The organism is Nocardia sp. NPDC051570, from assembly GCF_044454005.1.
Taxonomy (GTDB): domain Bacteria; phylum Actinomycetota; class Actinomycetes; order Mycobacteriales; family Mycobacteriaceae; genus Nocardia.
Map to the genome: position 1 here is coordinate 657,782 of NZ_JBITDI010000003.1, position 45,576 is coordinate 703,357.

Sequence of the window (45,576 nt, forward strand, 5' to 3'; positions counted from 1 at the left end):
GGGGGGGGGGGGGGGGGGGGGGGGGGGCGGCCGCCCCCGCCCCCCCCCCCCCCCCCCCCCCCCCCCCCCCCCCCCCCCCCCCCCCCCGCGCCGCAAACCTTTCGGGTCGGCCTTGTCATCGGTGCTTTTCGTCAGATGGGGGCTGAATCAGGTGAGGCCTGAAAGGTCGCGTAGGACTACGTGATTGCGGTCGGCCGTTGTCCCCAGGGTGTATTCCGGGATCAGGCCGAAGTATTCGGCTCGGGTGCGGGTGCTCCAGCGGCGGGCGTCGGGGGTGCGGGTCTTGTAGAAGTTGGCCTGGTAGCCGCCCTCGTGGAGGTTGAGCAGGGTGTAGCCGCCCGGGTATTCCTTGACCGCGGCGACCTCCAGGAATTCGATATTCAGGGGGATGTCGGGGCGGGTGCGGCGATTGCGGTGGGTGTGGCCGCTGTGGTGCAGGAAGACGCCGGGGGTGGATTGGTAGAGCGATTGCAGGCGAGCGGCGTCGGTGCGGTTCAGCACGAAATCGGGTCCGCCGATATTGGATATCGCCGATTCGAAAGTGACCGGATGGTGTCCGAACAGCAGGGTGGGGCGGTCCGGGTCGGCACTCAGAAGGCCACGCAGGCGGTCGAATTGGGCGTCATCGATCAGGCCACCCGCGGCGTCGAGTGCGGTGGTGTCCAGACCGAGCAGGCGCAGGCCGCCCAGGTCGTGCTCGATCAACTCTCCCCGGGGGATGAAGGATTCGCCCCAGCAGTCATGATGTTCGGCGTCGGCGACCACCGGGCAGCCCGCGTATTCCGCGCCGACGTGCGGGCGGTCGTGATTGCCGCGGGTCGCGAACCAGTCCCGGCCCGCGGCGCCCCAGCCGTCGAGAAGCCTTCGGACGCCACGGGTTTGCTCGGGCGTGGCCTCCGCGGTGAGATCGCCGGCGAGCAGCAGCTGATCCGCGCCGCGGTCGGGGCGGCGCAGATCGTCGAGCAGCGCGGTGAGCATCACCTCCGGATAGGGCGGCAGGCCGGGCTCCTGACGCACGCCGGGCGGCAGTCCGGCGGCGATGAGCCCGCTCACCTCCTCGCCGAAGTGAACGTCGTTGCACAGCGCGAGGGTGCGCAGCAGTCGTCCGGGAGGCGGTGTGAGCGTGGCGAATTCGCCGGTGCATTCCGGCGAACCCGGCATTCTGGTCGCGAGATTCGGTGCGGGAGTGGCGCGTACGCCGCCGGAGTAGGCCTCGAAGCGATAGGCGCGCCCGGGTTCGAGTCCGGTGATCTCCGCGTAGTGGTAGGGGGTGGGCTCGGGATCGGAGAGCGCCACCCGTGCCGACGCCGATGAATCCGCCGGGGCCACACGGACTTCGGTATCCGCGTCGGCCGGGGCGCCGCTGCCCGCGTCGAGCGTGGTCCAGGTCAGCACGGCCGAGGTCGCGGTGACGGTCACCAGCTCCAGATCGGTGGCGAGCAGCGAATTCCCTTGTGCCCGGGCGATTCCCGCACTCCGGCCGGTCAGCATCGGCAGCGCGGCCGCCAGGCCCAGGGCGCTCAGAACCAGCCGTCGGTTCGGCCCACAGCAGCTCATAGATCCTCCCTCGACAACCACAGCCCCGGAATCGACGGTCCATGTGCACGATACGGCCCCCCGGCCGCGCGGTCGTGACGTTCCCCTCGGCGACCATCGCTCGTAACCCACCGTTCGCGGGGTCGGACGCCGTGCGGACCTACTACCGGGTAGCTTGGTTAGCCAAACCTCAGAGATAGAGGTCCCGGCGCGATAAGGAGGGCCATGACCGCCCGATGGAAGCTGCTGACCGGTGCGCTGGCGGCACTGACCGTGCTCGCGGCCACCACGGCCTGCTCGAATGCGTCCAAGGACGAGAACGAACTGCTCGTATACAACGCCCAGCACGAGTCGCTGACCAAGGAATGGGCGGACGCGTTCACCAAGCAGACCGGTATCAAGGTCACCCTGCGCAACGGCGGGGATACCGACCTGGCCAATCAGCTGGTGGCCGAGGGTAAGAACTCGCCCGCCGATATCTTCCTCACCGAGAACTCCCCGGCGATGGCCCTGGTCGAGAACGCAGACCTGTTCGCCGATATCGATCGGGACACACTCGCGCAGATCCCCGCCCAGTACCGCCCGTCCTCCGGCAAATGGATCGGCGTCGCGGCCCGCTCCACGGTGTTCGTCTACAACACCGCCAAGCTGCCGCAGGATCAGCTGCCCGCTTCGCTGCTGGATCTGGCGCAGCCACAGTGGAAGGGCCGCTGGACCGCGGGCACCGCGGGCGCGGACTTCCAGGCCATCGTCGCGGCGCTGCTGGAGCTCGAGGGTGAGGACGCCACCAAGGCGTGGCTGCGGGGCATGAAGGACAACGCCGCGGCCTCACAGAACAACACCACCGCGATGAAGAACGTGAATACCGGACAGTTCGACGGCGCGGTGATCTACCACTACTACTGGTTCCGCGATCAGGCCGCGACCAAGGAGAACTCCGGCAACACCGCGCTGCATTTCTTCAAGAATCAGGATCCGGGCGCATTCGTATCCACTTCCGGTGGCGGCGTGCTGAAGTCGAGTAAGAAGCAGCAGAACGCGCAGAAGTTCATCGCGTTCATCACCAGCGCGGCCGGTCAGCAGGTGCTGCACAACGGCACCTCGATGGAGTACCCGATCTCGCTGGACGTGCCCGCCAATCCGGCGCTGCCGCCGCTGGACGGCCTGCAGGCGCCCAAGATCGACCCGAGCACGCTGGACGCGAAGAAGGTGCATCAGCTGATGACCGAGGCGGGTCTGCTCTGACCGTCGCCGGTCGGCCCGGATACGCGGTCACGGGCGTCGCGCTGCTGTTGGTGGCGGCGACGTTCGTGCCGCTCGGCTATATCGTGTCCACCCTGTTCTCCACCGGACTGCATGAGGCCGCACATCTGGTGTTCCGCCCGCGGGTCGGTGAATTGCTGCGCAACACTGCGGGTTTGGTGGTGATCACGGTGCCGGTGTGTGTGGTGCTCGGGGTCGGGCTCGCGTGGATCGTGGAGCGCACCGATGTGCCCGGGGCGAGCTGGTGGGGGCCGATGCTCGCGGCCCCGCTGGCGGTGCCCGCCTTCGTGAACAGTTACGCCTGGGTCAGTGTGTTTCCGGCGTTGCACGGGCTGTGGGCCGGGGTGCTGATCACCACGATGTCGTATTTCCCGCTGATGTATCTGCCCGCGGCGGCCACGTTGCGGCGGCTGGATCCCGCGGTGGAGGAGTCGGCGCGGGCGCTGGGCTCCGGGCCGGTGGCGGTATTCGCCCGGATCGTGCTGCCGCAGTTGCGGTTGGCGATTCTGGGTGGGGCGCTGCTCATTTCGTTGCATCTGCTGGCCGAATACGGCGCATTCGTGATGGTGCGCTTCGACACCTTCACCACGGCTATCTTCGAGCAGTATCAGTCGAGTTTCGCCGGGGCGGCGGGCAGCATGCTGGCCGGGGTGCTGGTGCTGTGCTGTCTGGTGCTGCTGGGCGGCGAGGCCGCCGTGCGCGGGCGGGCGCGTTATGCCCGGGTGGGTGCGGGCGCGCCACGGGCGGCGACGCGGATTCGGCTGGGGCGTACGGCCGTTCCGGCGTTGGGCGTGCTCGCCGGGGTGCTCGTCGCCGCGCTGGGCGTGCCGCTGTGGACGATCGTGCGCTGGCTGCGGATCGGTGGAGTGAAGGTATGGGACAACGCCGAGATCGGCGAATCCCTTTTCCAGACGGTGGGTTTGGCGGTGACCGCAGCGGTGATCACCACCGCGTGCGCCTTCCCGGTGGCGTGGATCGCGGTGCGGTCGCAGTCGGTGTTCGCGCGAATCGTGGAGGGCTGCAACTACATCACCAGTTCGCTGCCCGGCATCGTGATCGCGCTGGCGCTGGTGACGGTGACCATTCGGTATCTGCCCGGTGTGTATCAGACCGCGGCCATGGTGCTGGCCGCCTACACGCTGATGTTCCTGCCGCGGGCGCTGGTGAGTGTGCGGGCCGGACTGGCCCAGGTGCCGATCGGCCTGGAGGAGGTGTCGCGGGCGCTGGGCAGATCCGGCCCGATGACATTCCTGCGGGTGACACTGCGCCTGACCGCGCCCGCCGCCGCCTCCGCCGCGGCGCTGGTGTTCGTGGCGGTGGCCACCGAGCTGACCGCCACACTGCTGTTGGCGCCCAACGGGACCCGCACCCTCGCGATGGGATTCTGGTCCACCTCGGGCGAATTGGATTACGCCGGTGCCGCGCCCTACGCGCTGATCATGATCGTGGTGGCGATACCGGTGACGTATCTGCTGTTCACCCAGTCCAGGAAGGCGGCGGGAGTATGAGTCGTCTCGTGATCCGCGAGGTCGCGAAGTCGTTCGGGCATACGCGGGTGCTGGGGGGCGTCAGTCTCGATGTGCCCGACGGTACCTCGACCGCGGTGGTCGGTTCGTCCGGATGCGGGAAGACCACACTGCTGCGGATGGTCGCGGGATTCGAGGCCCCTGACGCGGGATCGGTGTCGATCGGCGGGGAAACCGTTGCGCGCGAACGCTTCTGCAAGCCCGCCCATCGCCGCAATGTCGGTTATGTGGCGCAGGACGGTGCGCTGTTCCCGCATCTGACGGTGGGGCAGAACATCGCCTACGGCCTGGGCAGGATGGGCGGTCGGCGGCATCGGGAGCGGGTGACCGAACTGCTGGAGATGGTGTCGCTGGACGCGTCCTATGCCGCCCGCCGCCCGCACGAACTGTCCGGCGGACAGCAGCAGCGGGTCGCGCTGGCCCGGGCCATGGCGCGCGAACCACAGGTGATGCTGCTCGACGAGCCGTTCAGCGCGCTGGATACGGGCCTGCGCGCCGCGACCCGCCAGGCCGTGGCGCGGACGCTGCGCGCGGCCGGGATGACCAGCATCCTGGTCACCCACGACCAGGAGGAGGCGCTCTCGTTCGCCGACCAGGTCGCCGTCATGTGCGCGGGCCGCTTCACCCAGGTCGGCTCGCCCGAACAGGTCTACTCGACACCCGCCGACCTGTTCACCGCTCGATTCCTCGGCGATTGTGTCCTCGTCGACGGCCGGGTTGTCGACGGTGTGGCCTACAGCGTCCTGGGTCGCACCCCCGTACGCCCAGGCGGACCTCAGGGCCCGGCAACCCTGATGCTCCGCCCGGAACAACTCGTCGCCCAACCGGTTTCCGACGATGGCACCGGCACCGTCCGCGCGGCCGAATTCCGCGGCGCGGACGTAATCCTCACCATCGCCCTCGACAACCATCCCGACCCTATCCAGGTCCGGCACATCAGCATCGCCGCACCGATGGTCGGCTCCCGAGTCAGAATCGAAATCATCGGCACCGCAATGGCTTTAGATCCACAAGAGGACATCGATCCGGCTCTGCCGGTCGACACCTTCTCGACGGCCTGACTTCACTTCCCCTGCGGCCGACGGCAATAGACGAACAGGTCTGGCTCCGCCTCCGTGTCCTCACGATCCGCGACGAAGGTCCCCTCACGGAACTCGAGTATCTCGAGTCCGGCGTCGCAGCTTCTCGATGAAATCCTCTGTGCCATAGCTGCTCACGCGTATCCGGTAGCCCAGGAAAACGATGTCGACCTGGTCCAGCACTACCGGCCGATATGTCCCCTTGTGAACCGGTCAGCGGTTGGCGAAATGTTCGATGGTCGATACCTGTTCACTCATGTCGACGGGGGATAGTGCCAGTGCGGGAAATCGCGAGCCAGGGCGACCGCACGTCGGTGAATGACGGCTCGGCGGGCAGCCAGGTCGTCCTCATCGGTATGTGCCGCTTGGGCTGTCGCCTGCCCGGGCCATTTCCGATACAGCAGACCGACTGTGGCCGAGAAGTAGCCGTCGGTGACAGCATTGGCCGCCAGGAGCAGACCGGTGTCCTCGGAGGCAGGAAGTCCCATCCATCCGCCGAGTGCCAGGGCCAGTTGGGTGCGGATGCACATCGTGGCCGGGTGGACTTGCGCGCGGTAGTCGTGGCTGAGCCAGTGGGTGAGAACACGACCGCGGGCGACGATGCCTTCGGAAGGGTTGTCGTCGAATTCGAGTGTCGATCCGTCCGGTAGGAGATCGACCGCGCGCGACGTCGTCCAGCCGATGTCATATAGCTTGAGGGCATCGATATCGCGCGCGAGTGCGCCCGCCGCGAGTTGATCGTCGGCATCGAGTACTTTGACGAGTTCACCATTGACCCGGCCGAGTGCCAGAGTACGGGCCACCCCGGGTCCGCCGTGCCGGCCGGCGGCGAAACGGATCCGGTCGTCCTGGGGAAGCACCTCGGCAATGCTCAGCTGATCCAGGCCGTCCGCCTGAACCACCCATTCCCAGTTCCATCGATTTGGAAGTACCTGTCTCGCAAGGGATTCATAGGCCTTGAGGAGATACTCGGGGACGCCTTGGCGGACGGGAGTGACAATAGAGATGAGACGTGTCAGTGACGTAACCCTTCATGTCGGTGCTGTCTTTTCAAGGCACCTTTGTATCGCCTTAGGATAACGGACCGCCTCGACTAGTGGCACGGTGCCTGATAGGGGAGTGACGGCAAGACCTGAGCCCATGACTCGGGGGTCATCACCGTGCGGGTGACGTCACATATTCGTCCGATCATATGATCCGAATTCAGATCCCACATGAGCAAGCCCTGATTGTAGCCACTGACGACCAGATATTCGCCCGTACCGTCGAATTTTACCTTTCGCTTCGCGGCCGTCGAAGGCATGACGGACAACTCGATCGGCGACCTGGGATGTGCGGGGTCGGAGATGTCCCACAATCGGACTTCGCCATCGTAAGCTCCGGAGGCGAGGGTTTTTCCGTCCGGGCTGAAATCGAGTGAGTGGACACCGGAATTGTGGCCGACGAGCGGACTGCCTATCTGGGATGGTTCGGCCGGTTTGCTGATATCCCACAATCGAATCAATTTATCTTCGCCTGCCGCTGCCAACATGCGTCCATCGGGGCTCAGAGCGATACTGCTAACCGATCCCGTGCCGGCATGAATATCCGCACCGACTCGGCGAGGCTGGGCAGGGTTCGACATATCCCACAACTTGATCGAACCGGTACTTTCTGCTGTAGCGAGCAGCTTTCCATCGGGGCTGTATCGCATGCTTGCAATCCAGCCGGTTGACACTACGATGGGTGCACTCGCTGCAATGGGGTGCCGAAGGTCAGAAATGTTCCACACACGGAGCGAATGCTCATCCTCGTTACTGACGAGCGTGGGGGAATTAGGGCTGAATACGGCGTTCAGCGCGAATCGGCTGGCAAGGGGTATCGTTGTGGTCAGCTGTGGGCTGAAAGGGTTTGATATGTCGTAGAATTGAAGCTCCGACGGAGACTGCTGGAGGACCGCTAAAGTCCGGCCGCCGGGGGCGATCGCAGTGTTTTGAATTCGCGCGTTTGTGGTGAGTTCGCTGAGATGATGAGGTGGAAGGGGGTCGAGCGTATTCCAGAGCTGGACTCTACCCTTCGGTGAGATTGTAGCCAGAATCCCGCTTTGCGAGTCCAATGCCAAGCTGTTCACTTCGCCGATGCGCGTGGAAATGCCTTTCCCGGGCAGAGACCACAATCGGACGACCCCGTCTTGACTGCCCGTCGCTACGGTTCGCTGGTCCGGGCTGATGGCGACTCCGAAAACGCCGCCCTTTGTACCGGCCAAGGACCTACCGATGGTTTGTGGATGCGGACTGTCCAGATTCCATATCTTCGCGGTTCCTTCGGTGCCGGCGGTGACGAGGGTACGACCGCTGGGACCGAACGCCACAGACCAGATCTCACCGGGGTGAGCCGACAGCGGTGCGATGGTCGGATGTGGTGTTGCCGGATCGGACACATCCCATATCTGCACGATCCCGTCATCGCTGGCGCCCGCCAGCTTCGAGCTGTCCGGGCTGAACGCTACGGCGTGTGCGACGGCGGAGAAACCAGCGAGCGCCGAACCCGTGGGAGTCGGCGCCGTGCGGGCATCGGTGATGTTCCACAATTGGACTGTGTGGTCATCGCTCGCCGTCGCGAGCAAACTGTCGTTGGGACTGAAGGCGATGGACCGAATCGCTCCGCTCTGGTTGCCGATCCAGCCGATCGCGGCGGGTTTGGCGGGGTTGTCGACATTCCACAGCGCCACGGAGTGATCGTCATTGGAAGCCGCCAGCATACGACCGTCCGGGCTGAAGAGAATGTTGTAGATCGCACCCTTGCCCGCTGACAGCCGCGAGACCGACATTCGCGGTTTCGCGGGGTCGCTCACATCCCACAGCGTTACATCGTGGTCTTCGCCGCCAACGGCAAGTACTTTCCCGTCGGGACTGAAGGACGCCGCGGAGGCGAAGCCACTGATTCCGGTGATGGGGGCACCGATTCGATACGGATGTGTTGGTTCGGTGGTATCCCACAGCTGGATACTTCCGTCTCCGTAAGTTGATGCGAGGAGCCCCTGGGAAGAGAATGCCACATAGTAGACAGGGCTGTCGGGGCCGATCAGGGGAGTGGCCAGCGGCAAGGTCTGAGTCTTCAGTAGGCGTGCTCTGACCTCGGGATCGTCAGGACGAAGCCGATACGCGACCAGGTCGAGTTGAGCGGACATCGATGGATCTATGTCCTGCAGGCCGTCGGCTTGGGCCAAAATCTCCCGGAACACCGCATCGGCCCGCTGCTGTTCGGCCATTCGGCTCCTGTCGTAGAAGCCTACTGCCATGACCAGAACGACGATTCCGAGTATTGCCATCACCGATTTTGTTACCGATGCGTGTCGCTGCGCTCTGCGACTTTCCGCGATCGATGTCGCCAAGAATTCCCTGGTATGGCCGAATATCGGCGCGCTGCTCGATTGATTTTGTGCGGCCTTCAATCTAGCGCCTCGATAGAGTAGCGATTCATCGCGATCGGCTGCTTCCCATTGCGCCGCGTCGATCTCCAGTTGCCGACTGACCAGATATTCCGCCCGATGCTCGTCGATCCACCGGCGCAATCGGGGCCAAACGCGCAGCACAATCTCGTGAGTCAGATATATCGAGTCGCCGTCGGCGGTTATCAGGCGTGCCGAGGTCAGTGTCTCGAGCGCCCTTTCCGCCAGATCGACATCTCCACAGTATTGCAATAGTTCCGCGCGGGAGACGGTCTTCCGTGTATCTCGTGAACTCTGTCCGATCGCCACCAGTCTGAGTAATATCTGTTTTGCCACTGTCTGTTGCGATTCCGTTAGGACATCCCACGCTCGTTCCGCCGTCGTCGCTACCGAACCGACGACACCGCCGGATTGCCGGTATCCGTCGACGGTCAAGCGCTTGCCGTCGCGCTTTTGCCAAATCGCCTCCATCACATGGGACAACAGCGGCAGTGTGCCTGCGCCTGCAACCGCGTCGGGGCCTTGATCATTCGCTCCGCATAGCTCGCTGATCACCAGTTCCTGCAGTCCCGGTTCCAGCACGAGACCGGCCAGCCGCGTAGGACCTGTCATCACTTCCCGCAGTTCGTCCAGGCGCATCGAATCGAGCACATAGCTGTGATGATTCAGCGCGGCGGCCAGCATCGGATAATCCAAGCAACGGGCATAGAAATCTGCTCGAACGGCGATTATCACTATCGAAGCATGGCCCTGGCGCGGGGCCGCAGCCTGTCCGAGCGCATTGAGGAAAGTATGTCGCTCGTGCTCGTCCTCGCAGGCAGTGAACAGTTCCTCGAATTGATCGACGACCAGTAATCGATCCCGATCCGGTGCCCATTTGTCCAATGCGTCCGCAACCGTGTAGTCGTCACCACCACCGTCTATCGCCTTTCGTAGTGACGCCACCGGCGCACTCCCGGGCTTGCAGGTTGCGAATTCCCATTCGTCGGAGGATTCCGTGAGCGCGGGGATCAGTCCCGCCTCCAATAGCGACGACTTCCCGGCCCCGGACGCGCCAACCAGAACGGCGAGTCCACTGGAGTCGTGGTCTTGGATCGCCTTCTGCACCATCGCTTCCAGCGCCTCGGTGGCGCGGCGGCGGCCGAAGAATAATTCTTTGTCGTCGCGACGATAGGATTTCAGGCCGAAGTACGGAACGGTGGTGCTGATCTTCGTAGTGCGTGGAATCGTGCCGTTCGATTCTATCCACAGCTGTTGCCAGCGCCGGAGATCCAGCAGCGGATGATCTACCGGATGGCCTTGTCTGCTGGCCATACCGATCAATGTTGTCAGGACCGGCTCGAATGATTCGAATCGGGCCGGCGTATTTCGGCCGGCGGCCCAGTCGCTTATGCGCTGTGACGACACGGTGGTGTCGCGACCCTTGCCATGTGCTTGTTGCGCCCGTGCGTTGACCATCGTGGCCACGCGCCGCATGGATGGGTTGCCTGCCGCGGAGAAGAGTTCGGCGAATCTCTGGGCGAGAACCGCTCGCGGAGGCGCCCCCTCCAGCTCGTTGAACGCCGAGGCATTGCCCCTTGTCACACCCATGCACCCCACTTGTGAAGCCGTAAACGGCCGTCAGCGAGCCGTCCATGGGTTGCTGCGACCGGGCATCTTCAGCCGATCGGTTCCAGATAGTAGCAGTACCTTGCGGCGCAAGCCGGAACTTATAGGGGCATGTGATAGTCGCCGACGGCGGACCGTTGCCGTCGGCCTGCGGCCGACTGATCCACGCGTGGTCGGATGGATCGCGGGCGGTCGGCCTGGGGTGGGTCAGCGGGGGCGGTTCTGGAAGATCAGGTCCATTACCTCGGCGCAGACGCCGCCTACGAGGTATTGGGGCTGATAGATCTGGTGTGAGCGGGCGGCGAGTTCCAGTGCGCTGATGGTGATCTGGCCTATGCCGGAGCGGGCGATCGTGTCGACGGAGCTGGCCCAGACTACGCGGGGGATCTTCGCCCAGGCGATCATGCCGAGGCACATGGCGCAGGGTTCGCCTGTCGTGTAGAGCGTCGTATTCGACCATCCGGAGTTTCCGTGTTGTTCGACGTAGGTATTGATGGCGACGACCTCGCCGTGGTAACCGGGGTGGAGCGAGCCCTTGTTGACTCCTTCTGCCATCAGTTGCCCATTGTTGTGGACGATGACGGCACCGAACGGGTATTTCGGATTACCGGCCGCCAGCCGGATCGCCTGAGTCATTTGTGTTTGATGGAACTGGAGTTCGGCCGCGGTCGGCCGATAGCTTCGCAGGCGGTTCAGGGTGATGCTCGTCGGCTCGTCGAGTTCGCATGGCTCTGCGGCCGCGCTGGTGGATGAACCGGCGGTTACCAGTGCGGCGATCGACGCGGTCAATGCCAATGCCGCCGTGCGCCGGGAAGGCCCGTAATGGGACGTATTCGGTGCCATGGGCGTCAGTGTGCCAGAAATGCGTCGAATTCTCGCTCCGAAGATATCTCGTTGGCCGCCGAGATCGGTGCCCGGTCCGGGCGCGGGAACGGTGAGGATTGCCCGGTCCGGGCGGTAACTCGAGGCCCTGAGCAGGGGAATCGCGGTATGGAACGAGGGGCTCGCTCGCACGGGTCCGTTATTCGCAATACTATGGCGGCTGATCGGCCGGTCCGGTTGATTGTGGGTCGTCTTGGATTGTCGGCCTCTTCTCGACACTGCGCCGGAGCGGTGGACCGATCTGAGAAATGCGGAGGGGACAGATCGGTATGCCGCTCCGCCGCGGAGTTTACCTCATGTGTGCATGAATTGCATCGGAGGATCTCTCCGTAGCGGAGATACATTTCCGGAATCGTTCAGCGGTTGGCGAGTTCGGAGAGTCGGTAAGCCAATGCTCGGCGTACGGCGGGGATGTGGGTGGCGATGCGAATGACGATATATAGGTAATGCCCGAGCCGGGCGGGTCCGCAGGGTCGATATCCGCGTCATTCGATCGGTGAACGAAACGACTCAGAGCGCGATCGGACGGCGAGTGTTCTCGTACTCGTCGAGAGGGGCCACAGGCACGCCCTGTGGGACCCGCGCGAGCAGCGTGCCGAGCAGGGCGGCGCTCATCTCGACGCAGATTCTCGGATTGGCCCTGTGCCGCTACGTATTACGACTTCCGCCGGTGGTCGCGCTGACGCACGAGCAGATCGTCGCCGATATCGGGCCGATCATCCAGCGGTATCTGTCCGGTCGCTGAGACCAGGTGTCGGGCAGGGTGCCGTCGAGACCGTTGAAGCCGTATTCGCGGGCGAGTTCGGCGATTCCATTGATCCGGCCGTGGTCGCGCCGCACACGATCCGCAGGCGCGCGCCGACCTGTTCGGGATCCGGATGATCCACCGTACGGCCGGCCCCACGCTACCGAGGCCGTCACCAGATCGCCAGATCGGCTGTCTCTTGGATGGTTTCGGGCCGGTCGTAATCCGAGCCGCCGCGCCCGCGGATGCTGCTGCGGCCGGTGCAAACGACAGTCGTCCTCGCTTCGCTGAGGCCCGCGGCGATACCGCGCCCGGCCCCGCGAGTCGCCCCCGCGACCAGTGCGACTCGCTCTCGCAGCGGTTGAGTCATTTCCGCTTGCTGATGAATAGCGTTTGCGTACCGCGGCCCACAGGCCCCTTCTCGTCGAACAGCCGGGACTCCGCCAATCCGGTACCACTGCGTTCCGGATAGGTGGTGGCGTCCAGGCAGATCCATTCGCCGACGGGCTCGCGGTGCAGGGTGACGGTCAGATCGGTGTTGATGAAAAGGTAACTGTCCCAATCCAGGACGGTGCTGATGCCGTTGCCGTGATCGGCGGCGACCAGGGTGCGCTCCAGTGGGCTGGGCACGGTCCCGGCGACCACGGGGCGGCGCAGGCGCATCCAGCACACCGCGGGGCCAGGCTCGCTGAAACCACCGGCGGCGAAACGGTATTCGACGCCGGTATGGAATCCGATCTTGTGCGCGGTGGGGAACGTCGCCGATTCGGCGATCGTCTCCGGGCCCGGCCGAGTTCCGCTGGGCAGCACCGTATCCGGCAGCTCCAACTCCGGATCGGCCTGACGGACCCGCCAGGCATTGGCCTTCAGCACCGGCCCCTTCGCGGAACTCACAGTCGCCTCGACCAATTCGACGCTGCGCCCCGGCCGGGTGACCCGCGCCTCGACGATCACCGGCGCCAGTGGCACCGGCCCGAGAATCTCCACCGCGATGCGAGCCACCCGAAATCCGGCGCGGGGTTCGCAGCGCTCGATGACATGTCCGAGCAATGCCGACGGCGGCCCCGCGTGCTGGGCATCGGGCGCCCAGGGCCCGCGCGTCAGTTCGGTCGATTCGAACCGCGTCGGATCCGTCGGATCGGGCAGATAGAAGGCCTCCATGCGTCCTTACTACCGCATCGCGGCCGCAGGCCCGGCGGCGGTGCGCGCCGGGGCTGAGCACGGCGGATGACCGGCGGATAATGTTCTGGGCGCGAAGGGGTCTCGCCTGACCGGGTGACCCGCGGATCGCGCCGAGGAGGCTTGTGGTGCTGGTGGAGGGGTTTGTCGAGCGCGGATTCGAGGGGGTCCGGGACGGATTCGCCCAGGCGCACGACGGCGATGAGGGCGGCGCGCAGCTGTGTGTGTATCGCGGTGACCGCGTCGTGGTCGATCTGTGGACGGGACAGGATCCGATAGCCGGGAAGACGTGGGACGCGCAGTCGCTGACGGTGCTGATGTCGGTGTCGAAGGGTATGACCGCGACCTGCGTGCATATGTTGGTCGAGCGGGGCCGACTCGATCTCGACGCCCCGGTTCGCGACTATTGGCCGGAGTTCGCGGCGGCCGATAAGGCCGATATCACCGTCGCCGATGTGCTCTCCCATCGTGGCGGCCTGTCCAGCTTCGATGCCGAAGCCGGGATCGGTGCGATGGAATTGACCGACTGGTCCGCGTGCGTGGCCGCGCTGGAGTCGATGACTCCGCTGTGGCAGCCGGGTACCGCGTTCTACTATCACTCGCTCACCTGGGGTTATCTGGCCGGCGAACTGATCCGGCGGGTCACCGGCAAGAGTGTCGGCGAATTCCTCGCCGCCGAGGTCGCCGAGCCGCTCGGACTGAGCCTGTGGATCGGCCTGCCGGACAGCGAGGAACACCGGGTCGTCGCGCAGTTCACCCGGCGGCAGATGCCCGGGGCCGCCGAGGTGGAGGCGATGCTGGGCCGCATGGGCGTCGACATCACCGCGCGATTGGTGCGCGCGACGCTCGCGACGGTCGCGACCAGGGACACGGGCCTGGAATTGCTCAACACCCGCGAGGGGCATGCGGCAGAGATACCGTCCGGCAACGGAATCGGCAACGCGCGCTCGCTGGCGCGGATGTTCGCGGCGACGATCGGCGAGATCGACGGCATCCGGTTGCTCACCCCGGAATCGGTGCGGCGCGCACGGCAGCCGCAAACCGCGGGGCTCGGCCGCCCGGCGCCGCTGGATGTGCTGCCGCGCGGCAATCATTTCGCCCACGGATACGAGCTCACCCGTCCCGCCCAGCTGCTCGGCGACGGAGCGTTCGGCCAGATCGGCTCCGGTGGCCGGATCGCCTTCGCCCATCCCGAATCCGGTATCGCCGTCGGCTATACGTGCACCAATATGGTCGGCGACGACACCGGCGGCCCCGATCCGCGCTGGCTGCCCTGGACCGCGGCATTGCGCGCGGCCTCGGCCGGATTACCCTGAGCCGTCCCGGAACCCGTGGTTTGCTCAGTCTCTCGATTCAGTAGCGGTATATCGCTACGTGAGCATTGGTGGCGGTCCCGATACTGGTAGGACCCAAACATGAGGCCGTGCCCTGACCGGAGGGACTGAAGGAGCCACTCCACGAACCTTCGTAAGGACCGATGTCCATGAACGGGAAGGCATTCGGTATGCCGTGCAGGCCGACGCATTCGATGATCAGGGCGTACTCCCTGCCGACGGGTGCATCGTTGTCGTGGCATGTCGCCTTCGCGCTGATCAGATCTCGCGTCACGACACAGTCCTGTGGCGTGGCTTGGGCTGTGCCGGAGCCGATTGCCGCGGCAAGGCCCAGAGTCGACACGGCAGCGACCGTGACTCGTGCCGCGACGGTTGTCATCTTTCTCATTCGAAATCCTCCCTGACGGTTCATATGCGCATCGGTCGCGCACGGCGAGTTATTACGAACGGACAGGCAACCGTGTGGATCTTGGCTCTGTGTGGGTTGTGTTGGAGCGACGTGGATTTCACGCACAAGACCCTCGAGGTCACGCTCGGGCGGCCGGTGGCGGACGATCCGATGACTGAGCTTCGGCATGAGAAAGGCCCCGACCGGTACTGCGCTGGTCGGGGCCTTATCTCGCTGTGCCCTCGGCAGGATTCGAACCTGCGGCCTTCTGCTCCGGAGGCAGACGCTCTATCCCCTGAGCTACGAGGGCGGGGTGGACCCGGTCGTCGTTGTTTGCACGTCGTCCGATCGGGCGGGGAAAGCGTATCGCATCGTGGGGTGTGCACCAAAAACCGGGGGTGAGCCGGGGGTCAGTTGAGGGGGAGGGTGGCGACTCCACGTGCGGTGAGCATCGTCGTCATGAGCTGCATCTCGCCCTGCTGGGTGGTCTTCATGCTGGCGGCCAGCGAACGGACGGCGTCGGTGTCGGCGCGGGCGGTGGCGTATTCGATCATGGACAGGCCGCCCTGATGGTGGCGCAGCATCAGCTGCAGGAACAGGGTGTCCTGGGCCGGGCCCGTGAGTGCGCGGAGCTGTTCGAGCTCCTGGGGTGTGGCCATACCGGGCATGGTCTGCACGGGCCCGGACATTTGATGCGACATGTCGTGGTCGTGGCCGGTAGGGGTTGCGCTCATCCAGCCCATATAGCCCTCGGGATCGAGGATCGGCTTGCTCCACAGTTGCAGCCAGCCCTGCATGCGCCCGGCCTGATTCTCCTGGGTGGTGAGGATGTCGTAGGCCAGCCGCTTCACATTCGGATCGCTGCCGCCGGACAGCTCGAGACCGGCCATCTGCACGGCCTGCGCGTGATGGACGGACATGTCCTGGCAGAAGCCGGTGTCGACCGCGCCGGGCGCGGCATCGGGGCGGTGCTGCAAGGGAATTCGCGCGATGAGGCCGATCGCGAATCCCGCGAGCAGCATCCCGGCGACCGAGAGGATGAGAATCGCGGTGCGTTGCCGCACGGCTACCGCTTCGGTGCCGGTGCGAGCTGTCCGGGCGCGCCACCCGGCACGCCCGGCATACCCGGCAGTCCGGGAATGCCCGGGATGCCGCCCGGCATACCGCCGATGCCCTCGTCGGTGGCCGGAGTCAGGCCCTTACCGTCCATCGGGACCGCGTCCGGGCCCGGAGGAGTCGGATCGAACGGCGGTGGGTTGTTGGTGTCGAACGTCGGATTGTCGCAGGCCGCACCGACTTCCGGATAGGCGTACTGATTCAGCCGCAGGGACGAGATGAATTCGCCGATGCGCTTGTCGTCGGCGCCGTCGACCTTCAGCTGATGTCCCCACGACTGCAGCGAGATCGGCGAGTCGATGCCCGGATACGGCGACATCAGCATCGCCGGCTTGTTCTCCACCTTCTGCTTCAGCTCGTCGACGGCCGGGCCGGTGATCTTGTCGGGGTTGTAGGCGATCCAGATCGCCCCGTGTTCGAGTGCGTGCACCGCGTTCTCGGTCCGGATCGGCTTGGGATAGACGACGCCGGTGCAGACCGCCCACGACTCGTCGTGCGGTCCGCCCATCGGCGGGCTCATGTCGTAGGCCACCCGCTGCGGGGCGCGCACATGCAGACCCGCCGGGTAGTCCTTCTTCACCACGCCGCCGATCTCGCTCGACGGATCCTTCTTCTCGGCGGTCGGTGTGAACTTCTCCGCATCCGCCTTCTCCTGATACTTCGGCACCAGATACACCGCGAGCGCGGCGATCAGGCCGATGACCACGACGGCGGCCCCGACGGCGGGCCACGGAATCCGGCTCCCGACGGGTTTCTTCCCGGTGCCCCCCGTTTTGCGGGCCGGTGCGGATTTGGCGGCGGCACGAATTGCCTTGGCCGATTTCGCGCTGGTGTTCGGCATCGCTGATGTGCTCTCTTCGACATGTCGGACGGTCCCGCAATGCGGCAGGCTGGTGTTGCCGACCCGGTTTGCTGGGCGCCTGCCCGTAGGTGCCCGCCGACGGCGTGCGCCTGCTCAGACCATAGGATAAGGACTCGTGACTCCAGCTGACCTTGCAGATCTCCTTCGTGCTACCGCGGCGAAGGTGCTTGTCGACCGCGGATCGGACCCTTCGGTCCTGCCCGACGAGGTCAAGGTGGAGCGCCCCCGCAACCCGGAACACGGTGACTATGCCACGAATGTGGCCATGCAGGTGGGTAGGAAGGCCGGTTTGGATTCCCGCGAGTTGGCCGGCTGGCTCGCCGAGGCGCTGTCTGCGCACGAGGGTATCGAGTCCGCCGATATCGCGGGCCCGGGCTTTCTCAACATCCGCCTGGCCGCGGCCGCCCAGGGCGCGATCCTCGAGAACATCCGCGCGGCGGGCGCGTCCTACGGCACCTCGACCGCGCTGACCGGCACCAGGATCAATCTGGAATTCGTCTCCGCCAACCCGACCGGTCCGGTGCATCTGGGCGGCACCCGCTGGGCCGCGGTCGGCGACGCGCTCGGCCGGATCCTGGCCGCGCAGGGCGCCGATGTCACCCGCGAGTACTACTTCAACGACAACGGCGCGCAGATCGACCGCTTCGCCGAATCGCTGGTCGCGGCGGCCACCGGGGCGCCCACGCCCGAGAACGGCTATGCCGGTTCCTATATCGGCGAGATCGCGAATCAGATCGTGGCCGCGCATCCGGACGCGCTGAAACTGCCCGCCGAGCAGCGCACCGAGCTGTTCCGCCGCGAGGGTGTCGAGCTGATGTTCGCGCATATCAAGCAGACCCTGCACGCCTTCGGCACCGAATTCGACGTGTACTTCAACGAGAGTTCGCTGTTCGCCTCCGGTGCGGTCGACCGCGCCGTCGAGCGGCTCAAGACGATGGGCAAGCTCTACGAGAAGGACGGCGCCTGGTGGATCGCCAGCTCCGAATACGGCGACGATCAGGACCGGGTCGTCATCAAGAGCGACGGCAAGGCGGCCTACGTCGCCGGTGATATCGCCTACTACCAGGACAAGCGCGCCCGCGGCTTCGATCTGTGCATCTACATGCTCGGTGCCGACCACCACGGCTACATCGGCCGCCTGAAGGCGATCGCCGCGACCTCCGGCGACGATCCGAAGACCGTCGAGGTGCTGATCGGCCAGATGGTGAATCTGGTGCGCGACGGCGTGGCCGTGCGGATGAGTAAGCGCGCGGGCACCGTGGTGACCCTCGACGATCTGGTCGAGCTGATCGGCGTCGATGCCGCGCGCTACTCGCTGGTGCGCAGCTCGGTCAACACCAGCATGGATATCGATCTCGACGTCTGGACCAAACAGGGCAACGAGAATCCGGTCTACTACGTGCAATACGCGCACGCCCGCACCTGCGCGGTCGGCCGGAATGCCGCCGATCTCGGATTCGCCGGGGTCGCACCGGATCTCGCGTTGCTGACCGCCGACGAGGAGGGCGAGCTGATCCGCACCCTCGGCGAGTATCCTGCCGTCGTCGCGAGCGCGGCGACGCTGCGCGAGCCGCATCGCGTGGCCCGCTATCTGGAGGAGCTGGCGGGCGCGTACCACCGCTTCCAGACCAACAAGACGCTGCGCATTCTGCCGCAGGGCGACGATCCGGTCGCGCCGGTCAATGCCGCGCGCCTCGAACTGGTCAACGCCACCCGCCAGGTTCTCGCCAACGGCCTCGGGCTGCTCGGCGTCAACGCTCCGGAGAGGATGTGATGAGCGTGTCCGAGCGTCCCGGTGATCCGGCCGTGATGATCGATCTGCCCGCGAATGTGTGGCCCCGCAATGCCACTCGCGACGCCGACGGCGTCGTGCGGTTGGCGGGTGTGTCCGTGACCGAGCTGGCCGAGCAGTACGGCACGCCGCTGTTCGTGATCGACGAGGACGACTTCCGTTCCCGCTGCCGGGATATGGTCCGCGCGTTCGGCGACAATGCGCGAGTCCACTACGCCTCCAAGGCATTCCTGTGCGGCGAGGTCGCGCGCTGGGTGCGCGACGAGGGCCTGTCCCTGGACGTCTGCTCCGGCGGCGAGCTGGCCGTCGCGCTGCACGCGGGCTTCCCTCCCGCGCGAATCGCCCTGCACGGCAACAACAAGTCCGTCCCCGAGCTGGAGGCCGCGGTCGCCGCGGGCGTCGGTCATGTGGTGCTCGACTCGCTGATCGAGATCGATCGGCTCGAGGCCGTGGCCGGGCGCGCCGGTGTCGTGCAGGACGTGCTCGTGCGCGTCACTCCCGGCGTGGAAGCCCATACCCACGAATACATTTCGACCGCGCACGAGGATCAGAAGTTCGGCTTCTCGATCACCGGTGGCGACGCCCTCGAGGCGCTGGCCCGGGTGTTCGAATCGCGGAATCTGCGCCTGGTCGGCCTGCACAGCCATATCGGCTCGCAGATCTTCGAAATCGACGGCTTCGAGATCGCCGCGCAGCGCATGCTCGGACTGCTGCGCGATGCCGTCGACAAGTTCGGCGCCGAGCGCACGGCGCAGATCAATACCCTGGATCTCGGTGGTGGCCTGGGCATTTCGTATCTGCCGCACGACGATCCGCCCCCGCTGGACGAGTTCGCGGCCAACCTGCGCCGCATCGTCGCCGAGGAGGCCGCCCGCGCCGGATTGCCGACCCCGGCCATCGCGGTCGAACCGGGGCGCGCCATCGCCGGACCCGGCACCGTCACCGTCTACGAGGTCGGCACTACCAAGGACGTCAGCCTCGACGGTGGCCTGCGGCGGCGCTACGTCAGCGTCGACGGCGGTATGAGCGACAACATCCGGCCCGCGCTCTACCAGGCCGAATACGATTGCCGCCTGGTCTCGCGCGGCAGCGATTCCGATGCGGTGCTGGCCCGGGTGGTCGGAAAGCATTGCGAGACCGGCGATATCGTCATCCGCGATACCTGGATGCCCGCCGATGTCGGCCCCGGCGATCTGATCGCGGTGGCGGCGACCGGCGCCTATTGCTATTCGATGTCGAGCCGCTACAACCTGCTCACCCGCCCGGCCGTGGTGGCCGTGCGCGCCGGGCAGGCGCGGTTGATCCTGCGCCGGGAGACGGTGGCGGACCTTTTGAGCTTGGAGGTGGAACCATGACCGAGGTCGGGAACAGGGCCGTATTCGGATCCGATCATCCGATTGGCGTCGCGGTCCTCGGCATGGGCAATGTCGGCACCGAGGTGGTGCGGATCCTGCGCGAGCACGCCGAGGATCTGCGCTCGCGCGTGGGCGCCCCGGTCCTGCTGCGCGGTATCGCGGTGCGGCGCCTCGACGTCGACCGCGGCGTGCCCGCCGAACTGCTGACCACCGACTCCGAGGCGCTGGTCGCCCGCGACGACGTGGATGTGGTGATCGAGGTGATGGGCGGCATCGATCCGGCCCGCAAGCTCATCGGCTCCGCGCTCAGCGCGGGCAAATCCGTGGTCACCGCCAACAAGGCGCTGCTGGCCGACTATACCGGCGAACTCGCCGCCGCGGCCGAGACCAGCCGCGCCGACCTGTATTTCGAGGCCGCCGTCGCCGGCGCCATTCCGGTGGTGCGCCCGCTGATCCAGTCGCTGTCCGGTGACCGGGTCAACCGGGTGGTCGGAATCGTCAACGGGACAACGAATTTCATTCTCTCGGCGATGGACGAGACCGGCGCCGACTACGAGGGCACGCTGCAGGAGGCCACCCGGCTGGGATATGCCGAGGCCGATCCGACCGCCGACGTCGAGGGGTACGACGCCGCCGCCAAGGCCGCCATCCTGGCCTCGCTGGCCTTCCACACCCGCGTCACCGCCCACGATGTGTACCGCGAGGGCATCTCGAAGATCACCGCCGAGGATCTGGAAACCGCTGCGGCTGTGGGTTGTACGGTCAAGCTGCTGGCCATCTGCGAGCGAGTGCCCGCCGCCCTCGGCGAGCCCGGGCCCGCCGAGGGCGGTAAGGAACGCATCTCGGTGCGGGTCTATCCGGCGCTGATCCCGCGCAAGCATCCGCTCTCGGCGGTCAACGGCGCGTTCAACGCCGTGGTCGTGGAGGCCGAGAATGCGGGCCGGCTGATGTTCTACGGTCAGGGCGCCGGCGGCGCGCCGACGGCCTCGGCCGTCATGGGCGATCTGGTGATGGCGGCGCGCAACAAGTTCTACGGTGGCCGCGCGCCGGGCGAGTCGGTTTATGCTGAGCTGCCGATCGCGCCGATCGGCGATACGCCCACTCGTTATCACGTGAATCTGCAGGTGGCCGACCGTACCGGAGTTCTACAGGCCGTGGCCGGTGAGTTCGCCAAGCACGGCGTGAGCATCTCCACGGTCCGCCAAGAGGGATCCGATGAGGGCGCCCGGCTCGTCGTGGTCACCCACCACGCGCGGGAGTCGGCGCTGGCCGATACGGTGGCCGCACTGGCCGAATTGGAATCCGTCACGTCCGTGACCAGCGTTTTGAGATTGGAAGGCACCGAGGAATGAGTACCACTGGACTTCCGGTTCACACTGCGTGGCCGGGTTTGATCGCGGCCTACCGCGATCGACTGGCGGTGGGCGCGGATTGGGAGCCGATCACGCTGTTCGAGGGCGGCACCCCGCTGGTGCCGGCGCATCATCTGTCCGAGCTCACCGGCTGTGAGGTCTACCTCAAGGTCGAGGGCGCGAACCCGACCGGATCCTTCAAGGACCGCGGCATGACCATGGCGATGACCGATGCCAAGGCCCGCGGCCAGCAGGCGGTGCTGTGCGCCTCCACCGGCAACACCTCGGCCTCGGCCGCGGCCTACGCCACCCGCGCGGGCATGCACTGCGCGGTGCTGATCCCCGAGGGCAAGATCGCGATGGGCAAGTTGGCCCAGGCGGTCATGTTGGGCGCCAAGATCATTCAGGTGCGGGGTAACTTCGACGACTGCCTCGAGCTGGCGCGCAAGGTGACCTCGGAATTCCCGCAGGTCGGCCTCGTCAATTCGGTGAATCCGGCGCGGATCGAGGGTCAGAAGACCGCGGCCTTCGAGATCTGCGATGTGCTCGGCCGGGCCCCGGATGTGCATGCGCTGCCGGTCGGCAACGCCGGCAACATCACGGCCTACTGGAAGGGCTACAGCGAGTACCACGCCGACGGCGTCACCGCCTCGCGCCCGCGCATGCTGGGTGTCCAGGCCGCGGGCGCCGCGCCGCTGGTCAACGGCGCTCCGGTGCAGAATCCTGAGACCATCGCCACAGCCATCCGGATCGGCGCCCCCGCGTCCTGGAACGGCGCGATGCATGCCAAGGAAGAGTCCGGCGGCGCGTTCCGCGCCGCCACCGACGAGGAGATCCTCGCGGCGTACCGCCTGATCGCCGGCACCGAGGGCGTCTTCGTCGAGCCCGCCTCGGCCGCCAGTGTGGCGGGCCTGCTGGCCGCGCGCGCGGAGGGCTGGCTCGAGCCGGGGCTGACCGTGGTCTGCACGGTGACCGGCAACGGCCTCAAGGATCCCGATACCGCGCTGAAGGGCATGCCCGAGGTCCGGGCGATCGCCGTGGATCCGGTCGCGGTGGCCCACGAACTGGAGCTGGCCTGAATTGAGTTCCCGCGAAGGTCAAGTGCTGACCAGGACCCTGCCGGCCGGAATCACCGTCACGGCACGGGTTCCGGCCTCCAGTGCCAATCTGGGGCCCGGATTCGACTCCCTGGGCATCGCATTGGGCCTCTACGACGAGATCGTGGTGCGGACCACCGAATCCGGCCTGACCATCCGGGTGGAGGGCGAGGGCGCCGACGATGTGCCTTGGGGCCCTTCGCATCTGGTGGTCCGTGCCATCGAGCGCGGCCTGGAATCCATGGGTGCCTGGGCCGACGGCCTGGATGTGGTGTGCCGCAATGCGATTCCGCACTCCAGGGGTTTGGGCTCCTCGGCCTCGGCGGTGGTGGGCGGCCTGGCCGCCGGTCGCGGCCTGGCCGCGAAATTCGATCCGGAACTCGACTGCGACGATGCCGAATTGGTCCAGCTGGCTTCGGAATTCGAGGGACATCCCGATAATGCGGCCGCGAGCGTCCTGGGCGGAATCGTGGTGTCGTGGACCGAACTACCCGCCGATCCGTCCGTCGATCATCATGCGCGGACCTACCGGGCGGTGCGTTTGGATCCCCATCCCGCACTGTGCGCGACGATATTGATTCCCGAGGAGCGTTCGGCCACCGCGCATACCCGCGGCCTCCTACCGGAATTGGTGCCGCACGGCGACGCGGCCTTCAACGCCAGCCGCGCCGCGCTCGCGGTCGTGGCCCTGACCCAGCGGCCCGACCTGCTGCTTCCCGCCACTGCGGATCGGCTGCATCAGATGTATCGTGCCGCGGCACTGCCGTTGACGACGGCATGGGTGACCCGGTTGCGCGAGGCCGGAATTGCGGCGATCGTCTCGGGCGCGGGTCCGACCGTATTGGCCTTCAGCGCCGGGGAATTGCCCGCCGAGCTGCGTGAACAGGCCGCCGCCGACGGCCTTCGAGTGGTGACGCCGACCATCTCCGACGGCGTGCGGGTCGATTGACGGCGTGCCTGCCTTGCTGATGGGAACCGTGGGAGCTATCCTGAGCACGTCCGTACATCGTGCGCGTCAGACGCCGGTGCTTCATCAGGGCAATCGCTCCAGCAGGCTCCTTGCTTCAGGCTCGGGACACGAGTCTCGGACATCCGGGAAAGCAACTGGAATGATCTCTCCCACCTTCGTAATCCGGTGGCCGAAGCCCAGGTGGTGACGGCCGCCGGTCCGGCGGGGCAGGCGATACGGCATCCGAGCTCGGCGCGATGATCGGGCTTCGGGACGAAACCCTCGAATAAGCACACGGCTTTCGAGGGAAGGAAAGGATCTCCGTGACAGATACGGACCTGCTCGCGACACCCGGGGTGGAAACCAATGGAAGTTCCTCGGGCCGTCGCGAAAGTGACTCCGGACAGATTTCGAAGATGAGCGAACACACTGACGTCGCACGATCGGGGCTGACTGGAATGTTGTTGCCGCAGTTGCGTGCGCTTGCTGGAGAGCTCGGTATCCGAGGAACCTCCGGGATGCGTAAGGGCGATCTGATCGCCGCCATCAAAGAAAATCAGGCCACCACGTCCGGAAAGGCCCCGCGCGGCCGCAACGAGACGAAGTCCGAGGCGACCGCTGACGTGAAGACGGATTCGTCGAAATCTGCCGCGCAGACCGCTGAGGGACCGTCGTCGACCGGTGGGGAGTCCGCCTCGGCGAAGAATGCCCCGGCCAAGACCCGGACGCGGGTCGAGCAGCCGACGCTGGACAGCGTGGTGGACGACAAGCCCGTGACCGCTTCCGCTCCCGCCGAGGCCACCGAATCCGGTGCGCGCCCTGCCGATTCGGGCGAGGACAACGGTCGTGAGGGTGGTCAGCGCGGCCGGGGCCGTCAGCGTCGCGGCCGCGATCAGCGCGGTGGCGCCACGAACGAGGCGAGCTCGGAAGGCTCGTCGAGCTCGGAGCCCAAGGACGCCGAGGCCAAGCCGGAGCAGGAGGGCGGCGAGCGCCGTCGCGACCGCAACCAGCAGAACGGCCAGAATCAGAGCAGCCAGGCCAGCCAGAACGGCAACCGCGCCGAGCGCACGGACCGTCAGGACCGCGCGCCGCGCGATGCCGACGACGACGAGGGCGGCCGTGGCCGCCGTGGTCGTCGATTCCGTGAGCGTCGTCGGGGGCGGGATCGTGAGGGCGGCGAGAGCCGTGGCCCCAACGAGGTCGAGATCCGCGAGGACGACGTCCTGCAGCCGGTGGCCGGCATTCTGGACGTGCTCGACAACTACGCGTTCGTGCGCACCTCCGGCTACCTGGCCGGCCCGAACGACGTGTACGTCTCGATGAATCTGGTCCGTAAGAACGGTCTGCGCCGCGGTGATGCCATCACCGGTGCGGTGCGCGCGCCCCGCGACGGCGAGCAGAGCAATCAGCGGCAGAAGTTCGATCCGCTGGTGCGGCTGGACACGGTCAACGGCTCGGATATCGAAAGTGCCAGGCGCCGACCGGATTTCAGCAAGCTGACCCCGCTGTACCCGAATCAGCGGTTGCGGCTGGAGACTCAGCCGAACAAGCTGACCACCCGGGTGATCGATCTGATCATGCCGATCGGTAAGGGTCAGCGTGCGCTGATCGTGTCGCCGCCGAAGGCGGGTAAGACCACGATCATGCAGGACATCGCGAACGCGATCGCGGTCAACAACCCGGAGGTCTACCTCATGGTTGTGCTGGTCGACGAGCGTCCGGAAGAGGTCACCGATATGCAGCGCACCGTGCGCGGCGAGGTGATCGCCTCCACGTTCGACCGGCCGCCGGGCGATCACACCTCGGTCGCCGAACTCGCCATCGAGCGGGCCAAGCGTCTGGTGGAGATGGGCCAGGACGTGGTCGTGCTGCTCGACTCGATCACTCGATTGGGACGTGCGTACAACAACTCCTCGCCGGCTTCGGGCCGCATCCTGTCCGGTGGTATCGACTCGACCGCGCTGTATCCGCCGAAGCGATTCCTCGGCGCCGCACGCAATATCGAGAACGGCGGCTCGCTGACGATCATCGCCACGGCCATGGTGGAGACCGGTTCGACCGGTGACACGGTGATCTTCGAGGAGTTCAAGGGCACGGGTAACGCCGAGCTCAAGCTCGACCGCAAGATCGCCGAGCGTCGCGTGTTCCCGGCGGTGGACGTCAACCCGTCCGGCACCCGTCGTGACGATCTGTTGATGAACGCCGACGAGGCCGCGGTCCTGCACAAGCTGCGCCGCGTCCTGTCGGGTCTGGATTCGCACCAGGCGATCGATCTGCTGATCGACCGGTTGAAGAAGACCAAGACCAACCTGGAATTCCTGATGCAGGTCTCCAAGACCGCGCCGGGAGCCATCGACGAGTGAGTGCCCACTCGTAGCTTTTCCGCCAGCGCCCGGCCCTGCTCTATTCGCAGGCCGGGCGCTGGCGTTTTTGTGCCACCTCTTCCGGCATCGCCCGTTTCGAATAACTGATTCGATCCGGATCCCGTCGCTGCCCGGTGCGGGTGTTGGCGGCGAACGCGGTCAGCGGGGTCGGCCGGTAGAAGATCACTCCGATCACCGCCGCGCCGACGATGAGAAAGCCCAGGATCAGCGCGGTGATCGTGGTGACGCCACCGGTGGAGACGACGGTGGCGGTGAATTCGAATTGCGGAGTGTCCGTGGGGAGATTCGCGGCCACCGCGGGCGGCCGATCGCCCGGCGCCGACCACCAGCCGATGGCCACCAGTATGAACAGGGCCGCGAACGCCGATCCGGCCAGTCGCGTACCCGCGGATGCGGAGGCCGGAGACCTGGATCTCGTCGCCCCCCGAGCGGCGTGGAGATTCACTGCTGTCCTTTCACGTAATCGCACGGTTCTCACCTGGCGATACTCTATGAACAGCCGTGTACGCGTTCCCGAGTAGCGAACTACTCGACTTCGGCGTCGCCCGGGAATGAAACCTACCAGGGGTGCGTTGTGAGAACGTGCCAGCCGTTCTGGCATACTGGGTCGCTGGTGCGTCTGCTGGTAGAAGGCAGAGCATCCCGCCTAGTCGGTTCCGGTTCACGCCCTCGCAAGTCGACGGCGACCCGGCGACCACATCGAAAGGACACCCATGAAGGCAGGAATCCACCCGACCTACGTGCCGACCACCGTCGTCTGCGGTTGCGGCAACACCTTCCAGACGCACAGCGCCAAGGAGTCGGGCCACATCACGGTCGAGGTTTGCTCGCAGTGCCACCCGTTCTACACGGGCAAGCAGAAGATCCTGGACACCGGCGGCCGCGTCGCCCGCTTCGAGGCCCGCTACGGCAAGCGCGCCGCCAAGAAGGCCGACGCCGACACCAAGTAGCCGTTCCGTCGACGCCCGTCCTGCATGGCAGGTCGGGCGTCGGTGTGTTTCAGGACAGCAGGCGAATCCCATTTTCGCTTCCTGACTTGGCTCGACCCGCAAGTTCGCGGCCCGGCTCGTTTCTGGACTGACGGAGCGGGGGAGCGAAGCGGAGGAGCGGGGGAGGGAAGAAACGAGCCTCAGGGGCCGCGAACCCGCGACGCCGAAGGCGGCGCAAACAAACAAGGAGCACCCGCGATGGCCGATAAGACGGCCCCGTCGGCTATCGACGACATCCTGGCCGAATACTCCGGCCTGGAGACGCAGCTGGGCGATCCGGAGCTGCACAACAATCCGGGCGAGGCTCGGCGCGTCGGTAAGCGGTTCGCCGAGCTCGCTCCGGTCATGTCGACCTATAACAAGTTGACCTCCGCGAGCGACGATCTGGCCGCCGCGCGTGAGCTGGCGGCCGACGACTCCGCGTTCGCGGCCGAGATTCCGGGGCTCGAGCAGCAGGTCGAGGAGCTGTCGAAGGCACTGACCGATCTGCTCGCCCCGCGCGATCCGCACGATGCCGACGATGTGGTCCTCGAGGTGAAGTCCGGTGAGGGCGGCGAGGAATCGGCGCTGTTCGCCTCCGATCTGGCCCGCATGTACATCCGCTATGCCGAGCGGCACGGATGGAAGGTCGAGGTGCTCGACGCCAACATCTCGGATCTGGGCGGCTACAAGGAGGCGACGATCACCATCAAGAGTCGCGAGCCCAGCCGCGACGGGGTGTGGTCGAGACTGAAGTTCGAGGGCGGCGTGCATCGCGTACAGCGCGTGCCGGTGACCGAATCGCAGGGGCGTATCCATACCTCCGCCGCGGGCGTACTCATCTATCCCGAGCCCGACGAGGTCGAGCAGGTGCAGATCGACGAATCCGATCTGCGCATCGATGTCTACCGGTCCTCGGGCAAGGGCGGCCAGGGTGTCAACACCACCGATTCGGCCGTGCGCATCACCCATCTGCCCACCGGCATCGTGGTGACCTGTCAGAACGAGCGATCCCAGCTGCAGAACAAGATTCGTGCCATGCAGGTCCTCGGGGCGCGGCTGCAGGCGCTGGCCGAGGAGCAGGCCGATGCCGAGGCGGCGGCGGGCCGGGCGAGCCAGATTCGCACGGTGGACCGGTCCGAACGCATTCGGACCTACAACTTCCCGGAGAACCGGATCACTGACCACCGCATCGGTTTCAAGGCCCACAATCTGGATTCGGTGCTGGACGGTGAGTTGGACGCCCTCCTCGACGCATTGGCTGAAGCAGACCGCGCGGCCCGCTTGTCGGCGGAGTAACCCGGTGACGGAGATCCAGCCCGGGCAACTGATTTCGTGACAACATGGGTAACTCATCGGGTACGTCCAGAGCTGGTCACGTTCGTGACCGCCGGTCCGCGACGGAGGTGTCGTGACACCTATTGATCGGCAAGAAACGCGGGGAGGCGGAGGAGCTCGTCCAGAGCTGGTCACGTTCGTGACCGTCGGTCCGCGACGGAGATGTCGTGACACCCACTGATCGGCAAGAATCGCGGAGTGGCGGACAGGCGTTGCGTACTGCGCTTGTCGAGGCCGCCGAGAGCCTGCGGCGGGCCGGAGTGCACAGCCCGCGCGTCGATGCCGAATTCCTGGCCGCCCATGTGCTCGGCGTGGAACGTCTCCGGCTCGCGCTGATCTCGATGATGACGCCCGAACAGCTGGGGGAGTACCGGAAGCTGGTGGCCCGGCGCGCGGAACGTGTTCCGCTGCAACATCTCACCGGCGCCGCGGCCATGGGCGAGATCGATCTCGCCGTCGGCCCGGGCGTCTTCGTGCCGCGGCCGGAGACCGAACTGCTGTTCGCCTGGGCCCTGGCGCACTTGGAGGCGGCCGGACATGAACATCCGCCCGTGGTGGTGGATCTGTGCACGGGCTCCGGCGCGCTCGCCCTGGCGATAGCGCATGCCCGCCCCGATGCGGAAGTTCATGCGGTGGAACTGGATTCGGTCGCGATGGGATGGGCCGAGCGCAACGCCGAGACCCGCGCCGCCGACGGTGACACTCCCATCACCCTGCACCGAGGCGACGTCACCGACCCGGGAATCCTGTCCGCCCTGAACGGACGAGCCGACGTGGTGATCTCCAACCCGCCCTACATCCCGACCGGTGTCGTCCTGGATCCCGAAGTGGCCGAACATGATCCACACCTGGCCCTGTTCGCCGGCGCGGACGGCCTGGACGTCATCCGCCCGATGATCGCCACCATCGCCCGCCTCCTGCGCACCGACGGCGTCACCGCGATCGAGCATGACGATTCCAACGGCTCCCAGGTAGTGACCCTGCTCACCACCCACGGCGGCTTCACGGCCGTAATCGAACACCCCGACCTCGCGGGCAAACCCCGCTTCGTCGCCGCCCGCCGCATCAACTGATCCCGGCCTGCGGTTGCTCGAAGATTACCTCTGACTCAGAGTGAATTAGCTCTGGATCAGAGGTATTCTTGGACGCATGGAGATTGTGGCCGCTGTGGATACCCCCGATCGGGAGCTGGTCGGGCGTTTGTTGCGGACGTTCGGACGGTTTCGCAGGCAGACGGGGCGGCTGGCGGGGCGTAGCTTCGATGGGTCGGGGGTCAGTACCTCGCAGGCGGAGTTTCTGCGGCTGGTGGGGCGGAATCCGGGGATTTCGGTGAAGGAGGCGGCGGGGGAGCTCGGGCTTGCGCCGAACAGTGTGTCGACCTTCGTCACCGCGCTGGTGCAGGCGAATCTGCTGGAGCGGCAATCGGATTCGGAGGATCGGCGGGTGATGCGGTTGAGCCTGCCCGCGCCGGTGCAGCAGCGGGTCGACGAAACCCGCAGGCGCCACCACGATCTCATCGCGACCGCGCTCACGGAACTCACTCGGGAGGAGCGCGACGAATTGGTGCGCGGCCTGGCCGTGGTGAACAAGGTGTCCGACATTCTGCACCGGCAAGAGACGAGGGCGAACAAGTGACCGAAATCAACAGTCCCGCAGTCGAATGCGTGGGCCTGACGCATCGCTATGGCGACCATATCGTAGTCGACCATCTGGACCTGCGCATCGACCGCGGCGAGGTCTTCGGCCTGCTAGGCCCCAACGGCGCGGGTAAGACCACCACGATCAGGCTGCTCACCACACTGATGCCGGTGCAGGAGGGCGAGGTTCGGGTACTCGGCTTCGAGGTCGGCCGCCGCAATACCGATATCCGCTACAACCTCGGCTATGTGCCACAACAGCTGTCGATCGAGGGATCGCTGACCGGACGGCAGAACGTCACCTGGTTCGCCCGGCTGTTCGACGTCCCGCGCCGCGAACGTGCCGAGCGCGTCGAGGAGGTGCTCGCCGCGATGGATCTGCTCGACGTCGCCGATCGCCTCGCCGCGGGCTATTCCGGCGGGATGGTCCGCCGCCTGGAATTGGCGCAGGCGCTGGTCAATCGCCCCGCCCTGCTGATCCTCGACGAGCCGACGGTCGGCCTGGACCCGATCGCCCGCGACAGCGTCTGGGAACGGATGCGCGATCTGCGCCACCGATTCGGCACCACGGTGCTGCTCACCACGCACTACATGGAAGAAGCCGACGCGCTCTGCGATCGAATCGCCCTGCTGCACAAGGGAGTTCTGCGGGCGGAAGGCGCACCGGAGGATCTGAAGACCGCTCTCGGCCCGACGGCCACGCTGGAGGACGTATTCCGTCACCATGCGGACGCCGATCTGGAGGGAGACAGCAATACTGATGGAGGCCTGCGCAATGTCCGAAACACGCGTAGAACAGCACAGCGCGCCGGTTGATTTCCCGCCGCTGCGCCTGGCGCCGCACGGCCCGGCGCGCGTGGTCGCACTGGGTTCGCGAATCACCACCTTCGCCCTGATCGAGTTGCAGAAGCTGCGCCACGATCGCAGCGAACTGGTCACCCGCGCCGTCCAACCGGCGCTGTGGATGCTGATCTTCGGCACCACCTTCGCCCGCCTGCGGACGATCCCGACCGGCAATACGCCGTATCTGGATTTCCTGGCGCCGGGCATCATCGCCCAATCCGCGCTGTTCATCTCGATCTTCTACGGCATCCTGCTGATCTGGGATCGCGATGCGGGCATCCTCAACAAGCTCATGGTCACCCCGACCCCGCGCGCGGCGCTGATCACCGGCAAATGCTTTGCGGCGGGTGTGCGATCGGTAGCGCAGGTGCTGATCATCGTGGTGCTGGCGCTGATCATGGGCGTGCATATGACGCTGAATCCGCTGAAGCTGTTGGGCGCGGTCGTCGTCGTCATCCTCGGTGCGGCCTTCTTCTCATGCCTGTCGATGAGTATCGCGGGCCTGGTCTCCAAGCGGGATCGGCTGATGGGTATCGGCCAGGCCATCACGATGCCGCTGTTCTTCGCCTCCAACGCGCTGTATCCGATCGATCTGATGCCCGGCTGGTTGCGCGCGGTCAGCCATATCAACCCGCTCAGCTACGAGGTCGACGCGCTGCGCGGCCTGCTGGTCGGCGTCGATGACCACCTGTGGACGGATATGGGCGTGCTGGTGCTGTCCGCGGTCGTCGGAATCGCCTGTGCCTCCGCGCTTTTGGGCCGTCTGGTCCGATGAGCGAGCCGTCCCGCCGGTCCGGCCACAGCACAATCGGCGGCAACCCATAGACTCACTCGTCGTGAGTACCGTCTACGACTGCTCCGATCCCGACTCGCGTGCCGCCGGCATCACCGCCGCGCGGGCCACCCTGAAATCCGGGCGGCTGGCCGTCATCCCGACCGACACGCTCTACGGGATCGCCGCCGACGCGTTCGATTCGTCGGCAGTGTCCGCACTGCTCGCGGCCAAGCGCCGCGGGCGGGATATGCCGGTTCCGGTGTTGGTCGGCTCGTGGAACACCATCGACGGACTCGTGTTCTCGGTGCAGCCCCAGGCGCGCGAGCTGATTCGCGCGTTCTGGCCGGGCGGATTGAGTCTGGTTGTGCAGCAGGCACCGTCGCTGGCCTGGGATCTCGGCGACGCTCGCGGCACGGTGATGCTGCGCATGCCGCTGCATCCGGTCACGCTGGAACTGCTGCGCGAGGTCGGACCGCTGGCGGTGTCCAGTGCGAATGTCTCCGGCCAGCCGCCGGCCACCACCGTCGAGGAGGCGCGCGGTCAGCTGGGCGATCTGGTGAACGTGTACCTCGACGGCGGCACGGCCGATCACGGGGTCGCCTCGACCATCGTCGATCTGACCTCCGACAGGCCCCGCATCCTGCGTGAGGGTGCGGTCACGGCGATACAGGTCGCGGAGGTGCTCGGCATGTCTCCGGATGAGCTGACGCCCGAGACCGCGCGGTGACGGCCTGGTAGATGCTTCTCAGTCAGGGAACGACATACAGTCAGAGCGCGGTCGTTCCGCTACGCGAGCTGTTGCTGGTGTTGCTCGTGTCCGCGGTGATCACGCTGCTGTCCACCGGTGGTATCCGCGTGCTGGCCATCGCGTTCGGCGCGGTGGCGATACCGCGTGAGCGGGATGTGCACGTCAAACCGATTCCGCGCATGGGCGGGGTCGGCATCTATCTCGGTGTGCTCGTCGCGGTGGCCTTCGCGCACCAATTGCCCGCGCTGCGACGCGGATTCGACTATCCGCGCGATATCCCGGCCGTGGTGGTGGCGGGCACGCTGATCGTGCTGGTCGGCGTGCTCGACGACCGCTGGGGTCTGGACTGGCTGACGAAGCTGGTGGGGCAGATCACCGCCGCGGGGGTGATGGCGGTGATGGGATTGAGCTGGGTCGCCATCTACAACCCGTTCAACAACACCACGGTCGTGCTGGATCCGCTGACGGGCGGCCTGATCACCGTGGCCATCACCGTGACGATGATCAATGCGATGAACTTCGTCGACGGCCTGGACGGCCTGGCGGCCGGTTTGGGGCTCATCGCCGGGGTCGCGGTGTTCGTATTCACCGTCGGACTGCTGTACGAGCAGGGCGGCGCGACCGACACCTATCCGCCCGCGCTGCTGGCCGCGGCCCTTGCGGGCGGCTGCCTGGGATTTCTGCCGCACAACTTCTCGCCGGCGCGGCTGTTCATGGGCGATTCCGGATCGATGCTGATCGGACTCATGCTGGCGGCCGTATCCACCGGCGCCTCGGGGCGAATCCCGCTCACCGGGTACGGCCCTCGCGATATCGTCGGCCTGCTCTCGCCGCTGCTGCTGGTCGGCGCGGTGATGTTCATCCCGGTCCTGGATCTGGTGATGGCGATCATCCGGCGGGCGCGGGCGGGCGTCAGCTTCTCCACGCCGGACAAGATGCATCTGCATCACCGGCTGTTGCAGATCGGACATTCGCAGCGCCGGGTCGTGCTGTTGATCTACTTATGGGTCGGTGTGCTCGCGTTCGGGGCTGTCGGCACATCCTTGATGGATCGACGGCTGGTGGTGTTGCTGTTCGCGGCCGGACTGGTTTTCGCCCTGGTGGTCACGGCGGTGCCGTCCCTGCGGGACGTGGCCCTGCTGCGTGGGCGGAGGCCGCGCGGCGGCGATACGGGCGACAGGTAAAGTAATCGAACGTGAGCACCGCATCCGAGCACCATCCCGACGCCCCGCTGCGCGCCGCGTTGCGCTACGGCATCGCCGGATTGATTGTGCTGGTGATCGTTTCGGCGGTGCTCGGCTCGATCCTCGCGGGTGCTTCCGGGCTGTGGGGCGCGCTGATCGGATCGGCCATCGGCGGCTTCTTCATTCTCACCACCGCGGCGCTCGTGCTGTTCAGCGCGAAACTGGATTCCGGTATCCAGGGCATGGTCATGCTGGCGAGCTGGGTCGGAAAACTGCTGGTCGTGATGGTCGTGGTGGCCGCGCTCAAGCAGTTCGACTTCTACAACTCCATGACGCTGTTCCTGACCGTGGTCGGCGCGCTGCTCATCGTGCTCGGCGCCGAGACCTACGGCCTGCTGCGTCAACGGGTTCCGATCGTGGCGACGCCCGATGAGCGCGCCGATCAAGATCATTCGAATGTTTGACAAGACCCCCTACACGTTGTCGTAGATATCTTGGTAAACTCTTTACCGTAAGCACCCCAACCATAGGGCCGGTCACTACCACCTCATGAGAGCGGCTATGCTTACTGCCGTGTCGAACCTGAGGGGGTTCGGCCCTGCACCGTCGACGATGTCGCCGACGTACAGACGCCACGAGCGGGTGACGCCCGCGCAGCTGCTGACGAACTTCGAGCCGACCTGAGTCGACCACCAGATCGTCAATGTCCGATCGAACCGCGGGTATCGCCGTACCCGCGGCCCGAACACGGGAGAGAACGCTGAGCGTCACCAATCTGGCGGGCGAGTTCCACGCGCCTTCGCTGCAAGACTTCTACCCTCCGGCTGTGCTGTTCGAGGGGACGCCTTTCGAGCTCGACCGTTTGATGCTCATTCGCATCCTGATGTCGGTCGTGCTGTTGGCCGTCATGTTGCTCGCATTCCGAAGCCCGAGGCTGATCCCGCGGGGTCTGCAGAACGTCGCCGAGTACGGATTGGTGTTCGTGCGCGAGCAGATCTGTGACGAGATCCTCGGCAAGGAATCCGGGCGGAAATTCTTCCCGTTGATCGCCACCATCTTCTTCACGGTGCTGTTCCTGAACTTCTCCAGCATCATCCCGTTCCTGAACATCTCCTCGAACGCGCGAATCGGCATGCCGTTGGTGCTGGCCGTGATCGCCTACCTGGCGTTCAACTACATCGGCATCAAGAAGTACGGCTTCTGGAAGTACATGCGCTCGTCCATCGTGGTGCCGAATGTGCCGCCCGCGATGCACGTGCTGCTCATTCCGATCGAGTTCATCTCGACCTTCATCCTTCGCCCGTTCACGCTGACCGTCCGACTCATGGCCAATATGCTGGCCGGTCATATCATGCTGGTGTTGTTCTTCAGTGCCACGCAGTTCTTCCTGTTCGAGGGCGCGGCCTGGATGAAGGGATTGTCGCCGTTCTCGCTGGTCGGTGGGTTCGCCTTCACCCTCTTCGAGATGCTGGTGATCTTCCTGCAGGCCTACGTGTTCGCGCTGCTGACCGCCGTATACATCGGCCTTGCCCAGCACGCCGACTCACACTGACCTGACCGCACAACCGCATAAGGACTGACCCACACGCCGCCGGGGGTGTGGGCAACAGAAAGGGAAAAGAAATCTCATGAGCCTCTCCTACGTGGCCGCTGAACTCGCCCAGAACGCCGACAAGGTGAAGGGCTACGGCGCCGTCGGTTACGGTCTGGCCGCCATCGGCCCCGGCATCGGCGTGGGCATCGTGGTCGGTAAGGCGATCGAGGGCATGTCGCGTCAGCCCGAGCTGATGGGCACCATCCGGACCAACATGTTCCTGGGCATCGCGTTCACCGAGGCGCTGGCCCTGATCGGCCTCGTCGCCGGCTTCATCTTCTGATTGCCATGAACACGATGTATTTGCTCGCGGCCGAGGAAGGGGACGACATCAACCCCCTCCTGCCCGAGTCGTACGACATCATTTGGTCGCTGGTCTGCGTCGCCGTTATCGCGTTCGTCTTCTACAAGTACGTGATTCCGCGTCTGCAGAAGGTGCTCGACGAGCGCTCCGACAAGATCGAGGGCGGCATCGCCAAGGCCGAGGTCGCGCAGGCCGAGGCGCAGGCGACTCTGGAGCAGTACCAGCAGCAGCTGGCCGAGGCCCGGCTCGAGGCCGCGCGCATTCGTGAGGAGGCCCGCACTCAGGGTCAGCAGATTCTCGCGCAGATGCGTTCGGAGGCTCAGTCCGAGGCCGATCGCATCGTCGCCGCTGGTCACTCCCAGCTCGAGGCGCAGCGTCAGCAGATCGTGACCGAGCTGCGTGGCGAACTCGGCCGCACCGCGGTCGATCTGGCCGAGAAGATCATCGGGCAGTCGGTGTCGGATCAGGCCAAGCAGGCCGCGTCGATCGACCGATTCCTTGCAGAATTGGACGAGAAGGCCGGCATCGGGGTCGGAAGGTAACGAACCGAAAGTGGGAAGCATGTACGCAGCGAGCCGCGAGGCGAGCACCCGCGCCCGGGAAGCTCTGTCGGCCGCTCTCATCGGCAGCGACTCCGTCGCCGCCACGACGGGCTCCGAACTGTTCGCCGTAGTCACCGTGCTCGACGATCAGCGTTCGCTGCGTGTGGCGCTCGCGGATAAGTCGGTGTCGAGTTCGGCGCGTGCCGAACTGGCCGAACGCGTCTTCGGCGGCAAGATCAGCGCGGCCACCCTGGCCGTGCTGACCACCGCCGTCGCCCAGAACTGGTCCCGGGCCCGGGACCTGGTCGACACGCTGGAATTGCTCGGGCAGGAGGCACTGCTGCGGGCCGCGACCGATCGCGGCCGCATCGACGCCGTCGAGGATGAGCTGTTCCGGCTCGGCCGGATCGTCGAGGACTATCCGGACCTCGAACAGGCCCTCGCCGTGCGCGGCACGCCGGCGCAGGCCAAGCGTGAGCTGCTCGAACGGCTGCTCAGCGGCAAGGTCGAGGACATCACCCTGCAGCTGGCCCAGCAGGCCGTGGGCCGATCCGTCGGTGACGTCGGTCCCGTCTTCGACCGGCTGTCCGACCTCGCGGCGGCACTGCGCAGGCAGATCGTCGCGCACGTGCGTGCGGCGGTCGAACTGACACAGCAGCAGCGGGAGCACCTGGCGGCCTCGCTGCAGCGCATCTACGACAAGCCGATCACCGTGCACGTGCAGGTCGACGAGACCCTGCTGGCCGGCGTCGTCGTGCGCGTCGGCGACGACGTCATCGACGGCAGCGCCATCGGACGGCTGCTGCGCCTGCGGCAGTCGCTGACCTAGCCGCACACCCCCCGACATTCCTCCAGACCACAGCGAGAGCAGGAAGAACATGGCGGAGCTGACGATCTCCCCCGATGAGATCCGTAGCGCTATCGAGAGCTACACCCAGAGCTACACCCCCGAGACCTCCATCGAGGAGGTCGGCACGGTCACCGATACCGGCGACGGTATCGCCCACGTCAGTGGCCTGCCCTCGGCGATGACCAACGAGCTGCTCGAATTCCCGGGCGGCGTACTGGGCGTCGCGCTGAACCTCGAGGACACCTCGATCGGTGCGGTCATCCTGGGTGAATTCGACACCATCGAGGAGGGCCAGGAGGTCCGCCGGACCGGTGACGTGCTCTCGGTGCCGGTCGGCGACAAGTTCCTCGGTCGCGTCATCGACCCGCTCGGCAAGCCGATCGACGGCCTGGGCGAGATCGAGGCCGAGGAGCGCCGCGTGCTCGAGCTGCAGGCCGCGACCGTGCTGCAGCGGCAGCCGGTCGGCGAGCCGATGGCCACCGGCATCACCGCCATCGACGCCCTGACCGCCATCGGCCGCGGCCAGCGCCAGCTGATCATCGGCGACCGCAAGACCGGTAAGACCGCGGTCTGCATCGACGCCATCATCAACCAGAAGGCGAACTGGGAGTCGGGCGATCCGGCCAAGCAGATGCGCTGCATCTACGTCGCCATCGGTCAGAAGGGCTCGACCATCGCGGGCGTGAAGACCGCGCTGGAGGCGCACGGTGCGATGGAGTACACCACCATCGTCGCGGCCCCGGCCTCGGACTCCGCCGGCTTCAAATGGCTTGCGCCCTACACCGGTTCGGCGCTGGGCCAGCACTGGATGTATCAGGGCAAGCACGTCCTGATCGTGTTCGACGACCTGTCCAAGCAGGCCGAGGCCTACCGCGCGATCTCGCTGCTGCTGCGCCGCCCGCCGGGCCGTGAGGCGTACCCGGGTGACGTGTTCTACCTGCACTCCCGTCTGCTGGAGCGTTGCGCGAAGCTGTCCGACGAGATGGGCGCGGGCTCGATGACCGGTCTGCCGATCATCGAGACCAAGGCCGGCGACATCTCGGCGTTCATCCCGACCAACGTCATCTCCATCACCGACGGCCAGGTCTTCCTCGAGTCCGACCTGTTCAACAAGGGTGTGCGCCCGGCGATCAACGTCGGTACCTCCGTCTCCCGTGTCGGTGGCGCCGCGCAGACCAAGGGCATGAAGAAGGTGTCGGGCTCGCTGCGTCTGGAGCTGGCCCAGTTCCGTGAGCTGGAGGCGTTCTCCGCCTTCGCCTCCGATCTGGACGCCGCCTCGCTGGCGCAGTTGGAGCGCGGTGCCCGCTGGGTCGAGCTGCTCAAGCAGGATCAGTACTCCCCGGTCTCGGTCGAGGATCAGATCGTGTCGCTGTTCCTGGTCGACGGCGGTTACTACGACACCGTGCCGGTCGGCGACGTCCGCCGCTTCAACGTCGAACTGCTGGAGGATCTGCACCGCAGTGCGGCCGACGCCTTCAAGGCGATCGCGGGTGGCAAGGTGCTCGAGGGCGATGCAGCCGAGCAGATCAAGACCGCGACCGACAAGTTCAAGCACGGCTTCCTCGCCTCCGACGGCAGCCGCGTGGTGAACGAGCCCGAGGCCGGTTCGCTGGACCACGAAGAGGTCGAGTCGCTGTCGGTCACCCGCAAGCACGTCGAGAAGTAACGCGGCGAGCCAATGCGACTGTCCTATCGAGCGATTGAAGGGAGTGTGACCAGTGCCCAGCTTGCGTGAATTGCGCTCCCGCATTCGCAGCGTCGGTTCGATCAAGAAGATCACCAAGGCTCAGGAACTGATCGCCACCTCGCGAATCAGCAAGGCGCAGGCCCGAGTCGCCGCCGCGAAGCCGTACGCGGAGGAGATCACGAAGGTGCTGAGCGAGCTCGCCGGCGCCTCGTCGAACCTGAACCATCCCCTGCTCACCGAGCGGGAGAATGCGCGCCGGGCCGCCGTGCTGGTGATCACCAGCGACCGCGGTATGGCCGGTGGCTACAACTCCAACGTGCTCAAGCGCGCCGAGGAACTCTTGACGACACTGCGCTCCGAGGGCAAGGAGCCGGTGCTGTACGTGATGGGTTCGAAGGGTCTGACCTACTACACATTCCGTAACCGCAAGGTGATCGGTTCGTGGGCCGGATTCTCGCAGCAGCCGCACTACTCCGACGCGTCGTCGGCCTGCACCCATCTGGTGGAGGCGTTCATGGCGGGCGCCGACGGTGAGGTTCCCGCGCCGAACGGCGAGGGCGTGATCGAGGGCGTCGACGAGATCCATATCGTCTACACGCGTTTCGTGTCGATGCTGTCGCAGGTCCCGGAGGTACGCCGGCTGGCGCCGATCCAGGTGAGCTTCGTCGACGAGAACTACGACCTCGGCGAGGATTTCGTCACCGACTCCCCGAGCGCGGAACTGCATCCGCTGTACGAATTCGAGCCCGACGCGGACACCCTGCTCGGCCGCCTGCTGCCGAAGTACGTCAACACCCGGATCTACTCGTCGTTGCTCGAGGCCGCGGCCTCGGAGTCGGCCGCGCGCCGCACCGCGATGAAGGCGGCCACCGACAACGCCACCGATCTGGTCAACGGCCTGACTCGCCAGGCGAACTCGATTCGGCAGGCGAACATCACGCAGGAAATCAGTGAAATCGTCGGCGGCGCGAATGCGCTGGCAGCCGGTCCTAGCGACTAAGCCCACCCAGGAAGAGAAACAATGACCGCAGCAGTTTCTGCAGAAAACAAGAGCCGGGCGGGCGCTGGTACAGGCCGCGTCGCCCGGGTTATCGGCCCCGTCGTGGACATCGAGTTCCCGCGCGGCGCCATTCCGGAGCTGTACAACGCTCTGCACGCCGAGATCACCCTCCCGTCGGTGGCCAAGACCCTGACCCTCGAGGTCGCACAGCACCTGGGCGACAACATCGTTCGCTGCATCTCGATGCAGCCGACCGACGGTCTGGTCCGCGGCGTGCCGGTCTCCGACACCGGCAAGCCGATCTCCGTGCCGGTCGGTGACGTCGTCAAGGGCCACGTCTTCAACGCCCTCGGCGACTGTCTCGACACCCCCGGCCTCGGCCGCGACGGCGAACAGTGGGGCATCCACCGCCAGCCGCCGCCGTTCGATCAGCTCGAGGGCAAGACCGAGATCCTGGAGACGGGTATCAAGGTCATCGACCTGCTCACCCCGTACGTGAAGGGTGGCAAGATCGGTCTGTTCGGTGGAGCCGGTGTCGGCAAGACCGTTCTGATCCAGGAGATGATCACCCGTATCGCGCGTGAGTTCTCCGGCACCTCGGTATTCGCGGGCGTCGGTGAGCGCACCCGTGAGGGCACCGATCTGCACCTGGAAATGGAAGAGATGGGCGTCCTTCCCGATACCGCCCTCGTCTTCGGCCAGATGGACGAGCCGCCGGGGACGCGTATGCGCGTCGCCCTGTCGGCCCTGACCATGGCCGAGTACTTCCGCGACGTGCAGAACCAGGACGTTCTGCTCTTCATCGACAACATCTTCCGGTTCACCCAGGCCGGTTCCGAGGTCTCGACCCTGCTGGGTCGTATGCCCTCGGCCGTCGGCTACCAGCCGACCCTGGCGGACGAGATGGGTCAGCTGCAGGAGCGGATCACCTCGACGCGCGGTCGCTCGATCACCTCGATGCAGGCGATCTACGTGCCCGCCGACGACTACACCGACCCGGCGCCGGCCACCACCTTCGCCCACCTGGATGCGACCACCGAGCTCTCGCGCCCGATTTCGCAGAAGGGTATCTACCCGGCCGTCGACCCGCTGACCTCGACCTCCCGCATTCTGGAGGCCTCGATCCTCGGCGATAGGCACTTCGCGGTGGCCAACGAGGTCAAGCGAATCCTGCAGAAGTACAAGGAACTCCAGGACATCATCGCCATCCTCGGCATGGACGAGCTCTCCGAGGAGGACAAGGTCCTCGTCGGCCGCGCCCGTCGCCTGGAGAAGTTCCTCGGCCAGAACTTCATCGTCGCCGAGAAGTTCACCGGCCAGGTGGGTTCGGTCGTGCCGCTGGAGCAGACCATCGACGACTTCGATCGGGTCTGCAAGGGCGAGTTCGACCACTTCCCCGAGCAGGCGTTCAACTCCTGCGGTGGTCTCGACGATGTCGAGAAGGCCGCGAAGAAGATCGCCGGGAAGTAGTCATCATGGCGGAGATGTCAGTTGATCTGGTTTCCATCGAGCGCCGGATGTGGACGGGCCAGGCGAGTTTCGTCAGCGCCCAGACCACCGAGGGTCAGATCGGCATCATGCCCGGCCACGAGCCTGTCCTCGGCCAGCTGGCCGAGGACAGCGCGGTGACCATCGTCGACACCGACGGTGAGCGCATCGTGGCGGCCGTGCATGGCGGATTCTTCTCGGTCACCGCGAAGACCGTCCGAATCCTCGCCGAGTCGGCGGAATTCGCCGCCGACGTGGATATCGAATCCGCGCGGGCGGTGCTGGCCGATCCGAACGCCTCCGAGGACGCGCAGAACGCGGCGCGGGCTCGGGTGCGTGCGGTGGAGGCCGCCGACGCCTGAGTTGCCAAGGGCGACAATTCGATTCACTGTCAGTGTGGCGGTCCCGGAAGTATCCAGGGCCGCCATACGGCGTTTCGGGGCCCGATGTGCGCGTTGCCGATGATGTAATAGCGACAACACCACCTGTTACCCATGAATTGGCGGAGCGAGGGGTGAATGAGAAGGCAGCAAGCAATTGTCCGGCCCCGGACCGTTCGATTCGCGGTAGGGGTGGTGGCTGCGATATCGGCAATCGGTTTGTGGTCGACCGGGGCCGCGCGTGCCGATGCGTTCGTCCCATTGCCCGACGGACATATCGATCGGCCCGGCATTTCGATGACGAGTACCGGTGAGCGTGCGATCATTTCGCCCTCGCTGGCCGCCAACGGCGCGAGCCGGGTGGCCTGGGTGTCGGGAAATGTGACCGTCGTCGTCGATACTCCGCCCGGTGTCGTCGGTCCGAACAACGGTGCGGTGAATTCGCCCGGCACCGACGATTCGTCCACGCACGGATCATCCGGTCTCACGGTCGGATACATCGTGGGCTGTCAGGTGCAGCTGGGTGCTCTGACGAATTCGCTCGGATTCTCGATTGCCACCACCGGCCCGGGTCTGTCCGGCGGAATCTCGTTTCCGATCAGCCCCGGCGAGATCAAGTGGGTGCAGATCAACACCATCGATATGCCGAAGTCGGGCACCTATTACCTGGACTATCAGGACGTCGCGATGGAGCTCCAGGGCTGCGGCGGCTATGCGCAGGCTCGGCAGTTCTCCGTCGTCGAACTCATCGGGGTCGACTACGCGAAGGTCACGCTCTACGGCATGCCGTTCAGCATCGGCTGAGGGCGTCACGACGAGACGAGGGAGCCCGCATGATCCGAAGAACGGGAGTGCCGACGGTCGCGATCGCGGCCGCGCTGTGGCTGTGCTCCGCCGGAGTCGCTGATGCGGATACGTTCATCCCGCTGCCCGGCGGCGCGATCACCCGCACACTGGGCGATGGCACGGTGGTGACGGTGTCGATCGAGGACGAGTCCGCGAAGATCAGCGGGTCGATGGCCGCGACACCGCTGCATCGCAACGTATGGACCACCGGCCGCGGCGTGGTCGATGTTTCGGGTGGCGACTCCGGCTCGGTATCGGTCAAGCTCTACCCCGGCTATGTGGTCGGATGCCAGGTCCACATCAATGGATTGACCTCGCGGGAGAACGAATCCGGGTCGATCAAGACGGGCGGACGGAGTCCCAGCTTCAGCGGCACTATCGGCGATACCGAGACGCTGGTGCTCGCGCCGGGGCAGACGGCGGCGCGCTACCTGCTCGATATCGAGCGGCCCGACGATTTCGGCAGTGACTCGCATAAGCGCTTCCACAAGGTGACAGGTCCGCACGCCAGCGTGAGCTGGACCGACGAGACCTTCGCCGTCGACGGCTGCGCGGGGTACGCCCAGGCCCGGACCTTCGTGACCGCCGTCGTCGCGACGGACAAGGCCAAGAGCATGACCACGGTCTGGGGTGAGCCGTTCAGCATGGGCTGAAACGCCTTGTCCGAGTAAATGTTTCATTGACATCGTGCTCATACACCCGGTCGGCGGATAGGCTCGACCGGGACAGAGGCGTACCGGTCGCTTGCGGTACGGGGGTGGTTTGTAGACTCGCCCCCACGGTGACCTTGTTCGGGATGGCACGACACTCGCGAGGGCACAGGGGCAAAAGCGAAGGGACGGACCTGGATTGCGGACCGGGATGGTGCTTCTGATCATTCTGGTGCTGCTGCTCGTCGGCCTGGCGCTGGCGTCCATCTACCGGTTCGTGATGTTGCGGCGCGGTGGGACGGCGGCGATCCTGCGGGTACTACCCGCCAAGGGCGGTCAGGGCTGGCGGCACGGTTTGATCCGCTATGACGAGGACCGCATGGTCTTCTTCAAGCTGACCAGCCTGAAGCTCGGCCCGGATTCGACGATTCACCGCCGTGGCATCGAGGTCGTGGACCGACGCGGTCCGGTCGGGGACGAATACGACATCATGACCGACGACATCATCGTGGTCACGGTCTCCGACGGTGACGGCAGCTACGAGCTGGCATTGGACCGCGGCTCGCTCGCGGCGTTCCTGTCCTGGGTCGAGTCGAGGCCATCCGACCGTATCCGGCGCCGCCCGACCCAATGAGGCAGACATACTGTCTGCATGAGTGTGCATCTGACGCGGATCTATACCCGGACCGGTGACGACGGCACGACCGGATTGAGCGATTTCTCCCGGGTGCCGAAGACCGACCCGCGACTGATCGCCTACGCCGACTGTGACGAAACCAATGCCGCGATCGGTGTCGCGATCGCGATCGGGCAGCCCGAGCCGGGGATTCTCCAGGTCCTGCGTCAGGTGCAGAACGATCTGTTCGACGCCGGCGCCGACCTGTCCACCCCGGTCGTAGCCGAGCCCAAGTACCCGCCGCTGCGCATCACCCAGCCCTATATCGATCGGCTGGAGGCATGGTGCGATGAGTTCAATGCCCAACTGGCGCCGCTGAATTCGTTCATTCTGCCCGGCGGCACGCCGCTGGCGGCGCTGTTGCACACCGCCCGCACGGTGGCTCGGCGCGCCGAGCGTTCGGCGTGGGGCGCACTCGACGCGCACCCCGACGACACGAACATGCTGCCCGCGAAGTATCTGAATCGGCTGTCGGATCTGCTGTTCATTCTCAGTCGCGTGGCGAATCCGGAGGGCGATGTGCCCTGGCGCCCCGGGGCCTCAGGTAGTGGAGACGCCGCGACCGACGCCCCCGACCATTAGGCTGGCCCCCGTGAGTGAACGGTTTCTGGTGACCGGTGGCAGTCGGCTTGCCGGCGAGGTCGCGGTCGGTGGCGCCAAGAACAGCGTCCTCAAACTGATGGCTGCCGCCTTATTGGCAGAGGGCACGACGACCATCAGCAACTGCCCCGACATCCTCGATGTGCCGCTCATGGCCGAGGTGCTGCGGGGTCTGGGCTGCGATGTCGTGGTCGAGGGCCAGGTGGTCACCATCACCTCGCCGACCGAGCCCAAGTATCACGCGGACTTCCCCGCGGTCACGCAGTTCCGCGCCTCGGTCTGTGTGCTCGGACCGCTGATGGCCCGATGCAAGCGGGCCGTGGTCGCGCTGCCCGGCGGCGATGCGATCGGCTCGCGTCCGCTGGATATGCACCAGGCCGGTCTGCGCCTGCTCGGCGCGACCAGCGAGATCGAGCACGGCTGCCTGGTCGCGCGCGCCGACGAACTGCAGGGTGCCCGCATCCGACTGGACTTCCCGTCGGTCGGCGCGACCGAGAACATCCTGATGGCCGCGGTATTGGCCGAGGGTGAGACGGTCATCGACAATGCCGCGCGCGAGCCGGAGATCGTGGATCTGTGCACGATGCTGGCGCGCATGGGCGCGCGGATCAGCGGTGCGGGGACCTCGGTGCTGACCATCGAGGGCGTGCAGAAGCTCTCGCCGACCACCCATCGCGTGATCGGCGACCGGATCGTGGCCGCCACCTGGGGCATCGCGGCCGCGATGACGCAGGGCGATGTGCGGGTCACCGGGGTGAACCCCAAGCATCTGTCGCTCGTGCTGGACAAGCTGCGCTCGTCCGGCGCGCGAATCTCGTTCGAACCGGACGGTTTTCGCGTGGTGCAGGCCGAGCGGCCGCGCGCGGTGAACTTCTCGACCCTGCCGTTCCCGGGATTCCCGACGGACCTGCAGCCGATGGCGATCGGCCTGGCGGCCATCGCCGACGGCACCTCGATGATCACCGAGAACATCTTCGAGGCGCGGTTCCGGTTCGTGGAGGAGATGATTCGCCTCGGTGCCGACGCGCGGACCGATGGTCATCATGCGGTGGTGCGCGGGATTCCGCGGCTGTCGAGCGCGCCGGTGTGGTCGTCGGATATCCGCGCCGGGGCGGGTCTGGTCCTGGCCGGCCTCGTCGCCGATGGGGTGACGGAGGTGCACGACGTGTTCCACATCGACAGGGGTTACCCGCATTTCGTGGAGAACCTGCGGTCGCTGGGGGCCGAGGTCGAACGGGTCCTCTGACCAAAACCCTTCTTGACCAGCCGATTTGACATCGAATCGGGCGACACGTAACTTATTCCAGGTCAGAGCGACACGGACACCGACCCGGAGCCGAGAGGCGAGGGAAACGAGGTTGGACGAGGAGCGCCTGACGATCACACTGGTTCCATCAAGATCGCGGATTTGGTTCTGCGCTCACGGTTGAGCTAAGCTTGAAAAGTTGCCTCACCGATCCGATGGGCTTTAGCTCGGACGATGGTTTGTGCGTGTGTTCTTTGAGAACTCAATAGTGTGTCGATGAATGTCAGTGCCAATAGTTTTATTGGTTCCGGCCCTTTCATACCCCCCGGTTGAAGGGTTGGAC

General features: G+C 66.0%; 42 protein-coding genes and 1 tRNA gene. 33 read left to right on the plus strand and 10 right to left on the minus strand.

What is annotated here, in order from left to right:
• Window positions 1-147: 147 nt before the first annotated feature.
• Window positions 148-1,557: a metallophosphoesterase gene (locus ACIA76_RS10030; RefSeq protein WP_397150591.1), complete on the minus strand. Its 1,410-nt coding sequence runs from the start codon at window positions 1,555-1,557 to the stop codon at window positions 148-150.
• Between the two features lie 204 nt (window positions 1,558-1,761).
• On the opposite strand from ACIA76_RS10030, the gene ACIA76_RS10035 reads away from it, so the two are divergent.
• Genes ACIA76_RS10035 through ACIA76_RS10045 form a run of 3 tightly spaced genes read left to right on the plus strand, consistent with a single transcriptional unit; the run spans window position 1,762 to window position 5,386 of the window.
• Entirely contained in the window at window positions 1,762-2,781 is a 1,020-nt protein-coding gene (locus ACIA76_RS10035; RefSeq protein WP_397150593.1) for an iron ABC transporter substrate-binding protein, read from the plus strand.
• Window positions 2,778-4,307 (plus strand): ABC transporter permease, encoded by a 1,530-nt coding sequence (locus ACIA76_RS10040; protein WP_397150729.1) that lies wholly within the window; start codon window positions 2,778-2,780, stop codon window positions 4,305-4,307. The genes ACIA76_RS10035 and ACIA76_RS10040 overlap by 4 nt, the downstream gene beginning before the upstream one ends.
• A complete protein-coding gene (locus ACIA76_RS10045; RefSeq protein WP_397150595.1) occupies window positions 4,304-5,386 on the plus strand; it encodes an ABC transporter ATP-binding protein in 1,083 nt (360 codons plus the stop codon). Before ACIA76_RS10040 ends, ACIA76_RS10045 begins: the two co-directional genes overlap by 4 nt.
• A 272-nt stretch (window positions 5,387-5,658) precedes the next feature.
• Here ACIA76_RS10045 and ACIA76_RS10050 read toward each other — a convergent pair whose 3' ends face one another.
• The 3 genes from ACIA76_RS10050 to ACIA76_RS10060 all read right to left on the minus strand — a co-directional run bounded on the left by ACIA76_RS10050 (window position 5,659) and on the right by ACIA76_RS10060 (window position 11,231).
• Window positions 5,659-6,423 carry a glycosyltransferase gene (locus tag ACIA76_RS10050; RefSeq protein ID WP_397150731.1) on the minus strand — a complete coding sequence of 255 codons (765 nt, stop codon included), beginning with the start codon at window positions 6,421-6,423 and terminating at the stop codon, window positions 5,659-5,661.
• 74 nt (window positions 6,424-6,497) lie between these two features.
• Complete coding sequence (locus ACIA76_RS10055; protein ID WP_397150597.1) at window positions 6,498-10,418, minus strand: hypothetical protein; 3,921 nt, start codon at window positions 10,416-10,418, stop codon at window positions 6,498-6,500.
• 231 nt (window positions 10,419-10,649) lie between these two features.
• A complete protein-coding gene (locus ACIA76_RS10060; RefSeq protein WP_397150599.1) occupies window positions 10,650-11,231 on the minus strand; it encodes a nucleoside deaminase in 582 nt (193 codons plus the stop codon).
• Between the two features lie 685 nt (window positions 11,232-11,916).
• On the opposite strand from ACIA76_RS10060, the gene ACIA76_RS10065 reads away from it, so the two are divergent.
• Window positions 11,917-12,069, plus strand: coding sequence for a hypothetical protein (locus ACIA76_RS10065; RefSeq protein ID WP_397150601.1), 153 nt, complete (start codon window positions 11,917-11,919; stop codon window positions 12,067-12,069).
• 366 nt (window positions 12,070-12,435) lie between these two features.
• Here ACIA76_RS10065 and ACIA76_RS10070 read toward each other — a convergent pair whose 3' ends face one another.
• Complete coding sequence (locus tag ACIA76_RS10070; RefSeq protein ID WP_397150603.1) at window positions 12,436-13,230, minus strand: thioesterase family protein; 795 nt, start codon at window positions 13,228-13,230, stop codon at window positions 12,436-12,438.
• Window positions 13,231-13,376: 146 nt separating this feature from the next.
• Here ACIA76_RS10070 and ACIA76_RS10075 point away from each other — a divergent pair, with 146 nt between their 5' ends.
• Window positions 13,377-14,564, plus strand: coding sequence for a serine hydrolase domain-containing protein (locus tag ACIA76_RS10075; RefSeq protein WP_397150605.1), 1,188 nt, complete (start codon window positions 13,377-13,379; stop codon window positions 14,562-14,564).
• Window positions 14,565-14,601: 37 nt separating this feature from the next.
• Here the strand turns inward: ACIA76_RS10075 and ACIA76_RS10080 are convergent, their stop codons facing one another.
• The 4 genes from ACIA76_RS10080 to ACIA76_RS10095 form a co-directional block, all read right to left on the minus strand.
• A complete protein-coding gene (locus ACIA76_RS10080) occupies window positions 14,602-14,970 on the minus strand; it encodes a hypothetical protein (protein ID WP_397150607.1) in 369 nt (122 codons plus the stop codon).
• 237 nt (window positions 14,971-15,207) lie between these two features.
• Window positions 15,208-15,280: transfer RNA gene (locus ACIA76_RS10085), tRNA-Arg, on the minus strand.
• Between the two features lie 100 nt (window positions 15,281-15,380).
• Entirely contained in the window at window positions 15,381-15,992 is a 612-nt protein-coding gene (locus ACIA76_RS10090; protein ID WP_397150733.1) for a DUF305 domain-containing protein, read from the minus strand.
• A gap of 44 nt (window positions 15,993-16,036) precedes the next feature.
• On the minus strand, window positions 16,037-16,927 hold the full coding sequence (locus ACIA76_RS10095; protein WP_397150609.1) for a DUF3105 domain-containing protein: 891 nt from the start codon (window positions 16,925-16,927) through the stop codon (window positions 16,037-16,039).
• Between the two features lie 136 nt (window positions 16,928-17,063).
• On the opposite strand from ACIA76_RS10095, the gene argS reads away from it, so the two are divergent.
• The 6 genes from argS to rho all read left to right on the plus strand — a co-directional run bounded on the left by argS (window position 17,064) and on the right by rho (window position 25,856).
• Window positions 17,064-18,722 carry an arginine--tRNA ligase gene (argS, locus tag ACIA76_RS10100; RefSeq protein ID WP_397150611.1) on the plus strand — a complete coding sequence of 553 codons (1,659 nt, stop codon included), beginning with the start codon at window positions 17,064-17,066 and terminating at the stop codon, window positions 18,720-18,722.
• Window positions 18,722-20,095 carry a diaminopimelate decarboxylase gene (gene lysA / locus ACIA76_RS10105; protein WP_397150613.1) on the plus strand — a complete coding sequence of 458 codons (1,374 nt, stop codon included), beginning with the start codon at window positions 18,722-18,724 and terminating at the stop codon, window positions 20,093-20,095. The genes argS and lysA overlap by 1 nt, the downstream gene beginning before the upstream one ends.
• Window positions 20,092-21,447: a homoserine dehydrogenase gene (locus tag ACIA76_RS10110; protein WP_397150615.1), complete on the plus strand. Its 1,356-nt coding sequence runs from the start codon at window positions 20,092-20,094 to the stop codon at window positions 21,445-21,447. The genes lysA and ACIA76_RS10110 overlap by 4 nt, the downstream gene beginning before the upstream one ends.
• A complete protein-coding gene (gene thrC, locus ACIA76_RS10115) occupies window positions 21,444-22,526 on the plus strand; it encodes a threonine synthase (RefSeq protein WP_397150617.1) in 1,083 nt (360 codons plus the stop codon). The genes ACIA76_RS10110 and thrC overlap by 4 nt, the downstream gene beginning before the upstream one ends.
• A 25-nt stretch (window positions 22,527-22,551) precedes the next feature.
• Complete coding sequence (gene thrB / locus ACIA76_RS10120; protein WP_397150735.1) at window positions 22,552-23,493, plus strand: homoserine kinase; 942 nt, start codon at window positions 22,552-22,554, stop codon at window positions 23,491-23,493.
• Between the two features lie 323 nt (window positions 23,494-23,816).
• Complete coding sequence (gene rho, locus ACIA76_RS10125) at window positions 23,817-25,856, plus strand: transcription termination factor Rho (protein ID WP_397150619.1); 2,040 nt, start codon at window positions 23,817-23,819, stop codon at window positions 25,854-25,856.
• A 40-nt stretch (window positions 25,857-25,896) separates the two neighbouring features.
• Here the strand turns inward: rho and ACIA76_RS10130 are convergent, their stop codons facing one another.
• Complete coding sequence (locus ACIA76_RS10130; protein WP_397150621.1) at window positions 25,897-26,322, minus strand: hypothetical protein; 426 nt, start codon at window positions 26,320-26,322, stop codon at window positions 25,897-25,899.
• Window positions 26,323-26,590: 268 nt separating this feature from the next.
• Between ACIA76_RS10130 and rpmE the strand changes: the two genes are divergently transcribed.
• The 22 genes from rpmE (at window position 26,591) to murA (ending at window position 45,233) form a co-directional block, all read left to right on the plus strand.
• Window positions 26,591-26,827 (plus strand): 50S ribosomal protein L31, encoded by a 237-nt coding sequence (gene rpmE, locus ACIA76_RS10135; RefSeq protein ID WP_397150623.1) that lies wholly within the window; start codon window positions 26,591-26,593, stop codon window positions 26,825-26,827.
• A 237-nt stretch (window positions 26,828-27,064) separates the two neighbouring features.
• Complete coding sequence (gene prfA / locus ACIA76_RS10140) at window positions 27,065-28,144, plus strand: peptide chain release factor 1 (protein WP_397150625.1); 1,080 nt, start codon at window positions 27,065-27,067, stop codon at window positions 28,142-28,144.
• A gap of 206 nt (window positions 28,145-28,350) precedes the next feature.
• Window positions 28,351-29,256 carry a peptide chain release factor N(5)-glutamine methyltransferase gene (prmC, locus tag ACIA76_RS10145; RefSeq protein WP_397150627.1) on the plus strand — a complete coding sequence of 302 codons (906 nt, stop codon included), beginning with the start codon at window positions 28,351-28,353 and terminating at the stop codon, window positions 29,254-29,256.
• Between the two features lie 76 nt (window positions 29,257-29,332).
• Window positions 29,333-29,818, plus strand: a complete 486-nt coding sequence (locus ACIA76_RS10150) for a MarR family winged helix-turn-helix transcriptional regulator (RefSeq protein ID WP_397150629.1) — start codon at window positions 29,333-29,335, stop codon at window positions 29,816-29,818.
• Window positions 29,815-30,636: an ATP-binding cassette domain-containing protein gene (locus ACIA76_RS10155; RefSeq protein ID WP_397150631.1), complete on the plus strand. Its 822-nt coding sequence runs from the start codon at window positions 29,815-29,817 to the stop codon at window positions 30,634-30,636. Before ACIA76_RS10150 ends, ACIA76_RS10155 begins: the two co-directional genes overlap by 4 nt.
• Window positions 30,596-31,438, plus strand: a complete 843-nt coding sequence (locus tag ACIA76_RS10160; protein WP_397150633.1) for an ABC transporter permease — start codon at window positions 30,596-30,598, stop codon at window positions 31,436-31,438. The genes ACIA76_RS10155 and ACIA76_RS10160 overlap by 41 nt, the downstream gene beginning before the upstream one ends.
• A 61-nt stretch (window positions 31,439-31,499) precedes the next feature.
• Entirely contained in the window at window positions 31,500-32,165 is a 666-nt protein-coding gene (locus tag ACIA76_RS10165) for an L-threonylcarbamoyladenylate synthase (RefSeq protein ID WP_397150635.1), read from the plus strand.
• A gap of 11 nt (window positions 32,166-32,176) precedes the next feature.
• Complete coding sequence (locus ACIA76_RS10170) at window positions 32,177-33,370, plus strand: MraY family glycosyltransferase (RefSeq protein ID WP_397150637.1); 1,194 nt, start codon at window positions 32,177-32,179, stop codon at window positions 33,368-33,370.
• Window positions 33,371-33,381: 11 nt separating this feature from the next.
• Window positions 33,382-33,834: a hypothetical protein gene (locus ACIA76_RS10175; RefSeq protein ID WP_397150639.1), complete on the plus strand. Its 453-nt coding sequence runs from the start codon at window positions 33,382-33,384 to the stop codon at window positions 33,832-33,834.
• 239 nt (window positions 33,835-34,073) lie between these two features.
• Entirely contained in the window at window positions 34,074-34,922 is an 849-nt protein-coding gene (gene atpB / locus ACIA76_RS10180) for a F0F1 ATP synthase subunit A (RefSeq protein ID WP_397150641.1), read from the plus strand.
• Between the two features lie 76 nt (window positions 34,923-34,998).
• Window positions 34,999-35,247, plus strand: coding sequence for an ATP synthase F0 subunit C (locus ACIA76_RS10185; protein WP_397150643.1), 249 nt, complete (start codon window positions 34,999-35,001; stop codon window positions 35,245-35,247).
• A gap of 5 nt (window positions 35,248-35,252) precedes the next feature.
• Complete coding sequence (locus ACIA76_RS10190) at window positions 35,253-35,810, plus strand: F0F1 ATP synthase subunit B (RefSeq protein ID WP_397150645.1); 558 nt, start codon at window positions 35,253-35,255, stop codon at window positions 35,808-35,810.
• A gap of 19 nt (window positions 35,811-35,829) precedes the next feature.
• Window positions 35,830-36,639 carry a F0F1 ATP synthase subunit delta gene (locus ACIA76_RS10195; RefSeq protein WP_397150647.1) on the plus strand — a complete coding sequence of 270 codons (810 nt, stop codon included), beginning with the start codon at window positions 35,830-35,832 and terminating at the stop codon, window positions 36,637-36,639.
• Between the two features lie 49 nt (window positions 36,640-36,688).
• Window positions 36,689-38,326, plus strand: coding sequence for a F0F1 ATP synthase subunit alpha (gene atpA / locus ACIA76_RS10200; protein WP_397150649.1), 1,638 nt, complete (start codon window positions 36,689-36,691; stop codon window positions 38,324-38,326).
• Between the two features lie 52 nt (window positions 38,327-38,378).
• Window positions 38,379-39,347, plus strand: coding sequence for a F0F1 ATP synthase subunit gamma (locus ACIA76_RS10205; protein ID WP_397150651.1), 969 nt, complete (start codon window positions 38,379-38,381; stop codon window positions 39,345-39,347).
• 21 nt (window positions 39,348-39,368) lie between these two features.
• Complete coding sequence (gene atpD, locus ACIA76_RS10210; protein WP_397150653.1) at window positions 39,369-40,817, plus strand: F0F1 ATP synthase subunit beta; 1,449 nt, start codon at window positions 39,369-39,371, stop codon at window positions 40,815-40,817.
• A 5-nt stretch (window positions 40,818-40,822) separates the two neighbouring features.
• The gene (locus ACIA76_RS10215) at window positions 40,823-41,197 is read left to right on the plus strand and encodes a F0F1 ATP synthase subunit epsilon (RefSeq protein ID WP_397150655.1); all 375 of its coding nucleotides are present in this window, start codon (window positions 40,823-40,825) and stop codon (window positions 41,195-41,197) included.
• Between the two features lie 213 nt (window positions 41,198-41,410).
• Entirely contained in the window at window positions 41,411-42,019 is a 609-nt protein-coding gene (locus tag ACIA76_RS10220; protein WP_397150657.1) for an MspA family porin, read from the plus strand.
• A 29-nt stretch (window positions 42,020-42,048) separates the two neighbouring features.
• Window positions 42,049-42,714 (plus strand): MspA family porin, encoded by a 666-nt coding sequence (locus ACIA76_RS10225; RefSeq protein ID WP_397150659.1) that lies wholly within the window; start codon window positions 42,049-42,051, stop codon window positions 42,712-42,714.
• A gap of 208 nt (window positions 42,715-42,922) precedes the next feature.
• Window positions 42,923-43,345 carry a DUF2550 domain-containing protein gene (locus ACIA76_RS10230; RefSeq protein ID WP_397150661.1) on the plus strand — a complete coding sequence of 141 codons (423 nt, stop codon included), beginning with the start codon at window positions 42,923-42,925 and terminating at the stop codon, window positions 43,343-43,345.
• A gap of 18 nt (window positions 43,346-43,363) precedes the next feature.
• Window positions 43,364-43,969, plus strand: a complete 606-nt coding sequence (locus ACIA76_RS10235) for a cob(I)yrinic acid a,c-diamide adenosyltransferase (protein ID WP_397150663.1) — start codon at window positions 43,364-43,366, stop codon at window positions 43,967-43,969.
• Window positions 43,970-43,979: 10 nt separating this feature from the next.
• Window positions 43,980-45,233 (plus strand): UDP-N-acetylglucosamine 1-carboxyvinyltransferase, encoded by a 1,254-nt coding sequence (murA, locus tag ACIA76_RS10240; RefSeq protein ID WP_397150665.1) that lies wholly within the window; start codon window positions 43,980-43,982, stop codon window positions 45,231-45,233.
• Window positions 45,234-45,576 lie beyond the last annotated feature (343 nt).

What these genes read in the sequence shown, in the direction of transcription:
- atpA (WP_397150649.1), top strand. Translation starts at nt 36,689, where the DNA reads ATGGCGGAGCTGACGATCTCCCCCGATGAGATCCGTAGCGCTATCGAG.
- ACIA76_RS10195 (WP_397150647.1), top strand. Translation starts at nt 35,830, where the DNA reads ATGTACGCAGCGAGCCGCGAGGCGAGCACCCGCGCCCGGGAAGCTCTG.
- atpB (WP_397150641.1), top strand. Translation starts at nt 34,074, where the DNA reads ATGTCCGATCGAACCGCGGGTATCGCCGTACCCGCGGCCCGAACACGG.
- ACIA76_RS10095 (WP_397150609.1), bottom strand. Translation starts at nt 16,927, where the DNA reads ATGCCGAACACCAGCGCGAAATCGGCCAAGGCAATTCGTGCCGCCGCC.
- ACIA76_RS10080 (WP_397150607.1), bottom strand. Translation starts at nt 14,970, where the DNA reads ATGAGAAAGATGACAACCGTCGCGGCACGAGTCACGGTCGCTGCCGTG.
- ACIA76_RS10185 (WP_397150643.1), top strand. Translation starts at nt 34,999, where the DNA reads ATGAGCCTCTCCTACGTGGCCGCTGAACTCGCCCAGAACGCCGACAAG.
- ACIA76_RS10225 (WP_397150659.1), top strand. Translation starts at nt 42,049, where the DNA reads ATGATCCGAAGAACGGGAGTGCCGACGGTCGCGATCGCGGCCGCGCTG.
- ACIA76_RS10090 (WP_397150733.1), bottom strand. Translation starts at nt 15,992, where the DNA reads ATGCTGCTCGCGGGATTCGCGATCGGCCTCATCGCGCGAATTCCCTTG.
- thrC (WP_397150617.1), top strand. Translation starts at nt 21,444, where the DNA reads ATGAGTACCACTGGACTTCCGGTTCACACTGCGTGGCCGGGTTTGATC.
- ACIA76_RS10235 (WP_397150663.1), top strand. Translation starts at nt 43,364, where the DNA reads ATGAGTGTGCATCTGACGCGGATCTATACCCGGACCGGTGACGACGGC.
- ACIA76_RS10215 (WP_397150655.1), top strand. Translation starts at nt 40,823, where the DNA reads ATGGCGGAGATGTCAGTTGATCTGGTTTCCATCGAGCGCCGGATGTGG.
- ACIA76_RS10230 (WP_397150661.1), top strand. Translation starts at nt 42,923, where the DNA reads ATGGTGCTTCTGATCATTCTGGTGCTGCTGCTCGTCGGCCTGGCGCTG.
- ACIA76_RS10045 (WP_397150595.1), top strand. Translation starts at nt 4,304, where the DNA reads ATGAGTCGTCTCGTGATCCGCGAGGTCGCGAAGTCGTTCGGGCATACG.
- ACIA76_RS10030 (WP_397150591.1), bottom strand. Translation starts at nt 1,557, where the DNA reads ATGAGCTGCTGTGGGCCGAACCGACGGCTGGTTCTGAGCGCCCTGGGC.
- ACIA76_RS10150 (WP_397150629.1), top strand. Translation starts at nt 29,333, where the DNA reads ATGGAGATTGTGGCCGCTGTGGATACCCCCGATCGGGAGCTGGTCGGG.
- prfA (WP_397150625.1), top strand. Translation starts at nt 27,065, where the DNA reads ATGGCCGATAAGACGGCCCCGTCGGCTATCGACGACATCCTGGCCGAA.
- atpD (WP_397150653.1), top strand. Translation starts at nt 39,369, where the DNA reads ATGACCGCAGCAGTTTCTGCAGAAAACAAGAGCCGGGCGGGCGCTGGT.
- ACIA76_RS10070 (WP_397150603.1), bottom strand. Translation starts at nt 13,230, where the DNA reads ATGGAGGCCTTCTATCTGCCCGATCCGACGGATCCGACGCGGTTCGAA.
- lysA (WP_397150613.1), top strand. Translation starts at nt 18,722, where the DNA reads ATGAGCGTGTCCGAGCGTCCCGGTGATCCGGCCGTGATGATCGATCTG.
- ACIA76_RS10160 (WP_397150633.1), top strand. Translation starts at nt 30,596, where the DNA reads ATGTCCGAAACACGCGTAGAACAGCACAGCGCGCCGGTTGATTTCCCG.
- ACIA76_RS10190 (WP_397150645.1), top strand. Translation starts at nt 35,253, where the DNA reads ATGAACACGATGTATTTGCTCGCGGCCGAGGAAGGGGACGACATCAAC.
- ACIA76_RS10035 (WP_397150593.1), top strand. Translation starts at nt 1,762, where the DNA reads ATGACCGCCCGATGGAAGCTGCTGACCGGTGCGCTGGCGGCACTGACC.
- ACIA76_RS10110 (WP_397150615.1), top strand. Translation starts at nt 20,092, where the DNA reads ATGACCGAGGTCGGGAACAGGGCCGTATTCGGATCCGATCATCCGATT.
- rpmE (WP_397150623.1), top strand. Translation starts at nt 26,591, where the DNA reads ATGAAGGCAGGAATCCACCCGACCTACGTGCCGACCACCGTCGTCTGC.
- ACIA76_RS10170 (WP_397150637.1), top strand. Translation starts at nt 32,177, where the DNA reads ATGCTTCTCAGTCAGGGAACGACATACAGTCAGAGCGCGGTCGTTCCG.